Origin of the sequence: Microtetraspora sp. NBRC 16547, from assembly GCF_030268965.1 — a bacterium.
Taxonomy (GTDB): Bacteria; Actinomycetota; Actinomycetes; order Streptosporangiales; family Streptosporangiaceae; genus Microtetraspora.
On sequence record NZ_BSSE01000001.1, the window covers coordinates 485,490 to 543,160 of the forward strand.

Sequence of the window (57,671 nt, forward strand, 5' to 3'; positions counted from 1 at the left end):
GCGGTGATCGTGGCGGCGAACCGCACCCGGCATCCCCTCGACGCGCGGACGCTCGCCCGGCTGGCCGCGCAGTACGCGGGGCGGGGCGTGGTGGGCTTCGGCCTGTCGAACGACGAGCGTCGCGGCCGCGCCCGCGACTTCGACGCCGCGTTCCGCATCGCCAAGCGGGCCGGGCTGCTGGCCGTACCTCACGGTGGGGAGCTGATGGGCGCGGCCAGCGTCGCGGAGTGCGTCGACGACCTGGACGCCGACCGGATCGGGCACGGCATCCGCGCGGCCGAGGACGACCGTCTGCTCGAGCGCCTCGCCGACCGGCAGATCGCCTGCGAGGTGTGCCCGCTGTCGAACGTGGGACTCGGCGTGGCCGCGAACCCGGAGAACGTGCCGGTGCGGAAGCTGTTCGACGCGGGGGTCCCGATCGCGTTCGGCGCGGACGACCCGCTGCTGTTCGGCGCCCGCCTGCTTCCGCAGTACGAGCTCGCGCGGGATGTGTACGGCTTCACGGACGCGGAGGTCGCCGAGGTGGCCCGGCAGTCGATCCGGTCGTCAATGGCTCCGGACTCGTTCAAGAAGGAGCTCCTCGGAGAGATCGACGTCTGGCTCACCCAGCCGCAGTAGCCGTCGAGAGCGCCCGCTCAGTGTCCGGGGCCGGGATGCGGGCGGCTGGACTCGGGCCGCCGCGCGGGATCGCCGGAGTCGCGCCGCCTGGGGTGGCGCATCCCGCGTCGTAGCGCGAGTGAGTGCTCTCGGTGGCGGTGCGCGAGAACGCGATCCTCGCCGATCTCGTGAAGCCACTCCCTGCCGTAGTCCCGCATCATGCCGAGCATGCGGAACCGCTGGCCGTTCCGGATCACCACGGACTTGTCCGCGAGCCGGGCCAGGAGGTAGGGCACGCCCGCCAGGCGGTCGTCGGCGCACACGTCCGCCGCGGCCTCGGCGTCGAACGTCCCGCCGAACACCGAGAGCCTGGCCCACAGCAGGCGTTCCTCCGGGGTGCACAGCTCGTGGCTCCACCCCACCGCCGTGCGCAGCGTCCGGTGCCGGCCGGTACGGCCGCCGCCGGCGAGCAGCGAGAACCGGTCATCGATGCGGTCGAGCAGTTCGCCCGCCGTCAGGGCGCGCAGCCGCCTGGCGGCGAGTTCCAGCGCCAGGGGGACGCCGTCCAGCCGCCGGCAGAGCCGTACGACGGCGTCGGAGCACTCGAACCCGGGCCGCACCGCGAGGGCCCGCTCACGGAACAGCCGTACGGCGTCGCAGTCCTCCTCGGTCACCGGGAGCGGCCGGACGGCGTGGACGCGCTCGCCGGGGAGGCCCAGGGGTTCCCTGCTGGTCGCCAGGACGCGCACGCCGGGGGCGGCCCGCAGGATCTGGCCGACCAGCGCCCGGCAGGGGCCGATGAGGTGCTCGCACGTGTCGAGGATCAGCAGCATCCGCCGGTCGGCGAGGTGTTCGGCGAGGACGTCCCCCTGGGGGCGCGCCGCCTGCTCTCTCAGGCCGATCGCGGCGCCGATCGTGTGGGCCAGCAGGGCGCCGTTGCGCTCCCCGGACAGTTCGGCCAGCCAGGCGCCGCCGTGCAGCCGTCCCGCCGCCTTCAGCGCGAGCCTGGTCTTGCCCACCCCCGCCACGCCGGTCAGCGTGACCAGGGATTCCTGCCGCAGGAGCCGCTCCACCTCGGCGAGATCCGCGTCCCGCCCCAGGAAGGTACTCGTCTCCGCGGGCAGGTTTCCTCGCCGTCCCAGCGCGTCGGTCACCAGATCCGCCCTCTCATGCATGGCCGCCCAGCCAATCATGAGTGCGTAACCGTACGACTACTCTGGGTGGAGGATTGCCCCACCCCGATGAACAATCCCCCTCCGGAGTGGGAGGTTCGGCGGCGAGACGGTCCCCCTCGGCCCAACCCCGCCGCCGAACCCTGCCGCGACGTCGTCCCCCGCCGCGCGGCATCGACCGGACGGCTTCCCCTCAACGGGCCGGCCGGATACGAAAAGTATCGAGAAGGATGCGATCCGTGACATCGGGACGATGACCGATGCCGGTGGCGCCGGATGCGCGCCGGGCATCCCCACACCGTCCGGTCGGCGCGCCGGCGACCACCGCACCGCCCGGGTGTGGTCTGTCAGGACCGCGCGGAGCGGCGGACCGCGACCCAGGCTGCGATCTGCACGCGGGACGACATGCGGAGTTTGGCCAGGATGTTCTCCACGTGGGTGTCGGCCGTCCGCTCAGCGATCATGAGCCGTTCCGCCAGCTCGCGGTTCGACAGCCCGTCCGCGATCAGCTCGGCCACCTGTGACTCCCTCGGGGTGAGGCAGGCGCCCTCCTTCGGCGGATCCCCGAGCGCCCGGCGGTAGACGGCGTCCAGGTCGAGGGCGGCCCCCTCGGCGAAAGCCGTACGGAACGTGGGTCCGCCGACGAGGCCGCGCGCGATGTCCGCGCACGTGGAGTGGCGGGCTCCCCAGTAGGGCGCCTCGTCCAGCCGGATGCCGGTCGAGCCGCCGAGGCCCTCAACGGCTCCCAGCAGCGTCGCGGCGAGCCCTCCCCTGCCGGTGGCGGCGGCGATCCAGGACTGGAGCTCGAACCCGGCGAGCGCGCCGGCCAGGTCGCCGAGGTCCCGGCTGAGCCGGATCGACTCCCGATTCTGCTCCTCGGCGCCGACCAGGTCGCCGTTCTCCCAGCCGAGGACGGCCAGGCCCTGGTGCGCGACGGAGCGGCTCCAGCAGTCCCCGGTGAGCGCGCTTCGCCACATGGCGTCGTCCAGGACCTCGCGGGCGCGCTCGCCGCCGGATCTGGCCAGGGAGAGGCCCGCCTGGCCGAGAACGCACGCGGGACTCTGGCCGAGGAGCCACACCGGGCCGGCGCCTCCCCGTGCGGCGAGCACCGCGTCGAAGCCCCGGACCGCGTTCTCGTCGTCGCCCGCGGCGAACGCGACCACGGCCGCCGCGTGGATCCCCCATACGGCGGTCCCCAGGCTGCGGCGGCACTCCTCCATGCGAGTGCGGGCCCGCCCTACGTCGAAGTGCCGGGCCTCCACCCAGGCGGCGGCCCAGAGGGCCTTGACGCGGTGGGGGGTGGGCCGTCCGCTCGCCGCGAGCGCCCTTTCGAGGTAGTGGCGGCCCTCGCGGTGGCCTCCGCAGGCGATCCAGAGCGGCCACAGCGTCCCGGCGAGCTCGATCGCGGCCCGGGGATCCCCGGCGAGGGAGTGGTCGAGGGCGGCGAGGAAGTTGGGCAGGTCCTCGGTCATCCGCCGGGCCCACGCGAGCTGCGCCGGCCCCGCCCACTCCGCCTCCGCCCTGCGGGCGAGCCGCAGGTAGGCGTCCCGGTGACGGTCGCGCGCCGCCTCCTCCTCACCCAGCTCCCGCAGGCGCTCCGCCCCGTAGGCGCGAACGGCGTGCAGCAGGCGATAGCGGTCGCCCTCGCGCGACAGGACGGACTTCTCGACGAGCCGGGCCAGCAGGGCGAACACATCACCGCGCGAGAGCGCGCCCCCCGCGCACACCTCCTCGGCCGTCTCGCGGTCGAAGCCGTGCGAGAACACCGACAGCCGGGCCCACAGCAGCCTCTCGCGGGGTTCGCACAGCTCGTGGCTCCAACCGATCGCGGTGCGCAGCGTCCGATGCCTGCTCTCCCCCGTGTCGCAATCGGGTCGCCGTAGCAGCCGGAACCGGTCAGGGAGCCGGGCCGTGATGTCCGTGACGGACAGCGCGCGCAGCCGGGTGGCGGCCAGCTCGATCGCGAGCGGGACGCCGTCGAGACCCTCGCAGAGCCGTACGACCTGGTCACGGTTGGTCCCGTCGACCACGAAGTCGGGCACCGTGGCCACGGCCCGATCGGCGAACAGCGTCACCGCGTCGTCCCCGAGCGGGAGAACGGTCACGACGTGCTCGCCCGGCACGTCCAGGGGCTCCCTGCCTGTGGTCAGGACGCGGAGCCCCGGGCAGCGCTCCAGCAGCCCGCCGACCAGCTCGGCGCACGCGCCCAGCAGGTGCTCGCAGGTGTCGAGGAGGAGAAGCATCCGCCGGCCGCCGATGTGTTCGGCGAGCGCGCCGGTGCCCGGCCCGTCGGAACCGCCGGCGTTGTGCGAGGCGCCGGAGCCGGGGCCGCCGAGCGTCTCGGCGATCAGTGGGGCGAGATCGCGCGGGTCGCGGAGCGAGGAGAGCTCCACCAGCCAGACGCCGTCGGGGAACCGCCGGTGCGCGTCGGCCGCGACGCGGTGCGCGAGCCTGCTCTTGCCCACTCCTCCGGCGCCGGTGAGAGTGACCAGGCGGGTACGGCCCAGCAGTCCCGCGACGTGCTCCCGCTCGTCCGCGCGGCCGACGAAACTGGCCGGCTCGGCGGGCAGGTTGCCGATCAACGGTCACCGCGCCGCTGGGCGACCCAGGCGGCGACCTGGGTGCGGGAGGAGAAGTTGAGCTTGGCCAGGATGTGCTCCATGTGCGCCTCCGCGGTGCGCTTGGAGATCACCAGCTTCTCGGCCACCTCGCGGTTGGACAGGCCGTCCGCGACCAGTTCGGCGACCTCGTGCTCGCGCCGGGTCAGCACCCGCGGGCGCTCCAGATCGTCCAGACGGCGCACGCCGCCCATGGGCCGGGCGGCCCCGCTCCAACCGAGAACACCGCGGTTCCCGTCGAGTGCGCGGTCGCGTGGTTCGGCGAGGCGTTCGGCCTCCATGGCTCCGGGGCCGCGCGGACGCCTGGCGGTGTGGGCGCGTACGGCCTCCGGCACGCGGAACCGGACCTCACCGCCGCTCTCCTCGCGCAGCAGGACCGACTTGTCGATCAGGCCGATGAGGGCGTCGAGGATCTCGGCGTGCGGCGGCCCGTCCGGGCAGGCCCGTTCGGCGTGCCGTTCGGCGTACTGTTCGGCGTCCGCGAGGCGGAACGGGCCGGGGAACGCGGCCAGGGCGGCCCACACGAGCCGCTCGGCGGGCGAGCACAGCTCAAGGGCGCGGTCCACGGCCCTCCTGGCGGGCATCTCGTGGAACGGGTCGTCGAGCAGCTCCTCGATCGCCTGCTCCGGCGTGGCGCGCAGCCGTTCCGCGGCCAGCTCGATCGCGAGGGGCATCCGCCCGAGACGCTCGCACAGCCGGAGCGCGGCCTTCCGGTGCAGGTCCGTGATCGCGCGGCCGGGAGCGCGCCGGGCGAGCAGGCTGACGGCGTCGGCGGAGGGCAGCGGGCCGAGGGGAAGCAGGTGCTCGCCCACGACGCCGAGCGAGCGCCGCCCCGTCGCGAGGATCCGCAGGCCGGGCACGCTCCTGAGCAGCGACTCCGCGAGCACCGCGCAGGGACTGGCGAGGTGCTCGATCCCGTCGAGGACGAGCAGGAGCCGACTGTCCCGCGCGTACGATCCGGGACTTGCCGCCGCTCCAGGACTGGCCTTCACTTCGGCACCGTCCTGCGCTCCGGAGGCGACCGTACGCGTGAGCGTGCCCGGATCCCTCACCTGGGAGACGTCCACCCTGTGGACTCCGTCGGCGAAGGCCTTGCGCATGATCCACGCGGCCTCCTCCGCCAGCCGCGACTTCCCGGCACCGGAGAGCCCGGTCAGGGTCACCAGTCGCGAACGGCCGAGCAGCCGTCTGATCTGCGCAATCTCGGCCCGGCGGCCGACGAAGGCCGGAAGATCGCGTCGCTCCATCGCAGCCTCGAATCGTGGGGGGACTTCACTGCACCCGGCGCTCCGGTTCACGAATGGTAACCCCGGCATCGCGCACGGGAACGGGCGTTTCACCGGTTGCCATACGGGAACGGGAATCCGCCGTACGAGGCGGGGCATTAGACTCGGCGCCACTGCCAGCACGCGAGCGAGGATTTTATGTCTGGGTATGACCGAGTAGTCCAGCCGGCGGCTGGGGACGAGGCACTGGAGAACCACCTCGGTGGGGACGAGGCCAAGAACTACCGGCAGTACGAATTCGACATGGTCGCGCCGCACGTGGGTCACTCGATGCTGGAGATCGGATCGGGTCTCGGGCATTTCGCGGAGCAGTTCCTCCCCCGGCTCGACCGGCTCGTGGTGAGCGACTTCGACCCCTACTGCGTGGAGCAGCTCAACAACCGCTTCGCCCAGCGCGACGACATCTCGGTCCTCCAGTTCGGCCTGCCGACGGACATCCCGCTGGATGATCCCGTCGACACCGTGATCATGATGAACGTCCTGGAGCACATCGAGGAGGATGTCGAGGCGCTGCGCTCGCTGGCCAAGGTCACCAAGCCGGGCGGGCGGATCGTCATCTGGGTGCCCGGTTACATGCAGCTGTACGGCGACTTCGACCGCAAGGTCGGCCACGTCACCCGGTACACCCCCTCGACGCTGGGCAGGACGGTCGTCGCCGCCGGGCTCCGGCCCCAGGTGCTCAAGCCGATCAACTTCCTGGGCGGCATCGCCTGGTGGGCCGCCGTACGGCGTGGCGGGGTGGGCTACCCCGATCCCCGGCTGGTCAAGATCTACGACCGGACCATCGTCCCCGCCACGCGGTTCATCGAGCGGTTCATCCGGCCTCCCTTCGGCCAGACCGTCTTCTGCGTCGCGCGCGTACCCGGCTAGCGGGGCGGCCGGCCGTACCATCTGGCGTTTCGTGACGACTCCGGTCCATCACCGCCTCGGGCTTGTCCGTTTCCTGGGGGTTTCTGGGGCTACTCGCGGGTAGCACCACGGCATCCACTGCCTCAGGAGGTCGTGATGACCGAATACGCCAAGGCTCGCGAGGTGGCCGAGCAGGCCCGCGAGACGGAGTGGGCCCGTCCGAGCTTCGGCAAACAGCTGTTCCTCGGGGACTTCCGGCTGGATCTCGTCCATCCCGCGCCGCAGCTCAGCGAGCAGCAGAAGAGCAAGGGCGAGCGGTTCCTCCAGACGCTCACCACGTTCCTGCGCGACAGCGTCGATCCCGCGGCCATCGAGCGTTCCGCGGTCATCCCCGACGAGGTGATCAAGGGGCTCCGCGCGCTCGGAGCGTTCGGGATGACGATCGACGAGCAGTACGGCGGGCTCGGGTTGAGCCACCTGTACTACTGCCGGGCGCTGATGCTGGTCACGTCCTACTCCGCCGCACTGGCGGCGCTGCTGTCCGCGCACCAGTCCATCGGCGTGCCCCAGCCGCTCCGGCTCTTCGGGACGCCGGAGCAGAAGCAGCGCTTCCTGCCGCGATGCGCCCAGGGTGAGATTTCAGCCTTTCTCCTGACGGAGCCGGATGTGGGGTCGGACCCGGCCCGGCTGGCGACGACCGCCGTACGCGACGGTGACGCGTACGTCCTTGACGGGGTCAAGCTGTGGACGACCAATGGTGTCGTGGCCGACCTGCTCGTCGTCATGGCGAGGACGGGCACCCGGATCTCCGCTTTCGTCGTCGAGGCCGACTCCCCGGGAATCACCGTCGAGCACCGGAACGCGTTCATGGGCCTGCGCGGCATCGAGAACGGCGTGACCCGCTTCCACAAGGTCAGAGTCCCGGCGGAGAATCTCATCGGCCGCGAGGGACAGGGCCTGAAGATCGCCCTGACGACGCTCAACACCGGCCGCCTGTCACTCCCGGCCACCTGCGCCGGAGCGGCCAAGTGGGCCGCGAAGATCGCCCGAGAATGGGGCGCGGAGCGGGTCCAGTGGGGCCGCCCGATCGGCGAGCACGCGGCCGTGGGCAGCAAGATCTCCTTCATCACCGCGACCGCGTACGCCGTGGAGGCCGTGGTCGATCTGGCCAGCCGCCTCGCCGACGACGAGCGCAACGACATCAGGATCGAGGCCGCCCTGGCCAAGCTGTACGGGTCGGAGATGGCCTGGCAGGTCGCGGACGAGCTGGTCCAGATCAGGGGCGGGCGCGGCTACGAGACGGCCGAGTCACTGCAGGCCCGCGGCGAGCGGGGCGTGCCGGCCGAGCAGGTGCTGCGGGATCTGCGGATCAACCGCATCTTCGAGGGCTCCACCGAGATCATGCACCTGCTCATCGCCCGCGAGGCGGTGGACGCGCACCTCTCGGTCGCCGGGGACCTCATTGACCCGAAGGCCGACCTGCGGGCCAAGGGCCGCGCGGCGACCAGGGCGGGCGCGTTCTACGCCCGCTGGCTGCCCGGCCTGGTGGCGGGAGCCGGCCAGCTGCCGACCGCCTACGCCGAGTTCGGGCCGCTGGCCCACCACCTGCGCTACGTCGAGCGGACCAGCCGCAAGCTCGCCCGGTCCACCTTCTACGGCATGTCGCGCTGGCAGGGGAGGCTGGAGCACCGCCAGGGCTTCCTGTCCCGGATCGTCGACATCGGCGCGGAACTGTTCGCGATCACCGCGGTCTGCGTGCGCGCCCAGGAGGACGCCGCCCGGCACGGGCAAGTACTGGAGATCGCGGACACGTTCTGCCGGCAGGCACGGCTCCGCGCGGACGGGCTGTTCGCGCGATTGTGGGTCAACTCCGACACCGCTGACGTGCGGCTCGCGCGCCGGATCCTCGCCGGCCGCTACGCGTTCATCGAGGAGGGCGTCCTCGACCCCTCGTCGGACGGTCCGTGGATCGCGTCGGCCACTCCGGGTAAGGCGACCGCGAAGGACGTCCATCGCACCATTCCCTAGCGCACGAACTCGTGAGATCCCACGGGGAACTCGTGGGAACCGCTCGACCACATGAGGGCCGCCCCGGCGACGCGGGGCGGCCCTTGGCGTGCCACAGCGGGAGGCCCCTCTCTGTCCAGCGGATGGGACAAGTAGTGACGTATGACGTTTTCTGCGCTATACCGATCTCCATAAGCTCAAATTAGAGCGAAATGGAGTAGTTATGCGCAGAATCGCGCATCGGCTCACGCCTACCGCCAGGATCGGGGCGCTGGTCAGCATGCTGGCCGCCGCCGTCCTGGCCGGGCTGCCGCACAGCGCGGAGGCCGCGGCGGACAGCAGCCTCGGCACGGTGACGTCCTTCGCCAAGACCGACGAAGCCACCTACACGATCGAGACGGAGGGTGGGGCGAAGGTCAGACTCGCCTTCCTCAAGAACGACGAGTTCCGGATCTGGATGGCCCCGGACGGAAACTTCGCGGACCCGGCCGGCACTCCCCCGTCCGATCCGAAACAGCCGAACGCCACCATCGTGGTCAAGAACGACTTCCCGGCGCCCACGACCACGGCCAGGGAGACCGACGACGGCTATGAGGTGGCCACCGGCGACATCACCGTCCGGGTGGGCAAGGCCCCGGCGCTCTTCGAGGTACGGCGGGCCGACGGCAGCCTCGTCTGGAAGGAGAGCAGGCCGCTCTCCTGGAACGCGAGCGGCACCACACAGACCCTGGCCCGGGGCGGCGCCGAACAGTTCTTCGGCGGCGGCATGCAGAACGGCCGCTTCTCGCACCGCGACCAGACGATCAACGTGGGGGCCAACTACAACTGGGAGGACGGCGGTTACCCCAACTCCTCGCCGTTCTACCTGACGACGGCCGGGTACGGCGCGCTGCGCAACACGTTCACGGCCGGCGCCTACTCCTTCGGCGAGCAGGTCACCACCACCCAGAAGGAGCAGCGCTTCGACGCGTACTACTTCGTCTCGCCGAAGCCGACCGACCTGTACACGCCGATCGACCGGTACACCGAGCTGACCGGCCGGCCGTTCATGCCGCCGATCTACGGCCTGGAGATGGGCGACGCCGACTGCTACCTGCACAACGCCAACCGGGGTGAACGCAAGCCCGAGGACGCCGTCAAGGTGGCGCAGGGCTACGTGGACCACGACATGCCGCGCGGCTGGATGCTGGTGAACGACGGCTACGGCTGCGGCTACGACAAGCTGCCCTGGGTCGGCGACGAACTGCGGGACCGGAACATCCAACTCGGCCTGTGGACCCAGGCGGCGCTGACCAACCAGGAGTACGAGGTCAAGCAGGCCGGCGTCCGGGTGCGCAAGCTGGACGTGGCCTGGGTCGGCCCGGGCTACCGGCACGCGCTGACCGCCTGCGAGGACGCACACCAGGGCATCGAGAAGAACTCCGACGCCCGCGGCTACGTGTGGATGGTCGAGGGCTGGGCCGGGGCGCAGCGCTGCGCGGTGCAGTGGACCGGCGACCACTCCGGCACCCTGGACTCCATCCGCTGGCAGATCCCGGCGCTCGCCGGGTCCGGCATGTCGGGTATCGCGTACACCGCCGGCGACATCGACGGCATCTTCGGCGGCTCGGACGCCTCCTACGTGCGCGACCTGCAGTGGAAGGTGTTCACCCCGGCGCTGATGTCCATGTCGGGCTGGGCGGGCAAGGACAAGCAGCCGTGGGCGCGCGGCGAGCCGTACACCTCGATCAACCGCGACTACCTGCGGCTGCGCGAGCGGCTGCTGCCGTACTTCTACACCTATGCGGCGCAGGCGCACCGGACAGGGGCGCCGATCGCCCGTCCGCTGGTGCTGGAGTACCCCGAGGACGCCAACACCTGGGGCGACGCGGCCCGCTACCAGTTCCTGGCCGGGAAGGACTTCCTGGTCGCCCCGGTCTACACCGCCGGCGAGGTGCGCGACGGGATCTACCTGCCGAAGGGCACCTGGGTGGATTACTGGACCGGGCGGACCTACGAGGGCCCGACCATGGTCGACGGGTACCACGCGCCGCTCGACCGGCTCCCGCTGTTCGTCCGCGGCGGTGCGATCGTGCCGATGTGGAAGGACGGGATCAACAACCACGCCGACGTCAAGCCCGGTGACCCGGTCACGCTCGACGTCTACCCCCAGGGGAACTCCACGTTCGAGCTGTACGAGGACGACGGAGTGACCCGGCAGTACGCCCAGGGCCGCTCGGCCACCCAGAAGTTCACCGTGACCGCTCCGGAGCGTGGGCGCGGCGAGGTGACCGTGACGATCGGGGCGCTCGCCGGCGACTACGACGGCAAGGCCGCGGCCCGGCCGTACGAGCTGGTCGTGCACGGCGAGAAGAAGCCGGGCAGCGTGCACGTGGGCGGCGCGCTCGCCGAAGAGGTCGGCAAGGACGCCTACACCGGCGGCGCGACCGGCTGGTACCACGAGAACGGGGTGTCCCGGATCCGCACCGCGGCCGTGCCGACCGGCGAGGAGATCGCGGTCAAGCTGGCGGGCGCGTCGGCGGTGGGCGGGCGGCACCCATCCGACACCGGCGTCACCCTCACCGCGTCGGCGCCGCGGATGATCCTGCCGGGCCAGGAGGCCGAGGTGGCGTTCACCGTCGCCAACGGCGCCGAGGTGCCGGTGAAGAACGTTGAGCTCACCGTCGCGGCGCCCGAGGGCTGGGCCGCGGTGGCCCCGTGGAAGGCCCAGAAGATCGAGCCCGGCGCGACCGCGACCGCGAAGGTACGGCTCGCCGTACCCGAGAAGGCCGTGCCCGGACCGGTCACGCTGACGGCGTCCGCCTCCTATACCGCTCATGCGGACAGGTACGAGACCTCGGCGGCGTTCGCCACCGAGGTGCCGTACGGCTCGCTGGCGACGGCGTTCAACAACGTCGGCATCTCCGACGACGCGAACACGGGCGCGGGGAACCTCGACGGCGGCGGATCGAGCTTCTCGGCGCAGAAACTGGCCGCGATCGGGGTCACCCCGAGCTCCAAGCAGACGGTGGAGGGCGTGGAGTTCACCTGGCCTTCGTCGGCTCCGGGCACGTCGGACAACGTGGTCGCGGGAGGGCAGACCATCGCCCTGTCGGGCAAGAGCAGCGGGCTGGCGTTCCTCGGCACCGAGACCGGGAACACCTCGCGCCCGGTGACCGTGGTCTACGCCGACGGCAGTACGGACACCGGCACGCTCGGCTTCCCGAACTGGTGCTGCGCGGCGACCGACACGTTCGGGGCGAAGGTGGCCTTCTCCGTGAAGGGCAAGAACACCACGGCCGGTCCGAACCAATATCCGACCACGGACTACCGGATCTTCTTCAACTCGATCCGGATAAATCCGGATAAGGAGGTGATCGCGGTCAAGCTGCCGGACGCCGGGGCCATCCACATCTTCGCCATGGCTCTGGGCGACAAGCCGCTGCCGCCGGCCCCCAAGGGCACGGTGTACGCCTCGGACCTGACCCCGCTCGAGTCCGTCAACGGCTGGGGCCCGGTGGAGAAGGACCGGTCGAACGGCGAGGCCGGCGCCGGTGACGGCGGGATCATCAGCCTGGCTGGAACGACGTACGCCAAGGGGCTGGGCGTGCACGCCTACTCCAAGGTGACCTACCACCTCGGCAAGGCCTGCACCCGATTCACCGCGGTCGTGGGCGTGGACGACGAGACCCGCGGCAACGGCTCCGTGACGTTCAAGGTCATCGCCGACGACAAGGTCGCGCACACCTCGGGACGGCTTACCGGCACCACTCCGCCGGAGACGCTGGACGTGGACGTGACCGGGGCCAGGATCGTGGACCTGGAGGTCAACGACTCCGGGGACGGCAATGGCGCCGACCACGCCGACTGGGCCGACGCGAAGTTCGTCTGCGCACCGTGACGCCGTCGGCCCGGGCGGTCTCCCCGCCCGGGCCGACGGTTCCCACCGGAGACCTCGACGGGCGGCCGGCCGGGGAAGTCCGCCGACTCCCCGGACGGACCGCCCGCCGAAGTCTCTACACGGTCGGACGCGCTCGCCCTCAAAGACGCTCGATGATCGTCACGTTGGCCTGGCCGCCGCCTTCGCACATCGTCTGCAGGCCGTATCGGCCGCCGGTGCGCTCCAGCTCGTGCAGCAGCTTCGTCATCAGGATCGCGCCGGTGCCGCCGAGAGGGTGGCCGAGCGCGATGGCGCCGCCGTTCGGGTTGGTCCTGGCGGGGTCGGCGCCGATCTCCTTGAGCCACGCGAGCGGCACCGGGGCGAACGCCTCGTTGATCTCGATGACGTCGATGTCGTCGATGCTCAGGCCGGCCTTCGCGAGCGCCTTCCTGGTTGCCGGGATCGGCGCGGTCAGCATGTAGACGGGGTCGTCCCCGGTGAGCGTGAGGGTGACGATCCGGGCGCGGGGCACCAGGCCGTGCTCGCGTACCGCCTGCTCGGACGCGATCAGCACCGCGCCGGAGCCGTCCGAGATCTGCGACGAGGTCGCCGCGGTAATCCTGCCGCCCTCGCGCAGGGTCTTGAGCTCGGCCATCTTCTCCAGGGTGGTGTCCGGGCGGGGGCCCTCGTCGTTCTCGACACCGTTGACCGGGGCGATCTGGTCCTTGAAGTAACCGTTGGCGATCGCCTTCGCGGCCCGCTGGTGGCTCTCGTAGGCGAACCGCTCCAGCTCATCGCGGCTCAGGTCCCACTTCTCGCACATCAGCTCCGCGCCGCGGAACTGCGAGATCTCCTGGTTGCCGTACCGCTCGACCCATTTGTCGCCGAAGGGGAACGGCATGCCCTTCTCCAGCGCGGCGGTGATGCTCGACCCCATGGGCACGATCGACATCGACTCGACACCAGCGGCGACGACCAGGTCCTGCGTGCCCGACAGGATGCCCTGCGCGGCGAAGTGGATCGCCTGCTGCGACGAGCCGCACTGCCGGTCGATGGTGACTCCGGCAACGTTCTCCGGCAGACCGGCCGACAGCCAGGCGTTGCGTGCGATGTCCATCGACTGGGGACCGAACTGCATCACGCAGCCCATGATCACGTCGTCGACGGCGGACGGGTCGACGCCGGTCCGCTCGACCAGCGCCTGGAGCGTGTGCGCGGCCAGGTCGGTGGGGTGGACCGTCGACAGCCCACCCTTCTTCTTGCCGACCGGGGTGCGGACCGCCCCGACGATGTACGCCTCTGCCACAGTGCCTCCCACAGAAAACCGAGCATTGTTCGGTTATCAGGAGGCTACAACAGAACGTTCGTCCGCGCTCGTCCCCATATGAGAGTTAACCGGAGCCATACCCGGAGCGGCACAACCCGAATTCGGCGGCCCGGAACACGTTCGTCCTGGAGATCCAGGCGGTTCAGCGACGGACGGGTCCGCGTCTCAGCGCGGCGGTCTCGTCGCCTCCGGTGAATCGCCCTCGCCGAATCGCCATCGCCGCGGGCGCTCAGTTCTCCGCCGCGAGGCGAGTGCCGGTCATGGTGGCGTACACGATCACGTTGTCCACGTAGTGGCCCGTGCTCCGGTTGTACGTCCCGCCGCAGGTGATCAGCCGCAGCTCGGCGTTGTCCCGCTCGCCGTAGACCCGCTCGGTCGGGAAGGTCTGCTTGTTCGCCTGCTCGACGCCACCGACCGTGAAGATCGCCACTGTGCCGTCCATCCGTACGACCTCGATCGTGTCGCCGTTCTGGAGCTCGTGCAGACGGGTGAAGACGGCGCTGCGCGTCATGGTGTCCTTGTGCCCCAGCATCACCGCGGGGCCGGGCTGGCCCGCCGTGGGACCGCCGCGGTACCAGCCGACGAGGTTGTGGTTGCTGATCGGCGGCGTCTCGATGGCGCCGCTCTTGTCCGTGCCCACGGACTTGATCGGCGCGCTGATCCCGAGCTTGGGGACGATCAGCCGCCGCGGCGTGGACGGCTGCATCGGCGAAGCCGGAGGAAGCGTCGGCACGGGCGGAGGCGCGGTGGCGGCGGCCTGCGTCAACGGCTGGTCCGTACCCCCCGGGCCGACCGTGGGTGCCAGCTCACCCGAGTTGATCTTGAGGGCCTGCCGGGGCGGAGGCGTGTACTCGCCAGGCGAGCCGAGGATGAAGAACACACCGATGACCACGGTGACCACGCCCGCGATCGCGGCCAGGATCAGCACCGCGCGGATGGCCGGCGTGCCGCCCCCCTGCGGTTGCGGCTCGGGCTCCTGGTACGCCTGCGGGTACACGACCGGGCCAGCGTGGAACACCGGCTGGCCATACACCGGCTGCGGAGGGACGGGCGAGCCGTAGGGCTGTCCCGGCTGGCCTGGCGGATACTGCCCCGGCGGCGGCGTGGTCACTGCCGCGCCTCACTGCTGCGCGGTACGGCGCCGGGCCCGCATCATCAACCCGCCGATGGCCGCCGCGAGGACCAGGGCCGTTCCCGTGAGCACGAACATCCGTCCGTCCGGTCCCGCGTCCGCGCCTCCTCCGGTCGCGGCGCCGCCTCCCGGGGTCTTGGTGACCTGGGTGTCCTTGTCCTTGGACGGCTTCGCCGTCACGGTCTTGTAGACCGTATGCGTCGGAAGCGGCGTCGGGCTGTCCGACGCCGTCGGAGACGATGACGGCGACGAGGACGCCGCGGGGGTCGTCACCGGAATGGTCGCCATGGCCGGCACCGTCTTGGCACCCTCCGTCGCGACCGTGCAGTTGTAGAGCTCCTGGGGCGAAGCCGCACCGCCCGCTTCGCCAGCCTTCAGTACGTTCAGCTTGAAGTCCTTGGCGGTGAGGACGATGGAGGTGGCACCGGCGGACGGGGTGATGGTCAGCGTCGCCGCAGGCAGCGGTGGGAGGGTCGCGCCCTTCGTTATCTCCGCCGTTACCGACGACGTAGAAGGGGACGGTGTGGACATCGCCGCCGTCGCGGTGTCCGGGCTCACCGACGCCACGACCGAGGGGTGCACCTGAATCCACGCACCCGACGGGATCACGTCCGGCGCCACGAAGGTCGATGGGGTGGCCGCCGTGATACTCAGCGTGGCCGTGAACTGTGTTCCGACGGTCGCGGTCGCCACCGCGGCCTGCAGGTTCACGGAGAAGTCATGGGGGACAGGGGTTCCCGCCGTGTTCTCCACATAAGGCGTGCAGCTGTACGTCACGGACTGGCTGTCCGCGAGGGCCCCGACGGCCGAGAAGGCTCCGATCAGGACGGCTGCGCTGGCTGCTCCGGCGGCGGCCTTCGTGGCGATACGACGCCGTGCCTTTGACTTCAGCACTTCCTTCACTCCTGTGGTCGGTTTCGGGCGGGGCTTTACCAGACGTACCAGGATCCCGGTCTTGCGTCTCAGTTAGGTAGAGATCTTATGAACTCTGCCTGGGAATTGCCTCATATGTAGCGAAACAGAGTCAAGAAAGCCATCCGGTACCACGGTTCACTGACCGGTCCGGCGCAGGACGACGTATCCCTCACGATCGAAAACCACCCGATACCCCTGCTGAACCACCGCGCGTCGCGCCGGTAGAAGTCGGGATGCGGCAACTGATCGAAGCCGATATCCGGGGTGCTAGCTTTGGTCGGCCTCGCAGAACGGGTGCCGTCGGGCTCGACCGTTGTGCATCACCGCCGCCTGCTCCACCCGCGGCACCTTTCTGGATCGAGCGCCTCAGGGAGAGGATCACACATGGGCTTACCGCCCAGCGCCACGAAGCGCACGGCGCAGGAAGCCGGAACCTCGCGGCACCTCCGGGCGGGAGCCCTACGCGCTATCGCCAGGGCACTCCCGTCGGCAACGCGCTCGCAGCACGTGATCGCCCTGACGGCCGTCGTCCTCGCCGCCACAGGCATCTACTGCCTTCTGGGGCTGGTCAGGTTCAACCTGTACCGGGCGACCAGCTTGGACTTGACGCTGTTCGACCAGACGGTGCGGGGATTCGCCTCGTTCAGCGCCCCGACGAGCCCGCTGCGCGGAGCGACGCTCGACCGGGGCATGGATTTCGTCCAACTGGGCGAGCACTTCTCCCCCATCCTGGCGGTCCTGGCCCCGCTGTACTGGCTGCATGACGGACCTGAGACCCTCATCGTGGCCCAGGCCGTTCTGTTCGCGCTGGCGATACCGCCCCTGTGGCTGTTCACCCGGCGCATGCTCGGCACCGGCTCCGCCTATCTCGTCGTCGTCGCCTACGCCGTCTCCTGGCCCGTCGCCCAGGCGATGAACTTCGACTTCCACGAGGTCGCCTTCGCCCCACTGCTCACCGCCCTCATGATCGAACGGTTCAGCGCGGGCAGATACACAGCCACCGCGCTTGCCGCAGTGGCACTGCTCCTGGTCAAAGAGGACATGGGGCTCATGGTCATCGGTTTCGGCGGATACGTCGCACTACGGGGGCAGCGCTACACCGGGATCTTGTACATGGGCATCGGGATGCTCTACACCGGCTTGGCCCGCAGCATCTTCATCCCGTCCGTCGGCGGCGACCCCGGCATGTACTGGGCCTACGGTCAGCTCGGCGACAGCGTGTCGGCCGTGGCCGTCAAGGCGCTCACCGATCCGCTCAGCATCCTCGGCACCCTGTTCAGCCCTGAGATCAAGGTCGACACGCTGGCGTTCCTGCTTTGGCCCGCCCTGCTGACCTGCCTGTTCTCCCCGCTGATGCTGATGGCCCTGCCGCACCTCCTGGAGCGCATGCTGTCGGACCGCCTGCACTGGTGGGTCACCGACTTCCATCACAGCGCCTTCACGGTGATCGTTCTGCTGTGCGCGGGGGTCGACGGGGCCTCCAGACTGATCCGCTGGTCACGGCGACTCCAGCCCGGCCTCAGCGAACGGACCGCGTCACTGATGTGGGCGGCGGGCGCCTGCGCGATCGCGCTCACGCTGGTGCCCCGGTTCCCCTTCGACCAGCTCATCAGGCCCGACTTCTACGAAAAGCACCCCGACGTGGTCGCGGCGGAGCAAGCGGTCGCGGCCGTTCCCTCTGGGGTGGTCGTCGAGGCCGTCAACCACGTCGGACCGCACCTGTCCGCCCGGACGACGGTCCTGCTGTGGGAGGACAAGCCCCCCAAGGCCGCATGGATCGTGGCCGACGCCGTACGGCCCGCTTTCCCGTGGGGCTCCACGGGGCGGCAGCAGGAGCGAGTGGACGAGCTGATCGGCCTCGGCTACGAGGTCGTCTTCAAAAGCGACGGCTATGTGGTGTTGCACCGTGGCTGACCCGCGCCTGCGAGAACCAACCCTGGTTCGCCACAGAGACGACTTTCACCGACACCCGCAGCACCGGCGCCGCCCGTAGCTGCGAGGTCCATGATCGGAACACCGATGACGGCTCGCCGACACGGAAGAGGCCCAGCCGCCGGCAAAGGACCACCGCCGTCCGGCTGCCGAGAAGGACCGCCCTCGGACCGGCGATCGCCGCGGCGGTAGTTCCACCGACGGAGGACTCGGCGCGGGCGGCGGTGGAACCGAGCCGCCAACCGCTATTTCGCGTTCCGGGTGTCGGTCATGGTCGCGTACACCACGATGTTGTCCGTGTAGCTGTGGTTCTTCGCGTTGTAGACGCCGCCACAGGTGACAAGTCGGAGCGCAGCGGTGGAAACGTTGCCGTAGACCCGCTGCGTCGGGAAGGCCGACTTGCCCACCTGCTCGATACCGTCCACCGTGAAGATCGCGCTCTGGCCGTCGGCGCGGCGAATCTCGATCTTGTTGCCGCGACGGAGCTCGTGGAGCCGGTTGAAGACCGCCGCGCCGGTGCGGGTGTTCACGTGGCCGAGGATCACAGCCGGTCCCAGCTCACCGGGCGCCGGTCCGAGCCGGTACCATGCCGCGATCTTGGGACGGCTCAGCGGCGGCGTCCCGATCTCGCCCGACTTCTGCACGCCGATCGAGCCGAGCGTGGCGGAAACGCCGATGGCCGGAATGCGGATCCTGACCGGCTTCGCCGACGCCGTCTTCTTGACCTTGGTCGAGGATGATGACGCCGGGACCGTCGTGACCGTCAGGGGCGGCAACGGCTGGAGCGCCGGAAGTGGCGGAGGCGCGGTCGGCGCGGCGGCGGTCAGGGGCGTGCCGGGCCCGCCGGGGCCCACGGTCGGCGGCAGGAACGTCCCCGCGCCCTGGAGCGCCACAACCTGTTCGCCCGGGACCGGTCGCGCGTCCTGCACGTCCTCCTGAGCGGGCGACAGCACGGCCAGAAAACCCGCCATGATGGCCGCGATGCCGCCGAACGAGCCGCCCACCAGCAGCGTCGCCAGCACAGGCTGCGGCAGCGGCTTGCGCGTCTTCACGACCGGAGCGCCCGGAGTGGAAGCGCCCGGAGTAGAAGCGCCCGGAGTGGAAGCGCCCGGAACGGCCGGAGCGATCGGAGTAGGAGCGCCCGGAACGGCCGCGCCGGACGCGGCCTGTCCGGCGGGGGCCTGGCCCGCGGAGGCCTGTCCGGCGGGGAGCTGTCCGGCATCGGCGGGAGTGGAGGCGTCCTCGGGCTTCGCCGTACCGGCGGGGCCGCTGTCGGCCTGAGGCTTCTCGTCGTGCGCGTCAGGAGTCGTGTTCATCGCCGTCAGTCCCCTCAAACCGTCCGCGACCGGTCATTGACGTGCGCCGCCCGTCTGCGCAGGAGTGCGATCCCGCTGAATACGCCGCCGAACACCATCGCGCCGCCTGAGCCGATGAGCAGCGCCGCAGAGGTATGCGATGTCTCCGGGGCCTCTCCGGTCCGGGCTCCGCCCTTCGGCGTGACCTTCACCTGCGGCGAGGCCGGCGGGGCGGACAACGTGATCGTCGTCGTCGCCGTCGGCGTCGGACTGCCGAGAACGATCACACTCGTCAGCTTGCTCTCCGACGGACTGGCGGAAGCCCCGTTGCCCGTCACAGGCGGAGACGAACTCTTCCCCGCGCCCGGGGTCTGCGACTTCGACGGATCCGACGAGGGGTCGCCCGACGGAGACACGCCGCCCGAGGGACCGGATGAGGGGCTTTGTGCCGGGCTCCCCACGACAACACGAATAGCCGTGGGCTTGCGCACTGGCTCACAGGTCGCGCGGAACTGCTCCGGCGGATCCGCAGGGGGTTCCGTGACAACCCGGAAGGCGTCCACCATCGCCCACTTGTTTTCGAGGTTTTCCACGGTCAGCGTGTGCTGTCCGTACGGCAGGCCGCGCATGCCCCAGAGCGTGTAGTTGCCCTGGTTTTGGACCACCACTGGCTTGCCGTCCCGCCCCTTGGAAGCGTCCGCGGTGGCGGGGATGCCCGCCTGCGAACCGAGGGAGAATCCGACCTCACCCGCGCGGCTATCCTGCTCGGAAATGAAGTCGACACCCGTCCCGGTGAACACGAAGTCGACTCGCGCGCCTTGCGTCTCGGTTGCGTGGACGTCCCTGTCGACATCGTGGAACTTCGTGTCACGGTTGTTGTAGTCCGTCCAGTTGCCGTCATAGTGGACCGCTGGATCATCGTCGTTGACGGTGACATCGGATGCGGACGGGGTGAAGTCGACGAAGAGCCGACCAGGCTTGATCTCGATCGTGCCGGGTTTCGTCGTGGCCACGGCACCGGAGATCAGCTCGGGGAGGGCGAGCCCATCTCCCTTGGGAAGCAGCGCTTGATCCTGCGAGCCGAGCGACTTCAGCTCACCGCTCCAGAGCCCGCCGATGCCGACCACGCCGGTCGCGTCAACGCGCGCGCCGGGCTCGAACAGACCAGGCGACAGAAATCGCGTCTGGTCCTTGTACTTGATGCCCCACTTGATGTCGAGTGCCTGTCCAGCCGTCAGAGCGGTCTGCAGGGTCAGCGTGACATTCAGATTTACCGGCGTGGGGGCGACGCCATCCGTACAGACGTAGTCAAGATCGACTTCGACGGCTTCCGCAGCAGCCGATCCGGGATTTGAGAGGAGCGCGCAGCCCAGCCCGCCCAAAACAAGGGCCATCGCCGCTCGTCGACGACCCGATCGTGACTTCGCCACCACACGCTCCGATCACAAAGGCGGCACTTCAGCCAGCCCATAGCAAACCGAAGGTAGATCTTATGGGTTTCAACTGTTCCCAAGGGGGCCGAAGACCCGAAAGGTGGCGGACTTGTAATCCAGTGTTCTACCGGACAGCGCACTTGATCATTGCCGTTCCCGGCTCGTCGGGCAAACCGTGACACTCCGCCCGGTATACCTCCGAGTAACAGAATCGTATTCTGGCCAGGCGAGATGTCCCCGGCCCGGAAGGCGTGTCCGATGCAGCGAGACCTCTTCGAGGAGGAGCACCTTCTCTTCCGCGAGACCGTGCGTGAGTTCCTGGCCCGCGAGGTGGTGCCGCATCACCCCCAGTGGGAGAAGGACGGCATCGTCCCCCGCGAAGTCTGGAAGAAAGCCGGCGAGATCGGCATGTTCGGCTTCTCCGTCCCCGAGGAGTACGGCGGAGCCGGGATCACCGACTTCCGCTACAACGCCGTCGTCGTCGAGGAGATCATCAGGATCGGCGCGAGCGGTCTCGGCTTCTCCCTCCACAACGACGTCATGGCGCCGTACTTCGTCGACCTGACGAACGACGAGCAGAAGCCGCGCTGGCTGCCCGGCTTCGCGTCCGGCGAGCTGATCACGGCGGTCGCCATGACGGAACCGGGCGCGGGCAGCGACCTGCAGGGCATCCGTACCACCGCCGTACGCGACGGCGACCACTACGTGGTCAACGGGCAGAAGACGTTCATCACCAATGGCATCAACTCCGACCTGGTCGTGGTCGTGACCAAGACGGACCCGGCGGCCGGAGCGCGCGGCACCACGCTGCTCGTGGTCGAACGCGGCATGGAGGGCTTCACCCGGGGCCGCAACCTGGACAAGATCGGCATGCACGCGCAGGACACCGCCGAGCTGTTCTTCGACAACGTCCGGGTCCCCGTGGCCAACCGGCTCGGCGACGCCGACGGACAGGGCTTCATCCAGCTCATGAACAACCTGCCGCAGGAGCGCCTGTCCATCGCCGTCGGCGCGGTCGCGTCCGCCGAGGCCGTCCTGGAGACGACGATCGAGTACTGCAAGAACCGGACGGCGTTCGGCCGGAGCATCGGTTCGTTCCAGAACACCCGGTTCGTCCTGGCGGAGTTGGCTACCGAGGTCGAGATCGCCCGGCACTACGTGGACAAGTGCATCACCGCGCTGAACCGCCGCGAGCTCACGGTGGTGGACGCGGCGAAGGCCAAGTGGTGGACCACCGAGCTGCAGAACAAGGTCATCGACCGCTGCCTGCAACTCCATGGCGGTTACGGCTACATGACGGAGTATCCGGTCGCCAAGGCCTGGCTCGACAGCCGGGTGCAGACCATCTACGGCGGCACGACCGAGATCATGAAGGAGATCATCGGCCGGTCCTTCGGTTTCTAGCCGCCGACCCGTCCGCCCTTCACCATCCGCCGACCCCCGTCAAGCCACCTGCCGTCCGCCCTTCACCATCCGCCGGCCCCCGTCAAGCCACCTGCCGTCCGCCGCCCGCCGCCTCCGCGAAGCCGCCCGGCGTCCGTCTTCCACCGCCTGCGATCTCCGCGCAGCCGTACGACGCCGGATGGTCAGCGGAGATGCTGGCCCCAGATGAGCAGCATCACGATCACGAACACGATCATCACGCCGGCGTATCCGATCGTGCCGAGCCGGAAGAACCTGCGCACCCGGTTGAGCAACCACGCGAACAGGAAGGCCAGAAAGACCAGCAGGATGAGTCCGGGGTCCATGCCGACCAGTATGCGGTGGATTCTCCGCGAGCGCGGGGTGACGACCGAACACTGAGGTCACGCGGCCCCGGCCAGGACACCGCTCAGCCGCTCGTGGTCTCCAGGATGATCCGGGCGACCAGCGCCGGATCGTCGCTCATCGGCACGTGACCGCAACCGGTGAGGAGCTTGACGCGCTGCTGCGCCCAGCGCCCGGCGCGTACGGCCTGGCGCCGCGGCAGGAGCCGGTCGTGATCACCCCAGGCGATCGTGATCGGCACCTTCGGGGGCGCGGGAGGGGCCAGCCAGGTGAACGAGTCCAGCATCTCGTCGAAACCCGCCGCGTTCCGCAACGCGTGCGCGCCGAGCAGCACTTCCTCATCGGCCATCCGGTTGGGATCGGCCACGAGCAGTCCCAGCGAGGCCGTGCGGCCCACGGCCGACGACATCAACGCGGCTGCCGTCCCCTCGGACGTGACGCCCGCCGCCTTCCGCAGCATGCGCAACGCCGTACACGCGTACAGACACTCGGTCCGGGACCAGAATCCGGCCGGGGACAGCGCGACGGCCGTACGGACCACACCACGGGAGGCCATGTCGAGTGCCACATATCCGCCCAGCGAGTTGCCCGCGACGTGCGGCTGCGACAGGCCGAGCCCTTCCCAGAACTCCTCGACCGCGAAGGCGGCCGTCTCCACGTTGTACGGCGTGTCCGGCGGGAACGGCGGCGAGGCGCCGAACCCCGGGAAATCAACCGCGATCACATCATGCCGGTCCGCCAGCAGATCCAAGACGGGCGACCACGCCTGCCAGTGATGACCTATGCCGTGCAGCAGGACGAGGGGCGGCCCCGTCCCCCGGCGCTCATACGTCAACTCCATATCTGCGAGTCAAGCACCCGGGAGACGGGCCGTACAGGTCGCTTCAGCGGCCGCTCACCGGAATCTCGAACCAGACCGCCTTGCCCTCGCGGGTCGGGCGGGATCCCCAGCGCTTGGCGAGCTGGTCGACGAGGTAGAGGCCACGACCGCCCTCGTCGTTCTCCCCGGCGCTGCGGATGCGGGGCAGCCGCAGGTCCTGGTCGAACACCTCGACCCAGACGGACTCCACGCCGCGGCGCAGCCGGAGCGTGAACTCCTTGTCGCTGACGACCTCGTCCTCGAAGCCGGGCACGTCCCACGATTCGTCGAACGGCAGCGGCGGGCCGCCCATGATCAGGTCGCCACGCGGCACGCTGGCGCTGGCCGCATGCAGCACCACGTTGGTGACGACCTCGGAGACCAGCAGACAGGCCAGCTCGGCGCGCTCCTCGGGGACCTGCCAGCGCTCGAACGCGTCGGACGCCATGCGCCGCGCCTCGCCCACCATGATCGGCTGGGCGGGGAACGTCTGCTCCTCGAACTGGAGCTCGGCGCCGACGGAGCGGATCACGAGGATCGCCATGTCGTCGTCGATCTCGCCGGGGATGGCGACCGTCGCCGCGTCGGCGATCCGCTCGACCGTGTCACCGGCGTGCTTGGCGATCTTGTTGCAGAGGAGGCGCAGCGTCTCGTCCTCGCTCGGCGGCGGCTCTTCCGAGTCGCGCGCCGGCCGCCGGTCGACCAGGCCGTCGGTGTAGAGCAGCAGGGTCGCGCCGGGCGGGAGGATGCGGATCTCCTCCTTGTAGAGCAGGTCGGCGTGCATGCCCTTGGTGTGGACCCCGAGCGGCTGGCCGACCTCGGTGATGTCCAGCTCGGTCACGTTGCCGTCGACGATCAGCAGCGGCGGGGCGTGACCGGCGTTGGCGAAGGAGAGCTGGCGGGACCAGGCATCGTAGACGAGGTACTGGCAGGTGACGATCGGCGGGTTGGTGATGTCCTCGCCGAAGTTGTCGCGTTCCGGCGCCGCGACGATCCTGGTCCACTCGTCGAGGCGGGCGAGGATGTCGGCGGGCGGCTTGTCGTCCTGGGCGAAGGCACGCAGTGCGGCCCGGAGCTGCCCCATGACGGCGGCGGCCTTGGCCCCACGGCCCTCGACGTCGCCGATGACGATGCCGACCCGGCCCGCGGACAGCGGGATCACGTCGTACCAGTCGCCGCCGACCTGGGTCTGGATGCCCTGGCCGTGCGAGACGAGCGGGGCGGCCGGGTAGTAACGGACCGCGATCTCCAGCCCGTCGAGCTTGGGCAGCTCACGCGGCAGCAGGTGCTTCTGGAAGGACTCGGCGGTGTGCCGCTCCTCCTCGAACAGCAGTGCGTTGTCGACCGCGATCGCCACCCGGGTGGCGATCGCGCCGACGAAGTCCCGGTCGAACGTGTCGTAGTGGGGCGAGCGCCGGTCGGTGAGGTTCGACAGGCCGAGGTACATCAGGCCAAGCGTCTCGCCACGAACGCACAGCGGGGCCACGATGGCGGAGGTCATCCCGATCTCACCGCAGATGCGGGCCGACCCCGCGCTCGGCACGGGATAGCTGACCTGGGAGAAGTCCTCGACGAGGATGGTCTCCTGGCGGCGCAGGGCCGATTCGGCGTAGTGACCGACGGGGTACCTGATCTCGCCACCGACGGGCAGCCACGACTCCGGGGGCGGTGCCCAGCCGTTCACGTGGGTGGAGACCTTGCGGATCAGCCGGTCGCCCTCGACCAGCTCGATGAAGCAGTGGTCCGCGAACTGCGGGACCAGCATCTCGGCGACCCGGTTGAGCGTCTCCTCGACGTACAGCGAGCCGGCCAGCCGCTCGCCGATGCGCTCAAGAAGGCCGAACCGGTCCTTCTCACGCTCGTTGCTGCGCATGGCCTCGCGCGCGGTGATCACGATGCCGGTGACAGAGCCCGACGGGTGCCGGAGCGGGACGGCCTGGGCCCGCACGTAGATCATCGTGCCGTCGGCGCGGACGATGTCGAAGGTGCCCTCCCAGACACCTCCCTTGAGCACGCTCTTGGCCAGCTCGGCGGTCAGCGGGTGGTCCTTCTCGGTGATCCCGAGGGAGAGGAGCGACCCCTTCCCCTCTTCGCCGCCCGGCCGGCCGAACAGTCGCTCGGCGAACGGGTTCCAGTAGAGGACGTTACTGAACCGGTCGGTGACGACGACGGCCATCTCGGCCTGGTCCAGCACGGAACCGGCGGTGAGATGGTCGGCGCTGTCCTGCGAGAGGTCCCCCCAACGTTTCATCCGACGACCACCCCTTGGGCGAAGGTGTTCGCAAAGCGGACCACTGGCGCTCCTGCCTGAACAGAGGCTGGGTTCTGACGGGAGAGGAGGGCCTCCCTGGTGGGACTCAACAAACGAATTCGATCATCGTTTCGTGACGAAGACGTGCGCGGCGACGTCGCGCGGGAGTTCCGCAAGATTGATCTCCGCTTCTCCGTCACCCGTCACCCGTACGCCGTCGTCGCTCGTAGCGAGCGTCACCTTGCGTCCGGGTTGTATCCCAACTTGCTTGAGTTTAAGCATCACAGCGGGATCACTTTGCACTTGTTCGCTAATTCGCCGCACTACAGCGGGTACCTCCCCGGGCCCGGCCAGATCGATCAAGGAGAGAACCTGCTCATCCTTGACCCGAGCGGACTCCTCGACGCCCAGCTCGCCGAGCCCCGGAATGGGGTTTCCGTGTGGGCATGCGGTCGGGTTGTCGAGGAGGCCGACCAGGCGTGTCTCGACCGCCTCGGACATCACGTGCTCCCAGCGGCACGCCTCGATGTGGACCTCTTCCCAGGGCAAGCCGATCACCTGGGTCAGCAGGCACTCGGCGAGCCGGTGCTTGCGCATGACGCGGATGGCGAGGGTGCGTCCGAGGTCGGTCATGCTCAGATGCCGGTCACCCTCGACCTTGACCAGACCGTCGCGCTCCATCCGCGCCACGGTCTGGCTGACAGTGGGGCCGCTCTGCTGAAGCCGCTCCGCGATGCGGGCGCGCAACGGAACGATGCCCTCCTCCTCCAGCTCGAAGATCGTGCGGAGGTACATCTCGGTGGTATCGATCAGGCCGTGTGCGGTCAACGTTCCTCCCGTCCTGTAATCGATGCTACGAGCTTCCGATGTGTTCGCAGCCGACCCTATTGGGGAAGCGACATGGGATGGCAAACATCGGTGCGGAACGGTTTCTTCCAGAGGAGATCAGCCTGCCCGCGCTCCGCGAGGCCGCCCGCCGCTGCCAGGGCTGCGATCTCTATGTGAACGCCACGCAGACCGTCTTCGGGGAGGGTGTTCCCGACGCGCGCTACATGCTGGTGGGCGAGGAGCCAGGAGATCAGGAGGACCGCCAGGGAGCCCCGTTCGTGGGGCCGGCGGGCCGCCTGTTGGACCGGGCCCTGGAGGAGGCGGGCATCGACCGCGACGCCGTCTACGTGACCAACGCCGTCAAACACTTCAAGTTCCAGCCGCGCGGCAAGCGCAGGATCCACCAGAAGCCGACCGCGGCGGAGATCGACGCCTGCCATCCGTGGCTCGACGCCGAGATGCGCCTGGTGGACCCGGCGGTGACGGTGATCCTCGGCGCCACGGCCGGACGCGCGCTGCTCGGACCGTCCTTCCGGGTGACCCGGCAGCGCGGGCAGCCCATCCCCCGTGCGGAGGGCAGTTACTACGTCGCGACTTTGCACCCGTCGGCGATCCTCCGCGCGCCGGACAGGGACGCGGCCTACATCGGCTTCCTCTCCGATCTCAAGGTCGCCGCCGCGCTGCCCTGACCGGTTCCGGATATTTCTGGATATACGACATGTATAGCGAGTCAGGGCGCCAGGCGCTCCAGGACCCACGCGTCGCCGGTCCGCCGGTAGCGGAGCCGGTCGTGCATGCGGTCCGTCTGGCCCTGCCAGAACTCCATCTCCGTCGGGATGACGCGGAAACCGCCCCAGAAGTCCGGTGTCGGCGGATCCTCCGGCCAGCGCTCGGCCAGCGTCGCGAACCTCTCGTCCAGTTCTTCCCGGGACCGCACGACCGCCGACTGGCGCGAGGCCCACGCAGCGATGCGGGAGCCGTACGGACGGGACTGGAAGTAGGCGGAGGAGTCCTCGCGGGACACCCGTACGACGCGGCCTTCGACGCGGACCTGACGGCGGATGGGATGCCACGGGAAGAGAAGGCAGGCCCGGGGGTTCTCGCCGAGGTCGCGCCCCTTCCGCGACTCGTAGTTGGTGAAGAAGACGAAGCCGCGCTCGTCGAATCCCTTGAGGAGAACGGTGCGCGCGGACGGCCGGCCGCCGGCGGAGGCGGTGGCGACGATCATGGCGTTGGGCTCGGGCAGTCCGGCCTCGACGGCGTCGCCGAACCACACCGCGAACTGCGTCACAGGGTCGTCGGCGAGGCCCGATTCGAGCAGGGGTTCGCCCTCGTAGCTGTGCCTGAGCCCGGGCAGATGAGAAGCGGTGTCCACGGAACGGTATTGTTGCGCGCTTGACGGGGGACGTCCGCATTGCCCCCTACCAGGGGCAACGGCGTTTCCTGGGGACCGGCGGGAACCCACTGGAACCCTGCGGGTTAAATTGACCCGCCGGTATCTCGACATCAAGGCTTTTGACTTCACAAGAGAGGGAGGCGGCCGAAGTGTCCGACTTCAAACCCGGACTCGAAGGTGTGGTGGCTTTCGAGACCGAGATCGCGGAACCGGACAAAGAAGGGGGCGCCCTTCGCTACCGGGGCGTCGACATCGAGGAACTCGTGGGCCGTGTCTCGTACGGACACGTCTGGGGCCTGCTGGTCGACAACGAGTTCCAGCCGGGACTGCCTCCGGCAGAGCCGTACCCCGTTCCTGTCCACTCCGGTGACATCCGCGTCGACGTGCAGAGCGCGCTCGCGATGCTCGCCCCCGCCTACGGCTTCCGCCCGCTCCTCGACATCGACGACGCCCAGGCCCGCGACGATCTCGCCCGCGCCTCGGTGACCGCGCTGTCGTTCGTGGCACAGTCCTCCCGTGGCCTCGGCCTGCCGATGGTCCCGCAGAAGCGTGTCGACGAGGCCCAGAGCATCGTCGAGCGCTTCATGATCCGCTGGCGTGGCGAGCCCGACCCCAAGCACGTCAAGGCCATTGACGCGTACTGGACCTCGGCCGCCGAGCACGGGATGAACGCCTCCACGTTCACCGCCCGCGTGATCGCCTCCACCGGTGCAGACGTCGCCGCCGCCCTGTCGGGCGCGGTCGGCGCCATGTCCGGCCCGCTGCACGGTGGCGCCCCCGCCCGCGTGCTGCACATGATCGAGGGCGTCGAGCAGGTCGGCGACGCCAAGAAGTACGTCCAGGCCGAGCTGGACAAGGGCCAGCGGCTCATGGGCTTCGGCCACCGCGTCTACCGCGCGGAGGACCCCCGCGCCCGGGTGCTGCGCCGTACGGCCAAGGAGCTGGGTGCCCCGCGCTACGAGGTCGCCGCCGCCCTGGAGCAGGCCGCTCTGGAGGAGCTGCACGCCCGCAAGCCCGACCGGGTGCTCGCCACCAACGTGGAGTACTGGGCCGCCGTCGTCCTCGACTTCGCCGAGGTTCCGTCCCACATGTTCACCTCGATGTTCACCTGCGCGCGCACCGCCGGCTGGGCCGCGCACATCCTCGAGCAGAAGCGCACGGGCAGGCTGGTCCGCCCCAGCGCCAACTATGTCGGCCCTTCCCAGCGTTCGATCAACGACGTCCCCGGCGCGGCCGAGGTCGTCGGCAAGATCTGATCGTACGTCGCCGATATCCGTCGGACATTTCCTGAAGTTTCTTGAAGCGGCCCGCACATCAGGTGCGGGCCGTTTCGCTTTCCACCTTCGAGGGCGCACCAAGACGTCTCACATTCCGGACCTGGGGCTAGACCATCGCCGCGGCTCACTACGCTGGACACGTGGCTGACATCGTGATTCCCGCTGACATGAAGCCCGCCGACGGCCGTTTCGGCTGCGGGCCCTCGAAGGTACGCCCTGAGCAGCTCTCGGCTCTCGCCGGAGCCGGCGCGAGCATCATGGGCACCTCCCACCGCCAGAAGCCGGTCAAGGATCTGGTCGGCCGGGTGCGCGCGGGCCTGTCCGAGCTGTTCTCCCTCCCCGAGGGGTACGAGGTCGTCCTCGGCAACGGCGGCACCACCGCGTTCTGGGACATCGCCGCCTTCGGGCTGGTGCGCGAGAAGTCGCAGCACCTGACCTTCGGCGAGTTCTCGTCCAAGTTCGCCACGGTCGTCAAGAAGGCGCCCTGGCTGGGCGAGCCGACGGTGATCAAGTCCGAGGTGGGCAGCCACCCCGTGGCGGTCGCCGAGGAGGGCGTGGACGTCTACGCGCTCACCCACAACGAGACCTCGACCGGCGTGGCCATGCCGATCAAGCGGCCGATCAAGCGCGTCGCGAACGACGACTCGCTGGTCCTGGTCGACGCGACGAGCGGCGCCGGCGGCCTGCCCGTGTCCGCCGAGGAGTTCGACGTCTACTACTTCGCCCCGCAGAAGAGCTTCGCCTCCGACGGCGGCCTGTGGATCGGCCTGTTCTCGCCCGCGGCGCTGGCCCGGGTCGAGGAGATCGCCGCCACCGGGCGCTACGTCCCCGAGTTCTTCAGCCTGCCGGTCGCGATCGACAACTCCACGAAGAACCAGACGTACAACACCCCGGCGCTCGCCACGCTGTTCCTGCTGGCCGACCAGATCGAGTGGATGAACTCCCAGGGCGGCCTGGCCTGGACGACGGCGCGCACGGCCGACTCCGCGTCCCGGCTGTACACCTGGGCGGAGAAGACGTCCTACACCACGCCGTTCGTCGCCAACCCCGCCCAGCGCTCCAACGTCGTCGGCACGATCGACTTCGACGACTCGGTCGACGCCGCCGCCGTGGCCAAGGCGCTGCGCGCGAACGGCATCGTCGACACCGAGCCGTACCGCAAGCTCGGCCGCAACCAGCTTCGCATCGCGATGTTCCCGGCCATCGACCCGGCCGACGTCGAGGCGCTGACCGGTTGCGTCGACTACGTGGTCGAGCGCCTCTGATTCGACGCTCGTCCGAGGCCGATCCGAGGCCGATCCGGGGCCGATCCAACGCCGTCACCGGGCCGGTACGCCGCACGCGTACCGGCCCGCGGCGTGTCCGGGCCCGCTCAGGCAGGCGAAGTTCGCATGCCAAAGAAGTCGCAAGATCTCCGTAAAGTTTCTCCCGCTACGGACGATTTGCGACAGGAGCAACGGTGACTTCGACCTCGGGGGTTCTACGGGCACGGCAGCGCGGCCTGGGCTATGTCATGTTCGCCAGCAGATGGCTGCAGGTGCCCCTCTACCTCGGGCTGATCGTGGCCCAGGGCGTCTACGTCTGGCAGTTCATGGTCGAGCTGTGGCACCTGCTCACCGGTGACTTCGCCGCCAGCGGCATGAACGTCGAGCAGTCCGTGATGCTCAGCGTCCTCGGGCTCATCGACGTCGTGATGATCTCCAACCTGCTCATCATGGTGATCGTGGGCGGCTACGAGACCTTCGTGTCGCGGATCAACCTCGACGGCCACCCCGATGAGCCCGAGTGGCTGTCCCACGTGAACGCGAACGTGCTCAAGGTCAAGCTCGCCACCGCCATCATCGGCATCTCCTCCATCCACCTGCTGCAGACCTTCATCCGGGCCCGCGAAATGAGCACCGACACGATGCTGTGGCAGACGGTGATCCACGTGGTGTTCGTCCTGTCCGCTATCGGACTGGCCCTCATCGACCGGATGCTGAACACGTCCTCCGGCGAGCACGCGCACGACTGAGGGACCCAAGCCGATCTGAACGCCCGCACCGGCGCGCCAGGAACGCCGGAGCGGGCTCTGCACGCCCGGACCCGACCTTGCCCCTGCGATACACGCCGGAGAGGGCTCCAGTGCGTCGTCAGGCGCTCCGGCCGCGACCGGTCGGCCGCCGCACGCCCGCGCGTGCCAGGTGCGGTCAGACCTGTCCCGGTACGGCACGGCGGCGGAGCACCCACGCGGCGAGGATGCCGCCGATGAGGCCGAAGAGATGCCCCTGCCAGGAGATCCCGGGCTGGCTGGGCAGGGCTCCCCACAGGATCGAGTAGTACAAACCGGCCACAACGACCCCGAGGAAGATGTCCAGGGCGCGCCGGTCGAACAGGCCGCGGGCGACGACATACCCGAAATAGCCGAAGACGAGGCCGCTGGCGCCGACCGTGAGCGTGCCCGGAGGGCTGGTCAGCCAGACCCCCGCGCCGCTGACCAGCGTGATGATGAGGCTCGCCCACAGGAAGCGGCCGACGCCGCGGATCGCCGCGACGAAGCCCAGGATGATCAGGGGCACCGAGTTGGCCATCAGGTGGCCGAACCCGTCGTGCAGGAACGGGGCGAGCAGGATCCCGGGCAGGGCCTCGGGATCGTGCGCCACGATGCCGTACCGGTCCAGGGCGCCGCCCTGGATGTAGTCCACGACCTCGACCGCCCACATGGCGCAGACGAGGACGGCTATGACGATCGCGCTGCCGAGAGCGCCGCTCAGGAGGCCGGCCACGCGGTCACGGGCCGACCGGCCGGTAGGAGGAACCGGTGCGCCGAAGTCGTTCATTTCTTCACGGTACGCACTCCGGACCGCGCGTGCGCCCCGCGCCGGCGCTCCCCCGTCCCCTCGGTGAGCATCTCGGTGAGCATTGCGAGGGGACGGGGGAAGCGGTCAGGCGCCCGTCCAGTTGGGCGCGCGCTTCTCGGCGAACGCGGCGGCGCCCTCCATGGCGTCGGCTGAGCTGAAGACCGGGTTGACGATCTCCCCCTGCTTCGCGAACATCTCGTCCCTCGACCAGTCGGCCGACTCGACGACGACCCTCTTGGTCGCGGCGAGCGCGAGGGGCGCGTTGGCCGCGATCGTGCGGGCCAGTTCCAGAGCGCCGGCGAGCGCCCCGCCCGCCGGAGTGACGCGGTTGACCAGGCCCAGCTCGTACAGCCTGGCCGTCGGGTAGTGATCACCGGTCAGGGCGATCTCCATGGCGACGTGGTACGGAATGCGCCGGGGCAGCCGCATGATCCCGCCCGCGGCGGCGACCAGGCCGCGCTTGGGCTCGGGCAGCCCGAACTTGGCCTCCTCGGACGCGACGACGACGTCGCACGAGAGCACCAACTCGAAACCTCCGGCGAGTGCGTATCCCTCGACCGCCGCGACCAGGGGCTTCTTCGGCGGGTTCTCGGTGAGCCCGCCGAACCCGCGGCCCTCGACGACCGGCATGTCCCCGCTGAGAAATCCCTTCAGATCCATGCCGGCGCAGAACGTGCCGCCCGCGCCGGTAAGCACGATGGCCGAGACGTCCTTGCGCTCGTCCAGCTCGTCCATCGCGGCGGCGATGCCGCGCGCCACCGGGCCGTTGATCGCGTTCCTGGCCTGCGGCCGGTTGATCGTGACGACGGCGACACCGCCGTCGACCTCTACGAGAACCTCGTCAGACACGTGACCTCACCTGGCTACTTGGGCTGGAAGCGGATGCCGCCGTCGAAGCGGATGACCTCGCCGTTCATGTAGTCGTTCTCGATCAGGCTGCGGACGAGCTGACCGAACTCCGAGGCCCGGCCCATGCGCTTGGGGAACGGCACGGGCGCGGCCAGCTTGGCCTTGAACTCATCGGCGTTCTTGTCACCGATCTTGCCGTAGATCGGGGTGTCGATGATGCCGGGGGCGATGGTGAGCACGCGGACCCCGATGGCGGCCAGGTCACGGGCGGCGGGCAGGGTCATGCCGATGATGCCGCCCTTGGAGGCGGAGTAGGCCACCTGGCCGGTCTGCCCCTCGATGCCCGCGACGGACGCGGTGTTGACGACCACGCCGCGCTGGCCGTCGGCGTCCGCCGGCTCGGTCTTCGCCATCGCCGCCGCGCCGATGCGCATGAGGTTGAAGGTGCCGATCAGGTTGACGTCGATGACCTTGCGGTAGGACGCGAGGTCGTGCGGCGAGCCGTCCCGGTTGACCGTACGGCAGGCCCAGCCGATGCCGGCGCTGTTGATCACCGCGCGCAGCGGCTTGCCGGTGGCCACCGCGGCGTCGACCGCCGCCTGCACCGACGCCTCGTCGGACACGTCCGTCTGCGCGAACACGCCGCCGAGTTCGTCGGCGAGCGCCTTGCCCCGCTCGACGTTGAGATCGGCGATGACCACGGTCGCGCCGATGCCTGCCAGCTCGCGTGCCGTCGCCTCACCGAGGCCGCTGGCACCGCCCGAGATGATCGCTGCTGCTCCGTTGAGATCCATAGCCGGACCTTAACGCGACAACCGAATGAAGTTCTACTCAGGGTGGGTCAAAATAGCCGTGTCCACGTCCGGGTAGACCTTTATCCGGCGATCGAGGCCGGTCGTCCGCAGGATGCGTGCCACCGGCGGCTGCGGCGCGGCGAGGCAGACGCCCCCGCCCTCGCTCGTGGCGAGCCGCCACGCCTCGATCAGCACGCTCAGCCCGCTGGAGTCCATGAAGGACAGGGCGGCGAGGTCCAGGACGATGGTCGCGCCGTCCTGCATGATCGCGTCGCGTACCTCGTCGCGCAGTATCGGCGCGGTGAACAGGTCGAGCTCTCCCGCGACCGCCACGACGACGGCGCCGGAGAGCGATCGACGCGCGAGCCGCAACTTCATGGTGGACCTCCTCAGCGACGCCACTTTACTTCGACATCACCGTGGGTGAAGTTCACGAACCTGATCTAAACGGCTGATCTGAACGGCTGATGTGAACGCCTGGTCTAAACGGCCGGAACCGCGAAGCCGTACGGCAACTCGAGCCGGTGGGCGGCGAGCAGGTCCGGATCGGACAGCAGCGCCCGGGTGGGGCTGTCGGCGGCGATCACGCCGCCGGACAGGATGAGCGACCGCTCGCACAGCTCCAGCGCGTACGGGAGGTCGTGCGTCACCATCAGCACCGTCACATCCAGACTTTTCAGGATCTCGGCGAGTTCGCGGCGTGCGGCCGGGTCGAGGTTGGACGACGGCTCGTCCAGCACGAGGATCTCCGGCTCCATCGCGAGCACCGTGGCCACCGCCACCCGCCTCCGCTGGCCGAACGACAGGTGATGCGGCGGCCGGTCGATCGCGTCCAGCATGCCGACGCGTTCGAGGGCGACCCGCACCCTCCGGTCGAGCTCTGCGCCGCGCATCCCGAGGTTGGCCGGGCCGAACGCGACGTCCTCGCGGACGGTCGGCATGAAGAGCTGGTCGTCCGGATCCTGGAAGACCAGGCCCACCCTGCGCCGGATCTCCTTCATCGTGTCCGCCCGCACGGCCAGCCCCGCCACGCGGACCGAGCCGTGCCCGGCGGTCAGAATGCCGTTGAGGTGCATGACCAGGGTCGTCTTGCCCGCACCGTTGGGCCCGAGGAGGGCGACCCGCTCCCCCCGCCCGATCGTGAGGTCCACCCCGAACAGCGCCTGGGTGCCGTCCGGGTACGCGTAGGCCAGACCGCTGACCTCAAGCGAGGGAATGGGGTGAGATGTCAAGAAAGGCTCCAGGAGAGTACGGCCATCGCGGCGGCGAGACCGGGGAGCAGCCCCGCGACGCCCCACTGCCGAAGCGATGCCGACAGGTCACGAATCATCGGCATCTCACCGGTATACCCGCGACTCAGCATCGCGAGGTGCACGCGCTCGCCCCGTTCGTAGGAGCGGATGAACAACGCGCCCGCCGACTTGGCCAGCACCGGGATCTGCCGGACGTCCCTGGCCACGAACCCGCGCGACTCGCGGGCGACCCGCATGCGACGCATCTCATCCATGATCACGTCCATGTAGCGCAGCATGAACATGGCGATCTGCACCAGGAGCTGGGGCAGCCGAAGCCGCTGCGCGCCGAGCAACATCATCCGCGGCTCGGTGGTGGCCGCGAGCAGGATCGACGCGACCACGCCCAGGGTGGCCTTGGCCAGGATGTTCCACGCCGCCCACAGGCCCTCCGCGCTGAGCGACACGCCGAGGACCTCGACCCGCTCGCCCAGCCCGATGATCGGGATCGCGACGGCGAAGAGCACGAACGGCACCTCGATCACCATGCGGCGCAGGACGAAGCCCGGCGGCACCCGCCCGGCGGCGGCGACCGCCGCCAGCATGAGCGCGTACGCGCCGAAGGCCCAGAAGCTCTCCCTCGGCGTGGCGACCACGGCGACGGCGAATCCGGCCGCCGCCAGCAGCTTGCACTGCGGCGGCAACCGGTGCACCACCGTGTCGCCGGGCCGGTAGAGCTGGTGATGGTGGCCCGCGCTCACGGCCGGGCCGGCCCTGCCGTACGCCCTGCCGTACGCGCTGCCCGGCTCACGCGCGTGTTCACGCGGCGGCCTTCTCCCGGTTGCGTCGCCGCACCGTGGAGAAGACCGCGCCTCCGGCCAGGACGGTCAGCCCGACCCCGGCGACACCGGCGATGCCGAGGGACAGCCGCTCGTTCTCCATGCCCTTGACGCCGTAGTCCGCGAGCGGCCAGTGCCCCACGCCGCTCTCCTTCTCGTGGACGTCGAAGCCCTTGTCCGCGGCCACCCGCTCCAGACCGTCGGGCGAGCTGGAGGCGTAGAAGGACACCACACCGGCGAGCAGCACGGCGATGAGACCGCCGCCGACCAGGATGGGCCGCAGGCCGCCCTTCGGCGCGGGAGCCGGCTCCTCGACCGGGACCTCGCCATCGGCGGTCCGCAGCACCAGGCGCCGGGCCAGTCCGGCGGCGCCGTACACCAGGTCGGGCCGCACGGCGAGGACGCTGCTGATGGTCAGCGCGGTGATCAGGCCCTCGCCGAGGCCGATCAGGACGTGCACGCCGCCCATCGCCGCGGCCACCGCCGCGAGGTCGATCGGCGCGGTCCCGCCGATCCAGAACAGCGCGGTGAAGACGAGCGCCGACACCGGCACGGACACCGCCGCCGCGACGAACGAGCCGACCACCACGGCGGTGCGGCTGCGCGGCGCGCTCCGCGTGATCAGGCGGAAGACCGCCCAGCCGACGACCGTCGTCACGATGGCCATCAGCGTGATGTTGATGCCGAGCGCGGTCAGCCCGCCGTCGGCGAAGAAGAAGCCCTGCACCAGCAGGACCACCGCCACGCATAGGACCGCGGTGTACGGCCCGACGAGTATCGCGGCCAGCGCTCCTCCGAGCAGGTGTCCGCTGGTCCCGGCGGCGACGGGGAAGTTGAGCATCTGGACGGCGAAGATGAACGCCGCGACGAGCCCCGCCATCGGGGCCGTGCGGTCGGTCAGCTCGTTTCGTGCGCCCTTGAGGCAGACAGCCACGCCCGCGGCAGCGAAGACCCCTGCCACGAGTGAAACGGGAGCGTTGAAGAACCCATCGGGTACATGCACGGCAAGCCTCCGAAATGCGCGTCTGCCACAACTTTAGGACATGGCCTAGCAGTTGCAAGCAATTCGCATTAACGGCGGCGGAACAGCCTCCGAAGGACGGTGAACGGCGTCACAACGCGCACAGACGTGCTGAGTCTGCGGTTGACCGCCGTGGCGTAGGGCCGGGCGCTCCACCGGGCCAGGCCGCTCCACCAGGTCACCGGCGGCGGCAGATGCCCCAGATCGCCGATCTTGACGGGGAACCGGACGGGCGGCCCACCCACGTCGAGTTCGAGGTAGGCGTCCCAGGTCCCGGCAGCCGGCCACCGGATCACCGATCGAAACGTTCTCGGCCCTGTCGCCAGGGCCGTCGTGCGCCACTCCCGGCCCGACCGCCGCTCGCGCCAGATCAGGTGGCGCACGGTCATCGCGGCGGGCTCACCCGCCACCTCGACGACGCCGTCCACGCGGAGCCGGTCGCGCAGCCACCCCGTTCCCGCCAGCCTTACGGACGCGGGGACCCGGGCCGTGTGGCCCCCGATGTCCACGCTGAGGTTGCCGTACTGCCGGGTGAGGTACGGCAGGGCGACGACGCCGGAGGAGAACCGCGGCTCCGGGCGGTCCAGGCCGGGCACCCGCTCGCCCCCGAGCCGGGCGAGCCTCCGCACGCCCTCGCAGTCCACGGTGGCGTAGACGTCCCACATCCCACTCGGAAGCGCGGCCACCGGGATCGACACGCTGAACAGGTCGGCCACCCCGGTGATCGGAACGCGCCGCTCACGGCGGGAGGTGCGCTCCCGCAGCAGGAGGCCGGCCTCCCCCTGGAGCCCGTCCAGAGCGACGTGCCCGCCGATCACCAGGCGGTCGCCGTCCCATTCCAGCGTGGTCAGGCGGTGGCGGAGGGCGGCGGTCTCGACGCGGGCCAGCCGTACGAGCCGGTCGAGGTCGTGCAGGGACTCGGCGCGCATCCGGTCGGTGGGCCCAAGGCGCTCGATCACGCCCTCGGTGAGCCATTCGGCGCAGATGTCGGCGGCCTCGATGGCGATCTTCTCGCGGTCGGCCGCGTCGGCGGCCAGGAGGGGGGCTCCGAGCTGGCCGAACACGTCGAGCCTGAAATGCCGCAACAGCAGGTGGTCGCGAAGGGGGCCGGGCGGGATGTGCCGGACCATGGTCCCGATGGGGACGCGGGCCATCCGCAGCCAGGCGAGCGGGTCGCGGCTCCCCACCTCCTGCATGACGCTGGTGCCGTCCGGCCGCGAGACCAGGTGATAGCAGTCGTGGTCGGAGACGACCGAGATCACGTCAGCGTGACAGTAGGCGTGGGCCGTGAACACCATGTCCTCGCCCACACGCAGCGTCTCGTCGAACCGGATGCCGTGCCGGTCGATCATGTCGCGCCGGAAGAGCTTGAAGCAGAGCAGGCTGTTGTAGACCGTGCTCTCCAGCAGGGTGACCCGGTCGGCGTTCTCCCGGAACATCGACTCGGGCGCCCTGCGACCGTGGCCGACGATCTTGCCGAGGACGATGTCGGCCCCGTTGCGGTCGGCCGTCGCGAGCATCCGGCTCAGCGCCTCCGGCCCGAGGTAGTCGTCCGCGTCACAGAAGAAGACGTACCGGCCGCGAGCATGGGCGAGAGCGCGGTTGCGAGGGCTGCCGGGGGTTCCCGAGTGATCCTGGTAGATCACCTTGATCACGTTCGGATGGTGGGCGGCGTACAGGTCCAGGAGCGATCGGGTGTCGTCGGCGGATCCGTCGTCGACGACGATGATCTCCTTGCTGACGCGCTGGATCAGCAGGGTGACGAGGCAACGGTCGAGGTACGCGCGGCAGTTGTACGTCGGCACCAGGATGCTGACGTCGACCGGGCACTCGCTCTCCGTTTCCATCGTGAATCATTATGTGACGACGGCCCGGTTCACGGGATGCCAATGGGCAGCTCTTGACCTTTCACCCCGAGTCTCACCCCGCATCCCGTACGGCGGGTCGCGCCCACAGTTCGTCCTCATCCACGTAACGGTGAAGAACATCGGCGACCAAGCCCGGCCGTTCGCCGGAGACGCGCAGAAACTCCTCGACGCCGCGGGCAAGGAGTACTCCGCCGACTCCGAGATGGCGATCCACCTCGGCAACTCCAAGAGTCTCTACGAGCAGGTCAACCCGGGAAACTCGGTACGCGGTGTCGCCCTGCTGACCTGCGGTGACGACTTCGCGGGTCCCCTGATTCGGCATTGACGTCGAGAACCCTGTTTTGAGTGCGACCGAAACACCGCGGACACATGACCAGGCACTTTACGAACCCCCGACAAATGGGTCTTGACGGCGGAAATTCGATCATGACAAACTGCGCGGCAGTGCCCGTATCCCTATAATCCGGCCATCCGTTAGGGGAAAGTCACATGGCGCATTTATCAACGGTCCGCGCGATTGATGACACTCTCATCCAACTCGAAGTCGAAGGTGTCGAAAAAGACATACTGAACTCATGGTGTGGCCACGTACGCTACATCCCGAAATACGGGAGCCGTAACACGACGGCCGACATGTGGGCACTCGAACTCGCCCCCATGTCCTCGCTCGGCTCGGGGGTGCACTCGGTCGGCGGGCGGGAACGTGAACGCTTCTCCCTGGCCGGTGGCGAGCTCGTCATCTACGACTGCACCGAACCCAACGACGCCCGATGGGCCGCATGGCTCGGCCCGTGGCACATGGCGCACGGGATGTTCTACGCCCCCACGTGGGAGACGGCCGACATCGTCGAGGTCTTCAGCAGGGTGGCCTGGAACGACACGCCCGAGGGCATGACCGCCGACCCCGGGCAGCGATTCGACCTGTCGATGGCCATGTACATGCAGACCGTCGCGGGCGTCGGGACCTTGGAGGTCCAGTCCAAGCGGACAGCCGCCGAACTGATCCCGAAGTGGCGCGGTTACGAGGCCACCGCGGGCGAGATCTGGCGGCTCGAGGCCGTGCCCGATGCCGAGGCGCAGCCGCTGCTCATGGTCACCGATTCCGCCGTGGTGACCCTGACCCCTTGGGACGCACCCCGGGAAGCACGGCCGGGCGTCTCGGTCCGCGCGGCCGGGATCGCGCCGGAGGATGCCGCGGCCACCTTCCTGACCAAGGTCAAGCGCCTCGACTGGAGGGCCTGAGGTGGATCCGACGTCGGCCGCGGTGATCGTGCTCGCCATCCTGGTCGCCCTGCTGTTCGCGGCCGGAGCGGGCCTCTATCGCCGGGTGCGTGAGCTGGAGCTGGCCACCTACAACGGCGTCGGCGTCCGCTTCGGCGCGGGGCAGGATGAGCAGGCGCGGTCCGCCGTCACGACGCCGGACGGCACGACTTTCGTCGTGAAGATCAACCGGCAGTGCCCGATCTGCGACGAACTCCTGCTCGCCATCGGCAAGCTGGCTCCCGGGCTCCCCGCCGACCACTCCTTCGCCGTGGTCTCCGACGATCCGGGATTCGACAAGAGCCTCCCCAGCGAGGTCCGGGTCATCAAGGACCCCGCGATCTGGCGGTCGATCACCGTGCCCTACACGCCCGCTCTCCTCGTCGTCGGAGCGGATGGGCTGGTGGCGTTCACGACCCCGGTGGGGTCCGGCGACGCGCTGGTGGACGTCGTAGAACGAACAGTGGCGATACGAAGGGAAGTAAAGGCGTGACGATCATCGGTCAGGAGAAATCGATTTTCGACCAGATCCCGAGCGCGCAGGACAGGCCCGAAGAGGCGCTCCCGTCCCGCATGGCCACGCTCAACCCACGTTGGAGTCGCAGACGGATGTTCGGCATGGCGCTCGGCGCGGTGACGGCGGCCGGGCTCGGCGCCCTGGACCTGCTGCCGGGAGCCCGTCCGCGCAGCGCGGCTGCCGTGGTCTACACGAGCATCTGGACCGACAGCTGCCGCGGGTACGCCAACGCGAGCTCGGTCTGCAGTCCTTCCAGCGCGTTCTACGGTCCCGGCAACTGCACCACCGGCAACTGGCACCGGGACAACGGCGACACCGGCACCTGTTACAGCGCCAAATACACCTCGAAATCGTCCACCTGCGACGGCCGCAACGCATGGCGCTGGAACGGCGGCAGCACCAGCAGCCTGAAGCGTAAATGCTCCGACGGCGAGTATTACTACATCAGCTGCGGCAGCACGGGCACCACCCGGTTCTCGATCTGCCGGACCGCGATCTAGGTGCGTACCACGACGGCCTCCCTCCGCCTGCTCGCACCGGGCCTGGCCCTGATCGCGGCGGGGGAGGCGGCCGTGCTCGCGGCGCGGGCGCTCGGCGCCGGCACGACCGGCTTCACCTGGCTGGTCGCGGCCCTGGTCGCCGGGTTCTCGCTGTCGGGCTCTGTTTGAAGCCTCAACAGCGCCTGGGTGCTGTCCTCGTCGGTCCGGCGGGGCTCTGACATTTCCGGTTTCATCCTCGGTCTTTTCGTGGGGGCGACGGCCACCACGTTCGCTTTCGTCGTGGTCGGCTCGATTATTCGAGCACCATTCCCATTCCTCGCGCTCCAGATCCTGGTCGCCCTCGCGGCGGTCATCCTGCTGCTTCAGGAACTCGGCGTGCTCAAATTCCCCATACTGCAGAACGCGCGCCTGGTCCCGCAGTTCGTCACTCGGATTCCATTCTGGGGGTCGGTGCAGTTCGGCATGGAAATGGGGACGGGAATGCGAACCTACTCGCCGACCGCGCTACCGCACATCATGGCGATTTCCATCGTGTTTCTCGCCTCGTGGCCACAAGCGCTCATGGCGGGCGTCGGTTTCGCGCTGGGCAGGGCAGTGATGCTTCTGACGTTCGCCGCGGCCCGGAACAAGATGGCGGCCGACACCGCCTTCCACTTCGAGTTGCCCCGGCTGAGGCCGCTGTTCGCGATCCTGGCGATCCCGGTGATCGTACTGCTGGTGATCCCGTGATCATCGTGCGATACGCCCTGGGGGTCGTCCTGGCTCTCGCCGTCGTCGGGAAGCTCCGTTCCTTCGGGGCTTTCCGCGACAGCCTGGCGAACTTCGGTCTCAGGCTTCGGATCGCGTCGGCGGCGGCCGGCGCGATCGTCGCCGTGGAGGCGCTGACGGCCGCGGCGGTGTTCACCTCCGCGCCCGACCTGGCCGTGGGGGTCGCGGGAAGCCTGCTGGGCGTCGCGTTCACCGGAGCGCAGACCTACCTGCTGGCCGCGGGCAACCCGGCCTCCTGCCAGTGTTTCGGCGTACGCGAGACGGTGTCCGCGTGGACCTGGATCAGAGCGGCCCTGGTCCTGCTGATGGGCTTGGCGTTGCTCAGCGCGGCCGTCTGAGCGCGTCGCTCCGCCGTACAGCCTTTCGCCGCACGGCCTTGCGCGGCGTCGCCCCTTCACGGCCTCGCCCCTTGCGCGGCCTCGACCCTTGCGCGGCGTCGCCCCTTCACGGCCTCGCCCCTTGCGCGGCCCTCAACCTTTCGCGGGCGGCCAGAGTCTTCAATGATGACGCCGTCCAACGGAGGGGCTGGACCGGGTGACCGACACTGAGAGTTTCCGAGAGTTCGTGGCGGCGCGCGGCCTGGCCCTGTCGCGGACGGCCTTTCTGCTCACCGGTGATCACGGCCATGCCGAGGACCTGCTACAGGAGACGCTGGTCAAGGCGGCGGCCAAATGGCGCAAGGTCGCGACCGTCGGCGATCCTGAGGCGTACGTGCGCAAGATCATGCTCAACCAGTTGCGTACCTGGCGCCGCCCGAGGCGGCTGACCTTCTTCCCGACCGCCGACCTGCCCGAATCCCCGGCCCACGAGGACCAGGCCACGCAGACCGAACTCAAGATCATGCTGAGGAACGCGCTCGGCCTCCTCAGTCCCAAGCAGCGGATCGTGCTCTACCTGAGGTTCTACGAGGACCTCCCGGAGGCGGAGGTCGCCGCGCAGTTGGACTGCACCGTCGGGACGGTCAAGCGGCACGCGCACGACGCGCTCAAACGCCTGAGAACAGTGGCACCACACCTGCTGGAGAGGATGCATCCGTGAATCTCCGCGACACCTACCACCAGCTCGAAGAGGAAGCGCGCGACTACGCCGACGCGGACCGCGTGTTGCGCGTAATGCGCCGGCGCAGGGCCGTGCGAACCGCGGCGACAGTGACCTTCGCGGCGCTGGTGATCGCCGGTGGAGTCGGCCTCCAGCAGAGCCTGACCGGCCTCTCCGGCAACACCATCACGGCGGTTCCGGCGGCGTCCGGCTCCGCGACGCCGTCGTCGGCCTACCCGGCGCTGCCCGCGCGCGGGCCGGTCGGGCAGGGCGCCGCGGTGTACACGCCGTGCAGATACGCCTGCCCCACGCTGCTGGCTCTCGCGGACGGCCGGCAGTACCTGCTCGGCGCGCACACCATCACCCCGCCGGGCAACATCACGCTGTCCCCCGATGGCCGCTGGCTCGGCATGCCGACCGCGAGCGGTTACGAGCTCAGGGATCTGCTGGGTGACACAACGCGCCGCATCGCCTCTCCGGCGACCGGCGGAGCGGGCAGCGCCTACAGCCCATGGGCCTGGTCCGCCGACTCGCGGCGGTTGATCCTCGGATACCACGCGAGCGGGGATGTCAGCGCGTACACCGATGTGGACCTCACCACCGGGCGGGCCACCACGCCGCACCTGCCCAAGGGATACGAGCCCGTCGGCATCCTGCCCTCGGGGGCCCTGTTCCTCCTGGACCAGTCACAGTACGACGGGAGCGCACGCAGGCAGGTGAGCCTGCGCACGGGCGGCTCGGCCGTGACGCTCCGGGCGACCGGAGCCGGAGTCTTCTCCGATGCCGACCACGGCCTGTCAGTCCAGGTCAGCGGTGGCCGCATCTTCCTACTGGAATACACCGGAGACAAGATCGCGGTTCTGGAGTTCGACCAGAAGGGCACACTCGTGTCGCGCACGCCACTGGCGGACGGTGAGTATGCCCTCGGCCCGACGCCAGAGGGATATGCCGTCATCCAGCTTCCCCCCGACCAGCGGACCGGACGCCAGCGGCTGTTGTCCGCCGGCCGCCTCCTTCACGAGTTCCCGGGCGAGGCGGAGATCGTCATTCCCGGCGGTGCCCGGCACTGACATGCCCGGCCGCCTCCGCCGCCGCGATCAGCCGCCCCCGTGACCGGCCTAGCGGCGTCCCCTCGGCCACCTACCGTCGTGGTGCTCGCCGGCCGGCCGTGCGCGGCGGGTGCCAGGCAGGCAGGTCAATCTCCTGCTGGGCGTTGGAACAGCGCGGCCAGGAGGAAGGGGGCGCCGAAGACGGGCGCGTCCGGCGACTGTTCCTCCATCTGGCGCATCTCGACCTCTGTGTAGTCGGCGAAGATCCAACGCAGTTCGTCGTAGGTGTACGCCAGGCCGCCGTGCAGGCGGCCTTCGCGGTAGAACTCCTTGTCGGGCAATTCGGAGCCCATGGCCCCGGCGGCGAAGCAGCTGAGCGCGAGGTGGCCGCCGGGGACCAGCAGCCGGTCCAGCAGATTCAAGTAGCTCACCCTGCGGTGCGGCGGCAGGTGGTGCAGGCAGCCGGAGTCGTTGACCAGGTCGTACCGGCCGGGCTGGAGGTCGGCGGTGAAGGCGTCGCCGCAGTGGAAGCGGACATCGGCGCCCGCCTCCCGGGCACGCTCCTCGGCCCAGGCCACAGCCGTAGGGGAGAGATCGATGGCGTCGACCTCGAAGCCGAGCGAGGCCAGGTAGACGGCATTGCGACCCGGTCCGCAACCCAGATCCAGAGCGCGCCCCGGTTTGAGCACCCCCCGCTCGATGTACGACACAAGGCTCTCGTCCGGCTTGCCCACGAAGAAGGGGACCGGCTTTGAGCGGTCGGTATAGAAGTCGTCCCACCATGGCGACGCGTTCCCGCTCCATCGGTCCGCGCCCGGTGCGAAGAGCTGGTCGAGCAGGTCCATGACATCATCCATCGTGCGAATGGTTCGGTTCACTCGGTGTCCCTCAAGAGATGGTGGGCCGCGCGGCAGGCACTTCTGATCATATTTGGGATCCGCTATATCAGTGCTGGTCAGGCACGGTTTTCGCATCCCCTCCGGCAGTGGCGGAGACGGCTGTGGGGACACTCCGACACCGGTTGATCCACTCCCCCTAGGCACGCGGCCTCCACTCGGCAGCTCTCCCCTGAGGGGCGGCTACGGGGATCTCAGAAACGCCTCAGGACCGACGCACAGGAGCCGAAATGTGTCCTTGGTCACACTCGTCGAAGCGTGGCCGAGCTGCCGACGTCTTCGCCGGCTCCATGCGGGAGTCCCGCCTGGAAGGCATCCGAAGTCGGCCCCCTGCACTTCTTCGCCAAAGGAACCGCGGGCACCCCGGGATCAGGCGGTGATCGAGTCGAGGAACTCGCGGACGGCCTTGGCGAATCCGGCGGGGTCGCCGGCGTAGACGAAGTGGTCGGTGTCCAGCTCGACGAAGCTGGTGCGAGGACGTCGTCCCACCATGGCCTGGGCCTGGTCCGCGGGGATGGCGCCCCGGGCACCCCTGATCAGGAGGGCGGGGCAGGAGCTGGCCAGCCAGTCGTTCCAGTGGTCGCCGTGGACCAAGTCCTCGGAGTCCACGATGTCCTGGGGATGGAAGGGCAGGCGCCATGTGCCGTCGGGATTGCGGCGCAGGGTGTCGGCGAGGAAGGGACCCGCCGGGCCGAGCCCGTCGATGAGCGCCTGGCGGGTGGGGGCCTGGGTGGGCAGGCCCAGGACGAAGGCCAGCGGGTTGGGACCGTGCAGGCCGAGCGAAACCGGGCCGTCGGTGTTGACGAAGGCCTCGACCCGATCGGGGTGACGGGCGGCGAATTGGTAGGCGTTGATGGCGCCCAGCGAGTGGCCCACGATCGCGATCCGCTCGATGCCGAGGTGGTCGAGCAACGCGAGGATGTCGGCCAGATAGCCCTCACGCGAGTAGTCGGCGGCCCGGTCGGAGTCGCCGTGGCCACGCTGGTCAAGGGCGATGACACGCCTGTCGGGGGCCAGCTCGCGAGCCAGGTCGGTGAAGCTGGCGCCTTCGGACATGTGACCGTGCAGGGCGAGCAGGGGACGCCCGGTGCCGCCGAAGTCGAGGTAGGACAGGCGGCGGCCGTCGATCCGCAGCTCGGAGCGGAGGGGGCTGGTCACAGTGATTCTCCTTGGGGTCGTTCCTTGCGGCCTCCATGACCATACGCCGATTTGGGCGCTTGAACAAGACGTACGCCTAAGGCGCTTGCCTAAAGCGCGCGAACTAGGGTCCGCTAGCATGCCTGACATGGGAAACCGTGAAGATCTGCTTGCCGGAGCCCGGCGCTGTCTGGAAGAGAAGGGCTGGACGCGCACGACCATCCGCGACATCACGGCCGCCGCCGGCGGCGTCAGCATGGCCGCCATCGGCTACCACTTCGGGTCGCGGGAGGCGTTGCTGAACGCGGCACTCATCGAAGCCATCGACGAGTGGGGCACGGAAACCGGCCGCACCCTGGCGGAGTACGCAGAGCCGGGGGCCGACCCCGCCGAGCAGTTCGAGGCCATGTGGGAACGACTGATCGAATCGTTCACCACACACAGGCGCCTGTGGATCGCCTCATTCGAAGCACTGCTGCAGGCCGAGCACTACCCCGAACTACGGGAGCATCTGGCCCGCGGCCAGACAGAGGGGCGTCGGGGCCTGGCAGCGATCTTGCAGGGCATCCCGGAGGACGCCGTCCAGGACGCCACGGCACGCACTCTGGGCGCGGTGCAGATGGCCCTGATGAGCGGGGTCATGACCCAGTGGCTGATCGACCCCGACCGCGCTCCCTCCGCGGCCGAGGTGGTGGCCGGGCTCCGCAGCATCATGGCGACCGTCACTCCCGAGCCATAGGTGCTGGCCGCCTGGGGACGTCCTGAGCAGGCCAACGTGGCCTGGGTGGCACTCCTGATCGGCAGCATCGCCTTCGGCTGGCGCGCGATGGTCGCGCGGTCGGCTTAGGTCGTGTCTGATAATCACGCCCTGCTGCGCGCGGGCAGCGTTTGTCAGACACTCCCTAGCAGTCGCACGGCGGTCATCTGCATCACATGGCGCAGCGTCACCACAGGTTTGCCCGCACCCTTTTCTTGACACTCACGATCGAGTTTAGGCTTACCCGCGCCGCGGAGTGGACGGCACAGCTTACATAGGGCTTTGCCTCGGCAATGTTTACGCGCACTTGCTGTCGACTATGGTAGTGAATGCGACGGTATGGGATGTTTGATTACATCCGGCGCCGAGGGCATTGTGAATGCTCTGTCGCAGCGGCCCGCGGGCAGAGAATTCTCGCCGCCGACCACCCTATCGGGAATATTCTTCGTTCAGGAGAGAGAGTCTTCTGCGTTCAAAATTCGAACCAGCGAGCAATACTGACGAAGAGGCGCTGTTCTCCATGAAAAGAACAACGAGATTGCGGCTTTTAGTCGCGTCCTTTCGTTGCGGTGCTTTTCGCCATGACTGGAGCGGCTTCCGCAACCGAACCAGCGGTGCGCCGAGCACGTCCTGACGACGTAAACCCTACGAGCCGGCACGGTAACGACCGGCACGGCCGAGTCCCGACTGGGTTGAGGGCGACGGCCCCTGACACGGTGGGCGTTGGTCGTCGTAGAGACGCTGAAGTGGCCTGTCATCTTTCCTCTCTCCGCTATCTGACAGGAGGAGAATCGTGAGGATTTTCGCGCTTCCAGAACCGCGGAGAACCCGGCGGCGGTCTGTGCTCGCGCTCGCGGTGGCCTTCTTGACACTCGGCCCCCAGTACGCCGCAGCACCCGCCGCCCATGCCGCCCCGCTCGGGACCGCGAACGTCGTCGCGCCCCCGGCCCGGGGCAACGTGGTGATCGAGTGGAATCGGACGCTGCTCGACATCGTGCGCAGTCCGCACGCAGAGCCGGGCACCATCCATCCCACCCGTAACTTCGCCATCATGAGCGCAGCCGTCTATGACGCGGTCAACGCGATCAGCCGCGCTCATCCCCTCTACGGCTCCAACCTCGCCGCACCTCGGGACGCCTCCCGCCCCGCCGCGGCCGCGGCGGCCGCCCACGACACCCTCACCGCCCTGTACCCAGCGCATAAGGCCGACCTGGACCGCCAGTTGTCCTCCGATCTCGCCGGCATTCCCGACAGCCGCGCCAAGCAGGAGGGCGTCAAGGTCGGCACCCAAGCGGCCCGCGCCATTCTCGCCCTGCGCGCGCACGACGGCGCCGACGCCACCCCGCCGCCCTACGCCACCACCGGCAAACCCGGCGACTACCGGCCGACCCCGCCCGCCTTCAAGGCACCGGAATTCACCCACTGGGGCCACGTCACCCCATTCCTACTCCGTACCGGCCACCAGTTCCGTCCCGCCGCACCTCCGGCGCTGAGCAGCCCTGCGTACGCGGCCGCCATCAACGAGGTCAAGGTCATCGGCGCCGCCCACAGCACCACGCGTACGGCGGAACAGACCACGCTCGCCAAGCTCTGGACCGGCCCCGCTCAGAACTACTGGTACGACGTCGCCCAACAGGTCGCCCTCGCGCGCCACAGCGATCTCAACCAGTCGGCGGACATGTTCGCCCTGCTCAACCTCACCGTCGCCGATGCAACCATCGGCGTCTACGACGCCAAGTACACCTACCGGTTCTGGCGGCCGATCACCGCCATCCGCCTGGCCGCCGGCAACCCGGACGTCAAGCAAGATCCGAAATGGACCCCGCTTGTCACCACCCCTCCCGACCCGTCCTACCCAGGCATGCACAGCGACATCAGCACGGCCGCCGCGGCAGTACTCGCCCGCTTCTACGGCGACCGCAACACCTTCACCCTCACCTCACCCGCCGCCGGTGGCCCCAGTCCCTACACCAAGCCCTATACCAGCTTGAGCGCCACCGCGACCGAAGCCGGGCTCAGCCGCATCTGGGGGGGCATACACACCCGGCTCGACCACAAGTCCGGCAACGAACTCGGCACCGCCATCGCCCGCTACGCGCTCGGCCAGTCGAAGCTCGCGCCAGCTGTCCCGAGTTCGCCGACCGGAAAGACTCCGGCCGGGCACGCCAGCCCCGCCGGCGCCACCGTCGCGAACGCCACCGTCGCGAACGCCACCGTCGCGAACGCCACCGTCGCGGTCCGAGACTCCAAGCTCGGCAAGATCCTTGTCGACGGCCGAGGACGCACGCTGTACCTGTTCGAGGCGGACAAGGGCACCAGCTCGACCTGCTACAGCACGTGCGCGACCGCCTGGCCGCCCCTGACCACCACGGGCAAGCCGCAGGCCGGCAGTGGCGCATCACCCGCCTTGCTCGGCACCACCGCCAGGACCGACCACACCACCCAGGTCACCTACAACGGCCACCCGCTGTACTACTTCGTCACCGACGTCAAGCCCGGCGACATCACCGGGCAGGGTGACGACTCCTTTGGTGCCAAGTGGTACGTGCTCGACCCGAAGGGCAACAAGATCGAAAAGCGCTGAGTGTCTGGCCACGATAGCCGCCATACGCACAACGTCGAGCGTGCTGTCGCAACCGCGCCGGCGGCCGGGATCGTGGGAGGGAGCAGACGGACGTGGGAGCCCCGCCGAGGATGTCACCCCGCCGGGCCCGGCTGCGGCTGGCGACAGCCGCCGGGCGCTGCTGGAGCACCGCCAGAGACCCCGCGATTCCAGAGTTCGAGAACGTGCACCTCGACGACGAGGGAATTTGGCGCACCACCCACATCACCGCACGACTTTCGGCACCCAGAGGCCGACAGGCTCCAGGCCGACCTTGGGTTAATCGCTGCTCTTCTATACGCTGCCTGGCCGGTGAGTACGGCCGGCACTAGTGCCGTGACCGGCAAGGTTTGCCCGGAAGGAGCGGTGTCCAGGGCGGTGCATCGCAAGGCGGAGGAGGAGCTCGTAGCGGAGCCTACGAGCGACGACGACAACGCAGCGAGGTGCCGTCCTGGGCGACGCGACGGGGCAAAGATTGACGGGAGGGGCACTAGCTGAGCGCCAGGGCCGTATGGATCAGATGGAGGTGGGTGAACGCCTGAGGGAAGTTGCCCAGATGGCGCGCCTGGACGGGGTCGTACTCCTCGGCAAGCAGGCCCACGTCGTTGGTGAGGGTCAGCAGCCGCTCGAACAGGTCCATGGCCTCGTCCTTGCGGCCGATGAGGAAGAGCGCTTCGGCCAGCCAGAAGCTGCAGGCGAGGAAGGCGCCTTCGGTTCCGGGCAGGCCGTCGATGTCGTTGCTCTCGGAGATCGGATAGCGCAGCACGAAACAGTCGGTCATCAGCTCGCGTTCGATCGCGTCGATCGTGCCGATGACCCGGGGGTCCTCAGGGGGCAGGAAGCCGACGATCGGGATGAGGAGCAGCGCCGCGTCGAGTTCGCGAGAGCCGTACGACTGGGTGAAGGTGCCGCGCTCGGGGTCGAAGCCCTTGTCGCAGACCTCGGCGTGGATCCGGTCCCGCATGGCCCGCCAGCGCTTGAGGGGACCGGTGTGGCCGAGCTCTTCGATCACCCGTACCTGCCGGTCGGCCGCCACCCACGCCATGACCTTGGAATGGACGAAATGCCGCCGCGGGCCGCGGATCTCCCACAGGCCCGCGTCGGGCTGGGCCCAGATGCGCTCCAGGAAGTTCATCAGCCTGGAAACTGCGGACCAGGCGTACTCGTCGGGCGGCATCCCCAGCTTGCGGGCCCGGTAGAAGCAGCTGAGCACCTCGCCGTAGACGTCGAGCTGAAGCTGGCTGGCCGCGCCGTTGCCGATCCGCACCGGCCGGGAGCCTTCGTAGCCGGGAAGCCAGTCGAGCGTCTGCTCTGGCAGGCGCCTTTCGCCTGCCACGCCATACATGATCTGGAGGTCCTCCGGGCGGCCCGCGATGGCGCGGAGCAGCCAGTCAAGCCAGGCGTCCGCCTCGGTGATGTATCCGGATTCGGTCAGGGCGTCGAGTGTCATCGCCGCGTCGCGCAGCCAGCAATATCTGTAGTCCCAGTTACGCACCCCGCCGAGATGCTCGGGCAGCGACGTGGTGGGAGCCGCCACGATGCCGCCGGTCGGGCTGTAGGTGAGCGCCTTGAGCGTGATGAGGGAGCGGACCACGGCGGCGCGGCAGCGGCCCGGGAGCCAGCAGCGGGACACCCACTCCTCCCAGAACCGGCTGGTCTCGGTGAGTTGCTCGCTGGGATCGATGCCGCAGGGTTCCGGCTGGTGCGAGGGATGCCATGTGAACACGAACGACCGGCGTTGCCCTTCGGCGATCGTGAAGGTGCCGGTGTGCCGGTCGCCGCTGCCCGTCAGGTGGAGGGGAGCGTCGATCCAGACCGAGTCGGGCCCGCCGATGGCGTGGAGGCGGCCGTCGAAGCGGCGGGCCCAAGGGATGATCCTGCCGTAGTCGAACCGGATGCTGATCTCTGTGGTCATGTCCACCGTCCCGGACACGCCCTCCACGATCCGGACCAGGGCGGGGTTGGCGTGCCGGGGAGGCATGAAGTCGATGACCTTGACGGTCCCTGTGGAGGTCTCCCATACGGTCTCGAGGATCAGCGTGTCGTTGGCGTACGCGCGTCGCGTGGCCATCTCATGCCCGGCGGGGGCCAGCCGCCAGAACCCGTTGGACTCGTCGCCGACTAGCTTGGCGAAGCATGCGGGGGAGTCAAACCGGGGAAGGCAGAGCCAGTCGATCGATCCGTCGCGACCGACGAGGGCGGCTGACTGCGTGTCCCCGATGAGGGCGTAGTCCTCGATCCGCATGTGAACCACGCTACTCGCCGGGCGGCGCGTCATCGCTCGGGCGTGTAACCGTAAGCGCCGGAAGGCTGACCGGCTCCGCCTCTCCCGTGAGCGCCCGTTGTAGGCCACCCCATCTGGCACGCCCGTGGCACGTGTCGAGTCGGCCTGTCGGTCGGGTTCGAATGGCAGTCAAAGCCTGGAACCGCCGACGAGGCCAGGCCAGAAGACCACACACGACCCCAATTGCTTGGGGTCATCTGCCACAATGATCCGCGGTTGTCCCCCTTTATGTGGAGATCGTCATGACGACGCCAGAGGTGCGTCCCGGGCTCACGCGTGAGCGTGTCAGTGCCTTCGCTGACGCCATCCTGGCGATCGCGATCACACTTCTCGCGCTGGAGCTGCCCCGGCCTGAGGCCGCGAACTTCCGGAATCTGAGCGGGTTCCTCGGGGACCACATAAGCACGTTCGTGGCGTTCGCCGTCGCTTTCTTGATGCTGTGGTCTGTCTGGCGGGTGCACCACTCCCTGTTCGACCAGCTCGACCGACTGTCACCGGCAGTGCTCGCATTGCATCTCCCGATGCTGCTCTCGGTGGTTCTCCTGCCGTACGCGACATCAGTCTTCGGGCAGGCGAGCGCGCTGGCGGAAGACTCCCCGGGGGAGCATGCACTGGCGGTGGCGATGTTCGCCGCCACCGAGGCCGTTCTGCTGCTGTGCCAGGGAATCATGATCGTTCTGGTGCTCAGGCAGCGTCTATATCGACCGGACACCGACGTGGACCGCCTGGGTACCAACGCCTGGGTCTACCTGGGGATCGGGATCTTCTGGGCCTTAACAGCCGCCATGAGCGCCTGGTCCGCCGAACTGGTCCCCTTCCTGTGGCTGGCGACCCCGCTCGTCGGCTCCGGCATAGCCAGGACCATCAGGATGCGGCGAACCCTCGCAGCACGTCCCTGATTCCATCGACCCCGATTGCCCTCAATTGCCGACCGGCGCGCGTGCGGGCTGCCGTAGGCGACACCCGACACACCTGCGCCTCACTCCTGGCCGCGCTCGACGTGCACCCACGCGTGGCGATGCGCATCCCGAGCCACTCGCAGATCTCACTGACCATGAACGTCTACACGCAGATCCCGTCGCGGGCCACTCGCAAGGCCCTCGATCGTCTAAGCCAGAGCCTCGACAGCCATTGTGATCAGTAGACCTACAACGTCGACCTCTGGAGCTCGCTCCAGTGGGGGCCTGTCGTCATTCCCATGCTTTCTGCAATCCTGTGAGGGATGTCCAGCCCACCGTGTCCCCACTGTTCCCGCAAAACCGTGCCGTTCCTGTTCGGCCTGCCTACTCCCGCCGCCATTAAGGCAGCCGAAGCGGGCGAGCTGCTCCTCGGCGGATGTGTCGTGTGGGAGGACGCCATCGAAGAGGGCTGGCAATGTCTCGGCTGCGGCCATCACTTCCAGGCAACAGACCGAGCCCTCTGGCTGAGCACCATCGAGAGCATCGTCTCCGGGCACAGCGGATGATCGTTAGAGCGCATGACTCGCGCGCCCACCGGGCCGATCCCGACCACGGAACGATTGCCCTGTCGGACGTCGTCGGCGTCGTCATGTGATTGATCCTCAGCGCGCCTCTTGAGCACGCCTTTAATGGAGCTGCCGCTGCGGTCCATGGTAGGTACTCTCGGCATGGAGTTCCTCTGCTATCACCGCGATCGGCCTGACTCCGCCGCACTGCGCGACGAACTGCTGGAAGAGCACTGGTCCTACATGGACCGGTACGCGGCGGAGATGATCGCCCGTGGCCCGACCTTCGGCCGCTGCAGCGACACGGCCACAGGCAGCGTGCACATCGTCGACCTACCAGATCTCGCCACTGCGCGTGCGTTCGTCTTCGAAGAGCCCAACTACCAGGCCGGTGTATACCGGGACGTGATGTTGCGCCGATGGCGCAACGTGCTGGGGCGCACCATGTGGGATTTCCCTGGCGGCCGAGACGGCGGCAACCGGTATCTGGTGCTGGGCCTCGGCTCCGGGCAGGCTGCCGACCTTGTCCCGCCGCCCGACCGGGACGAGCTGATCGCGTATGGGCCGCTGCTGTCCGACAACGGCACCACCTGGCTGGGTACGGCGCTGCTGGTCCGGGCGCCGGACCCGCATGCGGCACGCGCCGTCCTGACCCTGGACCGGTACGCCGACATCGAGGTCCACGATTGGGAGTTCGGCGGGCGGCGGTAATGAGCACTTGACCGTCGCCGAGGTGGGGCCAGTTCTCGCTCTTTGAAATCGCTGTGCCACTCCTCCCCTGCTCCCGCTAGCCGCCCATTTCCGGGACTGTCAGGCGGGTTCTGTCAAGGATGGCTTCGCTGTGTTCCATCAGCCGGTGACCTTCCGTCGTGCGCGGTTGTCCTACGTGCACAGCCATCCTTGACAGGTTCCGCCTGCCCCGGACATTCGGGCGGCGGGTGCAGGAAACCACGTACGGCGGGGGCGTGGCGCTGGGTCGGCGCGTTCGATGGGTACGGCGGCGGCTTGTGCGACGGGCCAACCGCGCGCACCACCGCGCGAGTACGGCCCGTCTCCGAAGTCCTCGGGCATGCCAGCGTCGCGATCACCAAAGACGTCTACGGCCATCTCATGGAGGGCGACCGGCGGGCGGCGACAGAGGCCATTACCGGCGCTCTGCTGGGGCAACGGAAGCGGGCGGCTCCCAAGGTGGCCCTCAAAGACAGCGAAGAGACCGGATGACCCACACAATCACAAGGCCCCTGACCGCGAAACCGCTGGCCAGGGGCCTTTCATGTGAGAGCCGCGTTGGGGAATCGAACCCCAGACCTTCTGTTTACAAGGAGAATCGGCGATGTCCACAGGCGTCCACAGCTGGCGCAGAGCCCTGGTCAACGGCACCTCTGGGAAGGCACCCAGTCCACCCGCTTCCACGATCGTCCATGGCCGTTGTTAGCAACCGCGTTAGCAAGGTCGATCCCGTGACACCTTCGATGCGAACGCGGGAAAAGCGGTCGGTGCCGACTCAGCGGGTGCTGACTAGCACTCCCTCGTGCGGGTGTGATCTCGACTGCTGGCGCCCCAGACAGTCGGGTATCAGCAGGTTCGCTGACTTTTCGCTGACTCGACTCGCCCCATGCTGATGCCTTGCATCAGTACCTGAGCTATCTCCGGGCACACCCGCGGGAGCTCGCCGACAGCAGCATCCCTCGCCTCCTGATCAGCGCTGATCCTGACAACAGACTGAGCAGATCCCCGTTCGAGGGCTTCGTGGGGCCTTCTAGTACGACAGCAGTACTTCGAGATTGTTCACGTTGAGTGATCTCGCGCATGCGAACGGCCGCCTCTAAGATCACGATCTTGTGAGAAACCAAGATCCCGAGACGGCCGTAGCGGCCATCGTAGAGCCCGAACTGCTGGAACGGAAGTTCACCGAGCTGACCAGCGCGATCGCGGGCGCATTCGGCCGGGTCGAGCCGCGCAAGGCAGCGACCGGCTACCTGCGTGGGCTGCTGTCGGAGATCCCCCGCAAAACCTGCTGGGACCTAAGTAAATACGCCGGGCACATGACCCCGGATGTGATGCAGCGACTGCTGTCGCGCGCTGTCTGGGACGAGGACACCGTCCGAGACGCGGTCCGCCGCTACGTGATCGGCCACCTGGCCAGCACTGATGCGGTGCTGGTTCTCGATGAGACCGGCCAGGAGAAGAAGGGGACCGCAACCTGCGGGGTGGGTCGCCAGTACACCGGCACCGCCGGCAAGGTCACCAACTGCATCGTCGCCGTCTATGCCACCTACGCCAGCCCGCTCGGCCACGCCCTGATCGACACCGAACTGTACGTGCAGCGCAAATACGTCGACCTGCCCGCGACCCGGGAGGCTATGGGCCTGCCCGCCGACTGGCGGTTCGCGACGAAACCGCAGCTCGCGCAGCGGATCGCGTCCCGCGTCTTGGCGGCGGGCGTCGAGGTTGCGTGGGCGGCGGGTGATGAGGTGTACGGTCGCGATCCCAAGCTGCGTGCCTTCCTCGAAGCACAGCGGATCGGGTACGTGCTGGCGGTCGGGGTGGACTTCCCCGTCCCCACTGCGGCCAGCTCGCACCGCGCCGACCATCTGGCCGCGCTCGTCCCCGCCCGCGCCTGGGAGCGGCGCTCGTGCGGCGCGGGATCCAAGGGGCCGCGCGTCTATGACTGGGCGATGGTCGCCACCGTCGGCCCGCGGCATGTGCTACTGATCCGGCGTTCGGTCAGCACCCCTTCTGAGCTGGCGTTCTTCTACTGCCATGTGCCCGAGGGCCGCGCGTTGACGCTACCTGTCCTGGTCCGGGTCGCGGGCGTCAGGTGGGCGGTAGAGGAAGATTTCCAGCAGTCCAAGGGGCAGGTCGGGCTCGATCACACCCAGGTCCGCCGGTACCGGTCGTGGCGGCGGCATGTCATCTTGGCGATGGCCGCACTCGCGATCCTGGCTGTCGTCGTCGCCGTCGAGCGCCGCCGTCATCCCGCCCCCGTCGTGCCGTGTACCAGCCAGGACGCTCCGCCCGACGACTACGGGCTCATCGCGCTGACGGTGCCCGAGATCCGCCGCCTGCTCACCGTGTTCTCCCACGTCGGCACCGTAGTGACACCACGTGTCGCCGCCCTGCGGCGTGAGTTCGAGCTCCGCTGGAGCACTTGGCGGCGCCGCCATCAGGCCCGCGCCCGCTGGCACCGCTACCGCAGACGCCTGGCCCTCACATAATCCCAGCTCACGGCATCAGCCGACGATCGTCGAGGCGGAGGGCCAGATCACAAAGTACTGCTGTCGTACTAGGCCCCGTGTAAAACCACCTCGCCCCAGCACCTCTAGGAGGAAGGGGCGGGGCAGATGTTGACGGAAAAGCCGACAATGTCCTCTCTGTGGAGAGATGATGCCTCCTGTACGGCAGACGGAGGGCAGCCCGATGGCAATTGTGGAAGCTGCCGCAACTGCGGCGGGCAAGGCAGTGGCGACGAAGGCGGTACGTGAGTGGCTCCTCGCCCGGGCGTCTGCAAAAGATCTTGGGGCGGATCTTAAAGACCTGATCAGAAATAGCTATCGCGACCGCCTCGCTGTACGCAAGTTCGAAAACCAAATTGAGGGTGTAGCGCTGGCTATAGAGGCGCGCTTAAGTGCGCTTCTGGAACAGGAGTACCGAGGCCTTGCTGACAACGACCGTGCCGCCGTCCTGCATGAGGTAGTAGCCACTCTGCAGGCTGCCGACTTATCTGACGCCGCGCTATTCAAGGCGGACGCGGACTCGGCTCGAGTAGCTGAGCAACTTATGGCTACCCTACCCTCACCTAAGCTTAGCGACGCCGAACAACAGCTATACATGGTACTACTGGCCGAGTGTGTGGATTGCTTGGTTGGGATGATGCGGGAACTTCCACAGTACCTGCCCCGAGCGGCCACCGAGACCTTAGCCAGGCTTACCGGATTGGCTGAGGGCGTGGAGCGGCTACTGGCAAGGATGCCAGTACGGACTCTCGATGCACCCGAGGGCAGCCAAAACGACGAGGCCTTCGAGCGGCAATATCTCAGCTTCGTAAGCCGCACGATGGATGAGGTGGAATTGTTCGGCGTGCGTGTAGAGAGCTTTAGGCCGCGCACCTCACTGAGCGTCGCCTACATCAGCCTTAGCGTTAGCACCGAGGAAAGCAAGGCGCGAACGATGGCCGAGCGACTATCGATCGCTTCGCTCACAGACCCAGTAGCGCCGGAGCCTGGCATGCTCCGCATCGAGTCGGCGCTCGGCCGCTCACGCCTGACGCTCGTGCGCGGTGATGCTGGGTCGGGCAAAAGTACGCTGCTTCGCTGGTTGGCGGTAACGGCTGCGTTTAAAGGTTTTTCGGGCGACCTGACGGAGTGGAACGGATGCGTGCCGCTGATAATTAAGCTCCGCAGTCACTCCGATGGCCGCTTCCCGGCTCCTCCCGACTTTCTGAACGACGTAGCCCAGGAGCTGGCAGGACGCATGCCGCGCGGATGGGTGGAGCGAGTGCTTGATGCAGGTCGCGGCCTACTGCTGGTGGATGGAGTGGACGAGTTAGTAGTACGGCATCGACAAGCCGTACGCCAATGGCTGACTCGGCTACTCGCGGCATATCCGTCGATGAGGGTCATCGTGACATCGAGGCCAGCGGCGGCCGACGCCAAATGGCTAGCAGAGGAGGGCTTCACTGCCGCCCTACTTGAGCCCATGACTTCGGAGGATCTACGAGAGTTGGTTCGGCAGTGGCATATTGCTATGCGCGACTGCCCCAGCCTGCCTTGTGCAGCTGACGAACTGCCCAGCTACGAGGGGGCGCTACTGGCTCGCCTCGAGAGCAGCGGACACCTGCGGACGTTAGCCTCGACACCTTTGCTTGCAGCGATGCTCTGTGCGCTAAACCTCGACCGACGAACCCAGTTGCCCCGCAGCCGTATGGGCCTATACGACGCGGTTCTGGCGTTGCTGCTAGAGCGGCGAGACGCCGAGCGGGGAATTCGAGATGATGTGATACTCGATCCCGAACAGAAAATCTGGATATTGAGAGATCTAGCGTGGCGGCTAGTCTCAATGGGTCGTTCGGAGCTGTCTCGGGCCACCGCTCTAAAGCGGATCGAGCAGAGGCTATCCTCTATGACACGTATGCCGTATACGGCGGAGATGGTGC

At 68.7% G+C, this 57,671-nt stretch carries 50 protein-coding genes (2 of these 50 cut by a window edge); 26 read left to right on the forward strand and 24 right to left on the reverse strand.

Going from position 1 to position 57,671, the window contains the following annotated elements; translation table 11 throughout:
• On the forward strand, positions 1-618 hold the 3' portion of the coding sequence (locus tag QSK17_RS02140) for an adenosine deaminase (protein WP_285702616.1). Its footprint begins 408 nt before the window's first position; only the last 618 of its 1,026 coding nucleotides appear in the window; its start codon lies beyond the left edge, outside the window; its stop codon occupies positions 616-618.
• Between the two features lie 17 nt (positions 619-635).
• On the opposite strand, the gene QSK17_RS02145 is transcribed toward QSK17_RS02140, so the two are convergent.
• The 3 genes from QSK17_RS02145 to QSK17_RS02155 all read right to left on the reverse strand — a co-directional run bounded on the left by QSK17_RS02145 (position 636) and on the right by QSK17_RS02155 (position 5,634).
• Positions 636-1,772, reverse strand: coding sequence for an ATP-binding protein (locus QSK17_RS02145; protein WP_285702617.1), 1,137 nt, complete (start codon positions 1,770-1,772; stop codon positions 636-638).
• Between the two features lie 344 nt (positions 1,773-2,116).
• Positions 2,117-4,351, reverse strand: coding sequence for an ATP-binding protein (locus QSK17_RS02150; protein WP_285702618.1), 2,235 nt, complete (start codon positions 4,349-4,351; stop codon positions 2,117-2,119).
• A complete protein-coding gene (locus QSK17_RS02155; protein WP_285702619.1) occupies positions 4,348-5,634 on the reverse strand; it encodes a LuxR C-terminal-related transcriptional regulator in 1,287 nt (428 codons plus the stop codon). Before QSK17_RS02155 ends, QSK17_RS02150 begins: the two co-directional genes overlap by 4 nt.
• 177 nt (positions 5,635-5,811) lie before the next feature.
• Here QSK17_RS02155 and QSK17_RS02160 point away from each other — a divergent pair, with 177 nt between their 5' ends.
• The 3 genes from QSK17_RS02160 (at position 5,812) to QSK17_RS02170 (ending at position 12,409) form a co-directional block, all read left to right on the forward strand.
• The gene (locus tag QSK17_RS02160) at positions 5,812-6,543 is read left to right on the forward strand and encodes a class I SAM-dependent methyltransferase (RefSeq protein ID WP_285702620.1); all 732 of its coding nucleotides are present in this window, start codon (positions 5,812-5,814) and stop codon (positions 6,541-6,543) included.
• Positions 6,544-6,678: 135 nt separating this feature from the next.
• Entirely contained in the window at positions 6,679-8,550 is a 1,872-nt protein-coding gene (locus QSK17_RS02165) for an acyl-CoA dehydrogenase family protein (protein ID WP_285702621.1), read from the forward strand.
• Positions 8,551-8,752: 202 nt separating this feature from the next.
• Positions 8,753-12,409: an NPCBM/NEW2 domain-containing protein gene (locus QSK17_RS02170; RefSeq protein WP_285702622.1), complete on the forward strand. Its 3,657-nt coding sequence runs from the start codon at positions 8,753-8,755 to the stop codon at positions 12,407-12,409.
• 139 nt (positions 12,410-12,548) lie between these two features.
• On the opposite strand, the gene QSK17_RS02175 is transcribed toward QSK17_RS02170, so the two are convergent.
• The 3 genes from QSK17_RS02175 to QSK17_RS02185 all read right to left on the reverse strand — a co-directional run bounded on the left by QSK17_RS02175 (position 12,549) and on the right by QSK17_RS02185 (position 15,741).
• On the reverse strand, positions 12,549-13,694 hold the full coding sequence (locus QSK17_RS02175; RefSeq protein WP_285702623.1) for an acetyl-CoA C-acetyltransferase: 1,146 nt from the start codon (positions 13,692-13,694) through the stop codon (positions 12,549-12,551).
• Between the two features lie 250 nt (positions 13,695-13,944).
• Complete coding sequence (locus tag QSK17_RS02180; RefSeq protein WP_285702624.1) at positions 13,945-14,733, reverse strand: class F sortase; 789 nt, start codon at positions 14,731-14,733, stop codon at positions 13,945-13,947.
• 102 nt (positions 14,734-14,835) lie between these two features.
• Positions 14,836-15,741 (reverse strand): hypothetical protein, encoded by a 906-nt coding sequence (locus QSK17_RS02185; RefSeq protein WP_285702625.1) that lies wholly within the window; start codon positions 15,739-15,741, stop codon positions 14,836-14,838.
• Positions 15,742-16,269: 528 nt separating this feature from the next.
• Here QSK17_RS02185 and QSK17_RS02190 point away from each other — a divergent pair.
• Positions 16,270-17,676 carry a DUF2079 domain-containing protein gene (locus tag QSK17_RS02190; protein ID WP_285702626.1) on the forward strand — a complete coding sequence of 469 codons (1,407 nt, stop codon included), beginning with the start codon at positions 16,270-16,272 and terminating at the stop codon, positions 17,674-17,676.
• 263 nt (positions 17,677-17,939) lie between these two features.
• Here QSK17_RS02190 and QSK17_RS02195 read toward each other — a convergent pair whose 3' ends face one another.
• On the reverse strand, positions 17,940-19,010 hold the full coding sequence (locus tag QSK17_RS02195) for a class F sortase (RefSeq protein WP_285702627.1): 1,071 nt from the start codon (positions 19,008-19,010) through the stop codon (positions 17,940-17,942).
• Positions 19,011-19,024: 14 nt separating this feature from the next.
• Positions 19,025-20,383, reverse strand: a complete 1,359-nt coding sequence (locus QSK17_RS02200) for a hypothetical protein (RefSeq protein ID WP_285702628.1) — start codon at positions 20,381-20,383, stop codon at positions 19,025-19,027.
• Positions 20,384-20,680: 297 nt separating this feature from the next.
• Between QSK17_RS02200 and QSK17_RS02205 the strand changes: the two genes are divergently transcribed.
• Positions 20,681-21,826 carry an acyl-CoA dehydrogenase family protein gene (locus tag QSK17_RS02205; protein WP_285702629.1) on the forward strand — a complete coding sequence of 382 codons (1,146 nt, stop codon included), beginning with the start codon at positions 20,681-20,683 and terminating at the stop codon, positions 21,824-21,826.
• A gap of 182 nt (positions 21,827-22,008) precedes the next feature.
• Here the strand turns inward: QSK17_RS02205 and QSK17_RS02210 are convergent, their stop codons facing one another.
• The 4 genes from QSK17_RS02210 to QSK17_RS02225 form a co-directional block, all read right to left on the reverse strand.
• Positions 22,009-22,170: a hypothetical protein gene (locus QSK17_RS02210; protein WP_285702630.1), complete on the reverse strand. Its 162-nt coding sequence runs from the start codon at positions 22,168-22,170 to the stop codon at positions 22,009-22,011.
• Positions 22,171-22,253: 83 nt separating this feature from the next.
• Positions 22,254-23,030 (reverse strand): alpha/beta fold hydrolase, encoded by a 777-nt coding sequence (locus QSK17_RS02215; protein ID WP_285702631.1) that lies wholly within the window; start codon positions 23,028-23,030, stop codon positions 22,254-22,256.
• 43 nt (positions 23,031-23,073) lie between these two features.
• Positions 23,074-25,299, reverse strand: coding sequence for an ATP-binding SpoIIE family protein phosphatase (locus QSK17_RS02220; protein ID WP_285702632.1), 2,226 nt, complete (start codon positions 25,297-25,299; stop codon positions 23,074-23,076).
• 123 nt (positions 25,300-25,422) lie between these two features.
• Positions 25,423-26,127, reverse strand: a complete 705-nt coding sequence (locus QSK17_RS02225; RefSeq protein WP_285702633.1) for an iron-dependent transcriptional repressor DtxR — start codon at positions 26,125-26,127, stop codon at positions 25,423-25,425.
• Between the two features lie 77 nt (positions 26,128-26,204).
• On the opposite strand from QSK17_RS02225, the gene QSK17_RS02230 reads away from it, so the two are divergent.
• Positions 26,205-26,816 carry a UdgX family uracil-DNA binding protein gene (locus QSK17_RS02230; protein WP_285702634.1) on the forward strand — a complete coding sequence of 204 codons (612 nt, stop codon included), beginning with the start codon at positions 26,205-26,207 and terminating at the stop codon, positions 26,814-26,816.
• 41 nt (positions 26,817-26,857) lie between these two features.
• On the opposite strand, the gene pdxH is transcribed toward QSK17_RS02230, so the two are convergent.
• On the reverse strand, positions 26,858-27,502 hold the full coding sequence (pdxH, locus tag QSK17_RS02235; protein WP_285702635.1) for a pyridoxamine 5'-phosphate oxidase: 645 nt from the start codon (positions 27,500-27,502) through the stop codon (positions 26,858-26,860).
• A 170-nt stretch (positions 27,503-27,672) separates the two neighbouring features.
• Between pdxH and QSK17_RS02240 the strand changes: the two genes are divergently transcribed.
• The 3 genes from QSK17_RS02240 to QSK17_RS02250 all read left to right on the forward strand — a co-directional run bounded on the left by QSK17_RS02240 (position 27,673) and on the right by QSK17_RS02250 (position 30,814).
• A complete protein-coding gene (locus QSK17_RS02240) occupies positions 27,673-28,779 on the forward strand; it encodes a citrate synthase 2 (RefSeq protein WP_285702636.1) in 1,107 nt (368 codons plus the stop codon).
• A gap of 161 nt (positions 28,780-28,940) precedes the next feature.
• The gene (gene serC / locus QSK17_RS02245) at positions 28,941-30,065 is read left to right on the forward strand and encodes a phosphoserine transaminase (protein ID WP_285702637.1); all 1,125 of its coding nucleotides are present in this window, start codon (positions 28,941-28,943) and stop codon (positions 30,063-30,065) included.
• A gap of 194 nt (positions 30,066-30,259) precedes the next feature.
• Entirely contained in the window at positions 30,260-30,814 is a 555-nt protein-coding gene (locus QSK17_RS02250) for a TIGR00645 family protein (RefSeq protein WP_285702638.1), read from the forward strand.
• 175 nt (positions 30,815-30,989) lie between these two features.
• Here QSK17_RS02250 and QSK17_RS02255 read toward each other — a convergent pair whose 3' ends face one another.
• The 8 genes from QSK17_RS02255 to QSK17_RS02290 form a co-directional block, all read right to left on the reverse strand.
• Positions 30,990-31,619: a rhomboid family intramembrane serine protease gene (locus QSK17_RS02255; protein WP_285702639.1), complete on the reverse strand. Its 630-nt coding sequence runs from the start codon at positions 31,617-31,619 to the stop codon at positions 30,990-30,992.
• A 105-nt stretch (positions 31,620-31,724) separates the two neighbouring features.
• On the reverse strand, positions 31,725-32,489 hold the full coding sequence (locus QSK17_RS02260; protein WP_285702640.1) for a crotonase/enoyl-CoA hydratase family protein: 765 nt from the start codon (positions 32,487-32,489) through the stop codon (positions 31,725-31,727).
• Between the two features lie 14 nt (positions 32,490-32,503).
• A complete protein-coding gene (locus QSK17_RS02265) occupies positions 32,504-33,283 on the reverse strand; it encodes an SDR family NAD(P)-dependent oxidoreductase (protein ID WP_285702641.1) in 780 nt (259 codons plus the stop codon).
• Positions 33,284-33,316: 33 nt separating this feature from the next.
• Complete coding sequence (locus QSK17_RS02270; RefSeq protein WP_285702642.1) at positions 33,317-33,661, reverse strand: STAS domain-containing protein; 345 nt, start codon at positions 33,659-33,661, stop codon at positions 33,317-33,319.
• Between the two features lie 104 nt (positions 33,662-33,765).
• Entirely contained in the window at positions 33,766-34,515 is a 750-nt protein-coding gene (locus QSK17_RS02275; protein WP_285702643.1) for an energy-coupling factor ABC transporter ATP-binding protein, read from the reverse strand.
• Complete coding sequence (cbiQ, locus tag QSK17_RS02280) at positions 34,512-35,276, reverse strand: cobalt ECF transporter T component CbiQ (RefSeq protein ID WP_285702644.1); 765 nt, start codon at positions 35,274-35,276, stop codon at positions 34,512-34,514. The genes QSK17_RS02275 and cbiQ overlap by 4 nt, the downstream gene beginning before the upstream one ends.
• 58 nt (positions 35,277-35,334) lie before the next feature.
• Positions 35,335-36,357, reverse strand: coding sequence for an energy-coupling factor ABC transporter permease (locus QSK17_RS02285; RefSeq protein ID WP_285702645.1), 1,023 nt, complete (start codon positions 36,355-36,357; stop codon positions 35,335-35,337).
• A gap of 68 nt (positions 36,358-36,425) precedes the next feature.
• Entirely contained in the window at positions 36,426-38,222 is a 1,797-nt protein-coding gene (locus QSK17_RS02290; RefSeq protein WP_285702646.1) for a glycosyltransferase family 2 protein, read from the reverse strand.
• Here QSK17_RS02290 and QSK17_RS02295 point away from each other — a divergent pair.
• The 9 genes from QSK17_RS02295 to QSK17_RS02335 all read left to right on the forward strand — a co-directional run bounded on the left by QSK17_RS02295 (position 38,185) and on the right by QSK17_RS02335 (position 43,396).
• Positions 38,185-38,568, forward strand: a complete 384-nt coding sequence (locus QSK17_RS02295; RefSeq protein WP_285702647.1) for a DUF4352 domain-containing protein — start codon at positions 38,185-38,187, stop codon at positions 38,566-38,568. The genes QSK17_RS02290 and QSK17_RS02295 overlap by 38 nt on opposite strands.
• Positions 38,569-38,876: 308 nt before the next feature.
• Positions 38,877-39,485, forward strand: a complete 609-nt coding sequence (locus tag QSK17_RS02300) for a hypothetical protein (protein WP_285702648.1) — start codon at positions 38,877-38,879, stop codon at positions 39,483-39,485.
• A gap of 1 nt (position 39,486) precedes the next feature.
• A complete protein-coding gene (locus QSK17_RS02305; RefSeq protein WP_285702649.1) occupies positions 39,487-39,996 on the forward strand; it encodes a thioredoxin domain-containing protein in 510 nt (169 codons plus the stop codon).
• On the forward strand, positions 39,993-40,520 hold the full coding sequence (locus tag QSK17_RS02310) for a hypothetical protein (RefSeq protein ID WP_285702650.1): 528 nt from the start codon (positions 39,993-39,995) through the stop codon (positions 40,518-40,520). Before QSK17_RS02305 ends, QSK17_RS02310 begins: the two co-directional genes overlap by 4 nt.
• Positions 40,521-40,688 carry a hypothetical protein gene (locus tag QSK17_RS02315; protein WP_285702651.1) on the forward strand — a complete coding sequence of 56 codons (168 nt, stop codon included), beginning with the start codon at positions 40,521-40,523 and terminating at the stop codon, positions 40,686-40,688.
• 18 nt (positions 40,689-40,706) lie between these two features.
• Positions 40,707-41,249: a hypothetical protein gene (locus tag QSK17_RS02320; RefSeq protein WP_285702652.1), complete on the forward strand. Its 543-nt coding sequence runs from the start codon at positions 40,707-40,709 to the stop codon at positions 41,247-41,249.
• On the forward strand, positions 41,246-41,626 hold the full coding sequence (locus QSK17_RS02325; protein WP_285702653.1) for a MauE/DoxX family redox-associated membrane protein: 381 nt from the start codon (positions 41,246-41,248) through the stop codon (positions 41,624-41,626). The genes QSK17_RS02320 and QSK17_RS02325 overlap by 4 nt, the downstream gene beginning before the upstream one ends.
• Positions 41,627-41,822: 196 nt before the next feature.
• A complete protein-coding gene (locus QSK17_RS02330; protein WP_285702654.1) occupies positions 41,823-42,326 on the forward strand; it encodes a SigE family RNA polymerase sigma factor in 504 nt (167 codons plus the stop codon).
• Positions 42,323-43,396 carry a hypothetical protein gene (locus tag QSK17_RS02335; RefSeq protein ID WP_285702655.1) on the forward strand — a complete coding sequence of 358 codons (1,074 nt, stop codon included), beginning with the start codon at positions 42,323-42,325 and terminating at the stop codon, positions 43,394-43,396. The genes QSK17_RS02330 and QSK17_RS02335 overlap by 4 nt, the downstream gene beginning before the upstream one ends.
• A 125-nt stretch (positions 43,397-43,521) precedes the next feature.
• On the opposite strand, the gene QSK17_RS02340 is transcribed toward QSK17_RS02335, so the two are convergent.
• Positions 43,522-44,232 (reverse strand): class I SAM-dependent methyltransferase, encoded by a 711-nt coding sequence (locus QSK17_RS02340; RefSeq protein ID WP_285702656.1) that lies wholly within the window; start codon positions 44,230-44,232, stop codon positions 43,522-43,524.
• Between the two features lie 408 nt (positions 44,233-44,640).
• Positions 44,641-45,429 carry an alpha/beta fold hydrolase gene (locus QSK17_RS02345; protein ID WP_285702657.1) on the reverse strand — a complete coding sequence of 263 codons (789 nt, stop codon included), beginning with the start codon at positions 45,427-45,429 and terminating at the stop codon, positions 44,641-44,643.
• Between the two features lie 127 nt (positions 45,430-45,556).
• On the opposite strand from QSK17_RS02345, the gene QSK17_RS02350 reads away from it, so the two are divergent.
• Positions 45,557-46,147 carry a TetR/AcrR family transcriptional regulator gene (locus QSK17_RS02350; RefSeq protein ID WP_285702658.1) on the forward strand — a complete coding sequence of 197 codons (591 nt, stop codon included), beginning with the start codon at positions 45,557-45,559 and terminating at the stop codon, positions 46,145-46,147.
• An 811-nt stretch (positions 46,148-46,958) separates the two neighbouring features.
• On the forward strand, positions 46,959-48,749 hold the full coding sequence (locus QSK17_RS02355) for a phosphatase PAP2 family protein (RefSeq protein ID WP_285702659.1): 1,791 nt from the start codon (positions 46,959-46,961) through the stop codon (positions 48,747-48,749).
• Positions 48,750-49,257: 508 nt separating this feature from the next.
• Here the strand turns inward: QSK17_RS02355 and QSK17_RS02360 are convergent.
• Positions 49,258-51,012 carry a glycoside hydrolase family 15 protein gene (locus QSK17_RS02360; protein ID WP_285702660.1) on the reverse strand — a complete coding sequence of 585 codons (1,755 nt, stop codon included), beginning with the start codon at positions 51,010-51,012 and terminating at the stop codon, positions 49,258-49,260.
• 281 nt (positions 51,013-51,293) lie between these two features.
• On the opposite strand from QSK17_RS02360, the gene QSK17_RS02365 reads away from it, so the two are divergent.
• The 5 genes from QSK17_RS02365 to QSK17_RS02385 all read left to right on the forward strand — a co-directional run.
• Positions 51,294-51,950: a TMEM175 family protein gene (locus QSK17_RS02365; RefSeq protein WP_285702661.1), complete on the forward strand. Its 657-nt coding sequence runs from the start codon at positions 51,294-51,296 to the stop codon at positions 51,948-51,950.
• Between the two features lie 362 nt (positions 51,951-52,312).
• Complete coding sequence (locus QSK17_RS02370) at positions 52,313-52,516, forward strand: hypothetical protein (protein ID WP_285702662.1); 204 nt, start codon at positions 52,313-52,315, stop codon at positions 52,514-52,516.
• Between the two features lie 108 nt (positions 52,517-52,624).
• Entirely contained in the window at positions 52,625-53,227 is a 603-nt protein-coding gene (locus QSK17_RS02375; RefSeq protein ID WP_285702663.1) for a YciI family protein, read from the forward strand.
• Positions 53,228-54,408: 1,181 nt separating this feature from the next.
• Positions 54,409-55,734 (forward strand): IS701 family transposase, encoded by a 1,326-nt coding sequence (locus QSK17_RS02380; RefSeq protein WP_502889121.1) that lies wholly within the window; start codon positions 54,409-54,411, stop codon positions 55,732-55,734.
• Between the two features lie 202 nt (positions 55,735-55,936).
• Positions 55,937-57,671, forward strand: partial view of an NACHT N-terminal Helical domain 1-containing protein gene (locus tag QSK17_RS02385; protein ID WP_285702664.1) — the 5' portion only. 1,598 nt of this gene lie beyond the right edge of the window; the window shows 1,735 of its 3,333 coding nt (coding positions 1-1,735); its start codon is at positions 55,937-55,939; its stop codon lies off the right edge, out of view.

Excerpts from the sequence above, each read along its gene's own strand:
- QSK17_RS02145 (WP_285702617.1), bottom strand. The coding sequence starts at position 1,772 with ATGCATGAGAGGGCGGATCTGGTGACCGACGCGCTGGGACGGCGAGGA.
- QSK17_RS02155 (WP_285702619.1), bottom strand. The coding sequence starts at position 5,634 with ATGGAGCGACGCGATCTTCCGGCCTTCGTCGGCCGCCGGGCCGAGATT.
- QSK17_RS02160 (WP_285702620.1), top strand. The coding sequence starts at position 5,812 with ATGTCTGGGTATGACCGAGTAGTCCAGCCGGCGGCTGGGGACGAGGCA.
- QSK17_RS02165 (WP_285702621.1), top strand. The coding sequence starts at position 6,679 with ATGACCGAATACGCCAAGGCTCGCGAGGTGGCCGAGCAGGCCCGCGAG.
- QSK17_RS02170 (WP_285702622.1), top strand. The coding sequence starts at position 8,753 with ATGCGCAGAATCGCGCATCGGCTCACGCCTACCGCCAGGATCGGGGCG.
- QSK17_RS02195 (WP_285702627.1), bottom strand. The coding sequence starts at position 19,010 with ATGAACACGACTCCTGACGCGCACGACGAGAAGCCTCAGGCCGACAGC.
- QSK17_RS02200 (WP_285702628.1), bottom strand. The coding sequence starts at position 20,383 with ATGGCCCTTGTTTTGGGCGGGCTGGGCTGCGCGCTCCTCTCAAATCCC.
- QSK17_RS02205 (WP_285702629.1), top strand. The coding sequence starts at position 20,681 with ATGCAGCGAGACCTCTTCGAGGAGGAGCACCTTCTCTTCCGCGAGACC.
- QSK17_RS02210 (WP_285702630.1), bottom strand. The coding sequence starts at position 22,170 with ATGGACCCCGGACTCATCCTGCTGGTCTTTCTGGCCTTCCTGTTCGCG.
- QSK17_RS02215 (WP_285702631.1), bottom strand. The coding sequence starts at position 23,030 with ATGGAGTTGACGTATGAGCGCCGGGGGACGGGGCCGCCCCTCGTCCTG.
- QSK17_RS02220 (WP_285702632.1), bottom strand. The coding sequence starts at position 25,299 with ATGAAACGTTGGGGGGACCTCTCGCAGGACAGCGCCGACCATCTCACC.
- QSK17_RS02230 (WP_285702634.1), top strand. The coding sequence starts at position 26,205 with ATGGCAAACATCGGTGCGGAACGGTTTCTTCCAGAGGAGATCAGCCTG.
- QSK17_RS02255 (WP_285702639.1), bottom strand. The coding sequence starts at position 31,619 with ATGAACGACTTCGGCGCACCGGTTCCTCCTACCGGCCGGTCGGCCCGT.
- QSK17_RS02265 (WP_285702641.1), bottom strand. The coding sequence starts at position 33,283 with ATGGATCTCAACGGAGCAGCAGCGATCATCTCGGGCGGTGCCAGCGGC.
- QSK17_RS02270 (WP_285702642.1), bottom strand. The coding sequence starts at position 33,661 with ATGAAGTTGCGGCTCGCGCGTCGATCGCTCTCCGGCGCCGTCGTCGTG.
- QSK17_RS02295 (WP_285702647.1), top strand. The coding sequence starts at position 38,185 with ATGCTGACGTCGACCGGGCACTCGCTCTCCGTTTCCATCGTGAATCAT.
- QSK17_RS02290 (WP_285702646.1), bottom strand. The coding sequence starts at position 38,222 with ATGGAAACGGAGAGCGAGTGCCCGGTCGACGTCAGCATCCTGGTGCCG.
- QSK17_RS02300 (WP_285702648.1), top strand. The coding sequence starts at position 38,877 with ATGTGGGCACTCGAACTCGCCCCCATGTCCTCGCTCGGCTCGGGGGTG.
- QSK17_RS02340 (WP_285702656.1), bottom strand. The coding sequence starts at position 44,232 with ATGGATGATGTCATGGACCTGCTCGACCAGCTCTTCGCACCGGGCGCG.
- QSK17_RS02350 (WP_285702658.1), top strand. The coding sequence starts at position 45,557 with ATGGGAAACCGTGAAGATCTGCTTGCCGGAGCCCGGCGCTGTCTGGAA.
- QSK17_RS02360 (WP_285702660.1), bottom strand. The coding sequence starts at position 51,012 with ATGCGGATCGAGGACTACGCCCTCATCGGGGACACGCAGTCAGCCGCC.
- QSK17_RS02365 (WP_285702661.1), top strand. The coding sequence starts at position 51,294 with ATGACGACGCCAGAGGTGCGTCCCGGGCTCACGCGTGAGCGTGTCAGT.